The 57,671-nt window shown below is 65.2% G+C and carries 50 protein-coding genes and 3 pseudogenes (2 of these 53 running past the window's edge); 22 read left to right on the top strand and 31 right to left on the bottom strand.

Features of this window, described 5'->3' with window-relative positions; translation table 11 throughout:
- From ACPXYO_RS08725 to ACPXYO_RS08705, 5 genes are all read left to right on the top strand, one after another.
- Window positions 1-1,201, top strand: the 3' portion of a protein-coding gene (locus ACPXYO_RS08725; protein WP_423919088.1) for an amidase. The gene continues 191 nt to the left of window position 1, outside the view; only the last 1,201 of its 1,392 coding nucleotides appear in the window; its start codon lies beyond the left edge, outside the window; it ends in the stop codon at window positions 1,199-1,201.
- 106 nt (window positions 1,202-1,307) lie between these two features.
- Window positions 1,308-1,613 carry a putative quinol monooxygenase gene (locus ACPXYO_RS08720; protein ID WP_423919087.1) on the top strand — a complete coding sequence of 102 codons (306 nt, stop codon included), beginning with the start codon at window positions 1,308-1,310 and terminating at the stop codon, window positions 1,611-1,613.
- An 86-nt stretch (window positions 1,614-1,699) separates the two neighbouring features.
- On the top strand, window positions 1,700-2,212 hold the full coding sequence (locus ACPXYO_RS08715; protein ID WP_423919085.1) for an FxsA family protein: 513 nt from the start codon (window positions 1,700-1,702) through the stop codon (window positions 2,210-2,212).
- A gap of 71 nt (window positions 2,213-2,283) precedes the next feature.
- On the top strand, window positions 2,284-3,129 hold the full coding sequence (locus ACPXYO_RS08710; RefSeq protein WP_423919083.1) for a hypothetical protein: 846 nt from the start codon (window positions 2,284-2,286) through the stop codon (window positions 3,127-3,129).
- A 34-nt stretch (window positions 3,130-3,163) separates the two neighbouring features.
- The gene (locus ACPXYO_RS08705) at window positions 3,164-4,099 is read left to right on the top strand and encodes a DUF1295 domain-containing protein (protein ID WP_423919081.1); all 936 of its coding nucleotides are present in this window, start codon (window positions 3,164-3,166) and stop codon (window positions 4,097-4,099) included.
- A 202-nt stretch (window positions 4,100-4,301) separates the two neighbouring features.
- Here ACPXYO_RS08705 and ACPXYO_RS08700 read toward each other — a convergent pair whose 3' ends face one another.
- Window positions 4,302-4,706 (bottom strand): VOC family protein, encoded by a 405-nt coding sequence (locus ACPXYO_RS08700; protein WP_423919079.1) that lies wholly within the window; start codon window positions 4,704-4,706, stop codon window positions 4,302-4,304.
- Between the two features lie 287 nt (window positions 4,707-4,993).
- Between ACPXYO_RS08700 and ACPXYO_RS08695 the strand changes: the two genes are divergently transcribed.
- The gene (locus tag ACPXYO_RS08695) at window positions 4,994-5,914 is read left to right on the top strand and encodes an alpha/beta fold hydrolase (RefSeq protein ID WP_423919078.1); all 921 of its coding nucleotides are present in this window, start codon (window positions 4,994-4,996) and stop codon (window positions 5,912-5,914) included.
- 41 nt (window positions 5,915-5,955) lie between these two features.
- Window positions 5,956-6,537 carry an NADPH-dependent FMN reductase gene (locus tag ACPXYO_RS08690; RefSeq protein WP_423919076.1) on the top strand — a complete coding sequence of 194 codons (582 nt, stop codon included), beginning with the start codon at window positions 5,956-5,958 and terminating at the stop codon, window positions 6,535-6,537.
- A gap of 122 nt (window positions 6,538-6,659) precedes the next feature.
- Here ACPXYO_RS08690 and ACPXYO_RS08685 read toward each other — a convergent pair whose 3' ends face one another.
- The 3 genes from ACPXYO_RS08685 to ACPXYO_RS08675 form a co-directional block, all read right to left on the bottom strand.
- Window positions 6,660-7,121, bottom strand: coding sequence for an NUDIX hydrolase (locus tag ACPXYO_RS08685; protein WP_423919073.1), 462 nt, complete (start codon window positions 7,119-7,121; stop codon window positions 6,660-6,662).
- Between the two features lie 34 nt (window positions 7,122-7,155).
- Window positions 7,156-7,911 carry a 2-phosphosulfolactate phosphatase gene (locus ACPXYO_RS08680; protein WP_423919071.1) on the bottom strand — a complete coding sequence of 252 codons (756 nt, stop codon included), beginning with the start codon at window positions 7,909-7,911 and terminating at the stop codon, window positions 7,156-7,158.
- Window positions 7,912-8,055: 144 nt separating this feature from the next.
- A complete protein-coding gene (locus tag ACPXYO_RS08675) occupies window positions 8,056-9,288 on the bottom strand; it encodes an HNH endonuclease (RefSeq protein WP_423919068.1) in 1,233 nt (410 codons plus the stop codon).
- Window positions 9,289-9,331: 43 nt separating this feature from the next.
- Between ACPXYO_RS08675 and ACPXYO_RS08670 the strand changes: the two genes are divergently transcribed.
- Both ACPXYO_RS08670 and ACPXYO_RS08665 read left to right on the top strand, forming a co-directional pair.
- Window positions 9,332-9,490, top strand: coding sequence for a hypothetical protein (locus ACPXYO_RS08670; protein WP_423919065.1), 159 nt, complete (start codon window positions 9,332-9,334; stop codon window positions 9,488-9,490).
- A 205-nt stretch (window positions 9,491-9,695) separates the two neighbouring features.
- Window positions 9,696-10,370, top strand: coding sequence for a nucleoside/nucleotide kinase family protein (locus ACPXYO_RS08665; RefSeq protein ID WP_423919062.1), 675 nt, complete (start codon window positions 9,696-9,698; stop codon window positions 10,368-10,370).
- Window positions 10,371-10,431: 61 nt separating this feature from the next.
- Here ACPXYO_RS08665 and ACPXYO_RS08660 read toward each other — a convergent pair whose 3' ends face one another.
- From ACPXYO_RS08660 to ACPXYO_RS08650, 3 genes are all read right to left on the bottom strand, one after another.
- On the bottom strand, window positions 10,432-10,752 hold the full coding sequence (locus tag ACPXYO_RS08660; RefSeq protein ID WP_423919059.1) for a helix-turn-helix domain-containing protein: 321 nt from the start codon (window positions 10,750-10,752) through the stop codon (window positions 10,432-10,434).
- Entirely contained in the window at window positions 10,752-10,874 is a 123-nt protein-coding gene (locus ACPXYO_RS08655) for a benzoate transporter (protein WP_423919056.1), read from the bottom strand. Before ACPXYO_RS08655 ends, ACPXYO_RS08660 begins: the two co-directional genes overlap by 1 nt.
- 144 nt (window positions 10,875-11,018) lie before the next feature.
- Window positions 11,019-12,551, bottom strand: coding sequence for a DUF3179 domain-containing (seleno)protein (locus ACPXYO_RS08650; RefSeq protein ID WP_423919054.1), 1,533 nt, complete (start codon window positions 12,549-12,551; stop codon window positions 11,019-11,021).
- Window positions 12,552-12,653: 102 nt separating this feature from the next.
- Between ACPXYO_RS08650 and ACPXYO_RS08645 the strand changes: the two genes are divergently transcribed.
- A complete protein-coding gene (locus ACPXYO_RS08645; protein WP_423923792.1) occupies window positions 12,654-13,391 on the top strand; it encodes an SDR family oxidoreductase in 738 nt (245 codons plus the stop codon).
- A 308-nt stretch (window positions 13,392-13,699) separates the two neighbouring features.
- Here ACPXYO_RS08645 and ACPXYO_RS08640 read toward each other — a convergent pair whose 3' ends face one another.
- Both ACPXYO_RS08640 and ACPXYO_RS08635 read right to left on the bottom strand, forming a co-directional pair.
- Window positions 13,700-15,298 (bottom strand): HNH endonuclease signature motif containing protein, encoded by a 1,599-nt coding sequence (locus ACPXYO_RS08640; protein ID WP_423919052.1) that lies wholly within the window; start codon window positions 15,296-15,298, stop codon window positions 13,700-13,702.
- Between the two features lie 57 nt (window positions 15,299-15,355).
- A complete protein-coding gene (locus ACPXYO_RS08635; RefSeq protein WP_423919049.1) occupies window positions 15,356-16,435 on the bottom strand; it encodes a dienelactone hydrolase family protein in 1,080 nt (359 codons plus the stop codon).
- 434 nt (window positions 16,436-16,869) lie between these two features.
- Between ACPXYO_RS08635 and ACPXYO_RS08630 the strand changes: the two genes are divergently transcribed.
- Window positions 16,870-17,127 (top strand): ribbon-helix-helix domain-containing protein, encoded by a 258-nt coding sequence (locus ACPXYO_RS08630; RefSeq protein WP_423919046.1) that lies wholly within the window; start codon window positions 16,870-16,872, stop codon window positions 17,125-17,127.
- Complete coding sequence (locus tag ACPXYO_RS08625; protein WP_423919043.1) at window positions 17,124-17,432, top strand: type II toxin-antitoxin system PemK/MazF family toxin; 309 nt, start codon at window positions 17,124-17,126, stop codon at window positions 17,430-17,432. Before ACPXYO_RS08630 ends, ACPXYO_RS08625 begins: the two co-directional genes overlap by 4 nt.
- Before the next feature lie 10 nt (window positions 17,433-17,442).
- On the opposite strand, the gene ACPXYO_RS08620 is transcribed toward ACPXYO_RS08625, so the two are convergent.
- Window positions 17,443-18,828, bottom strand: a complete 1,386-nt coding sequence (locus ACPXYO_RS08620) for a hypothetical protein (protein WP_423919040.1) — start codon at window positions 18,826-18,828, stop codon at window positions 17,443-17,445.
- 337 nt (window positions 18,829-19,165) lie between these two features.
- Here ACPXYO_RS08620 and ACPXYO_RS08615 point away from each other — a divergent pair, with 337 nt between their 5' ends.
- Complete coding sequence (locus ACPXYO_RS08615) at window positions 19,166-20,398, top strand: vWA domain-containing protein (RefSeq protein WP_423919038.1); 1,233 nt, start codon at window positions 19,166-19,168, stop codon at window positions 20,396-20,398.
- Here ACPXYO_RS08615 and ACPXYO_RS08610 read toward each other — a convergent pair.
- Window positions 20,305-20,682: a transposase family protein gene (locus ACPXYO_RS08610; RefSeq protein WP_423919035.1), complete on the bottom strand. Its 378-nt coding sequence runs from the start codon at window positions 20,680-20,682 to the stop codon at window positions 20,305-20,307. The genes ACPXYO_RS08615 and ACPXYO_RS08610 overlap by 94 nt on opposite strands.
- Before the next feature lie 282 nt (window positions 20,683-20,964).
- Here ACPXYO_RS08610 and ACPXYO_RS08605 point away from each other — a divergent pair, with 282 nt between their 5' ends.
- From ACPXYO_RS08605 to ACPXYO_RS08590, 4 genes are all read left to right on the top strand, one after another.
- Window positions 20,965-21,300, top strand: coding sequence for a hypothetical protein (locus ACPXYO_RS08605; protein ID WP_423919033.1), 336 nt, complete (start codon window positions 20,965-20,967; stop codon window positions 21,298-21,300).
- Window positions 21,301-21,529: 229 nt separating this feature from the next.
- Window positions 21,530-21,898 (top strand): hypothetical protein, encoded by a 369-nt coding sequence (locus tag ACPXYO_RS08600; protein ID WP_423919030.1) that lies wholly within the window; start codon window positions 21,530-21,532, stop codon window positions 21,896-21,898.
- Window positions 21,899-21,907: 9 nt separating this feature from the next.
- Window positions 21,908-22,033 carry a hypothetical protein gene (locus ACPXYO_RS08595; protein ID WP_423919027.1) on the top strand — a complete coding sequence of 42 codons (126 nt, stop codon included), beginning with the start codon at window positions 21,908-21,910 and terminating at the stop codon, window positions 22,031-22,033.
- Window positions 22,034-22,038: 5 nt separating this feature from the next.
- On the top strand, window positions 22,039-22,338 hold the full coding sequence (locus ACPXYO_RS08590; protein ID WP_423919024.1) for an ABC transporter permease: 300 nt from the start codon (window positions 22,039-22,041) through the stop codon (window positions 22,336-22,338).
- Window positions 22,339-22,572: 234 nt separating this feature from the next.
- On the opposite strand, the gene ACPXYO_RS08585 is transcribed toward ACPXYO_RS08590, so the two are convergent.
- The 3 genes from ACPXYO_RS08585 to ACPXYO_RS08575 form a co-directional block, all read right to left on the bottom strand.
- The gene (locus ACPXYO_RS08585; protein ID WP_423919021.1) at window positions 22,573-23,055 is read right to left on the bottom strand and encodes a hypothetical protein; all 483 of its coding nucleotides are present in this window, start codon (window positions 23,053-23,055) and stop codon (window positions 22,573-22,575) included.
- A gap of 367 nt (window positions 23,056-23,422) precedes the next feature.
- A complete protein-coding gene (locus tag ACPXYO_RS08580) occupies window positions 23,423-24,013 on the bottom strand; it encodes an ArsR family transcriptional regulator (protein WP_423919019.1) in 591 nt (196 codons plus the stop codon).
- A gap of 134 nt (window positions 24,014-24,147) precedes the next feature.
- Complete coding sequence (locus tag ACPXYO_RS08575) at window positions 24,148-25,533, bottom strand: hypothetical protein (protein WP_423919016.1); 1,386 nt, start codon at window positions 25,531-25,533, stop codon at window positions 24,148-24,150.
- Window positions 25,534-25,784: 251 nt separating this feature from the next.
- Here ACPXYO_RS08575 and ACPXYO_RS08570 point away from each other — a divergent pair, with 251 nt between their 5' ends.
- Window positions 25,785-29,480 carry a DUF2339 domain-containing protein gene (locus ACPXYO_RS08570; RefSeq protein ID WP_423919014.1) on the top strand — a complete coding sequence of 1,232 codons (3,696 nt, stop codon included), beginning with the start codon at window positions 25,785-25,787 and terminating at the stop codon, window positions 29,478-29,480.
- 140 nt (window positions 29,481-29,620) lie between these two features.
- On the opposite strand, the gene ACPXYO_RS08565 is transcribed toward ACPXYO_RS08570, so the two are convergent.
- The 8 genes and pseudogenes from ACPXYO_RS08565 to ACPXYO_RS08530 all read right to left on the bottom strand — a co-directional run bounded on the left by ACPXYO_RS08565 (window position 29,621) and on the right by ACPXYO_RS08530 (window position 41,465).
- The gene (locus tag ACPXYO_RS08565; RefSeq protein WP_423923929.1) at window positions 29,621-30,220 is read right to left on the bottom strand and encodes an HNH endonuclease; all 600 of its coding nucleotides are present in this window, start codon (window positions 30,218-30,220) and stop codon (window positions 29,621-29,623) included.
- A gap of 33 nt (window positions 30,221-30,253) precedes the next feature.
- Window positions 30,254-30,406, bottom strand: a pseudogene (locus ACPXYO_RS08560) (topoisomerase DNA-binding C4 zinc finger domain-containing protein); the annotation flags it as partial.
- A 98-nt stretch (window positions 30,407-30,504) separates the two neighbouring features.
- Window positions 30,505-32,649: a S8 family peptidase gene (locus tag ACPXYO_RS08555; protein ID WP_423919011.1), complete on the bottom strand. Its 2,145-nt coding sequence runs from the start codon at window positions 32,647-32,649 to the stop codon at window positions 30,505-30,507.
- A 189-nt stretch (window positions 32,650-32,838) separates the two neighbouring features.
- A complete protein-coding gene (locus ACPXYO_RS08550; protein ID WP_423919008.1) occupies window positions 32,839-33,813 on the bottom strand; it encodes an AAA family ATPase in 975 nt (324 codons plus the stop codon).
- 153 nt (window positions 33,814-33,966) lie between these two features.
- The gene (locus ACPXYO_RS08545; RefSeq protein ID WP_423919005.1) at window positions 33,967-35,163 is read right to left on the bottom strand and encodes an ISL3 family transposase; all 1,197 of its coding nucleotides are present in this window, start codon (window positions 35,161-35,163) and stop codon (window positions 33,967-33,969) included.
- Between the two features lie 133 nt (window positions 35,164-35,296).
- Window positions 35,297-38,767 (bottom strand): DEAD/DEAH box helicase family protein, encoded by a 3,471-nt coding sequence (locus tag ACPXYO_RS08540; protein WP_423919002.1) that lies wholly within the window; start codon window positions 38,765-38,767, stop codon window positions 35,297-35,299.
- Entirely contained in the window at window positions 38,764-39,909 is a 1,146-nt protein-coding gene (locus tag ACPXYO_RS08535) for a restriction endonuclease subunit S (RefSeq protein WP_423918999.1), read from the bottom strand. The genes ACPXYO_RS08540 and ACPXYO_RS08535 overlap by 4 nt, the downstream gene beginning before the upstream one ends.
- A complete protein-coding gene (locus ACPXYO_RS08530; protein WP_423923790.1) occupies window positions 39,906-41,465 on the bottom strand; it encodes a type I restriction-modification system subunit M in 1,560 nt (519 codons plus the stop codon). Before ACPXYO_RS08530 ends, ACPXYO_RS08535 begins: the two co-directional genes overlap by 4 nt.
- A gap of 684 nt (window positions 41,466-42,149) precedes the next feature.
- Here ACPXYO_RS08530 and ACPXYO_RS08525 point away from each other — a divergent pair.
- A complete protein-coding gene (locus tag ACPXYO_RS08525) occupies window positions 42,150-43,721 on the top strand; it encodes an ATP-grasp domain-containing protein (RefSeq protein ID WP_423918997.1) in 1,572 nt (523 codons plus the stop codon).
- A gap of 134 nt (window positions 43,722-43,855) precedes the next feature.
- On the opposite strand, the gene ACPXYO_RS08520 is transcribed toward ACPXYO_RS08525, so the two are convergent.
- Window positions 43,856-44,455, bottom strand: coding sequence for a transposase (locus tag ACPXYO_RS08520; protein ID WP_423918994.1), 600 nt, complete (start codon window positions 44,453-44,455; stop codon window positions 43,856-43,858).
- Window positions 44,456-44,611: 156 nt separating this feature from the next.
- Here ACPXYO_RS08520 and istA point away from each other — a divergent pair, with 156 nt between their 5' ends.
- Entirely contained in the window at window positions 44,612-46,096 is a 1,485-nt protein-coding gene (gene istA, locus ACPXYO_RS08515) for an IS21 family transposase (RefSeq protein WP_423918612.1), read from the top strand.
- Entirely contained in the window at window positions 46,093-46,857 is a 765-nt protein-coding gene (gene istB / locus ACPXYO_RS08510) for an IS21-like element helper ATPase IstB (protein WP_423916039.1), read from the top strand. The genes istA and istB overlap by 4 nt, the downstream gene beginning before the upstream one ends.
- On the opposite strand, the gene ACPXYO_RS08505 is transcribed toward istB, so the two are convergent.
- From ACPXYO_RS08505 to ACPXYO_RS08475, 7 genes and pseudogenes are all read right to left on the bottom strand, one after another.
- Complete coding sequence (locus ACPXYO_RS08505; protein WP_423918991.1) at window positions 46,811-47,731, bottom strand: transposase; 921 nt, start codon at window positions 47,729-47,731, stop codon at window positions 46,811-46,813. The genes istB and ACPXYO_RS08505 overlap by 47 nt on opposite strands.
- Window positions 47,732-48,099: 368 nt before the next feature.
- A complete protein-coding gene (locus tag ACPXYO_RS08500) occupies window positions 48,100-49,437 on the bottom strand; it encodes a hypothetical protein (protein WP_423918988.1) in 1,338 nt (445 codons plus the stop codon).
- A gap of 125 nt (window positions 49,438-49,562) precedes the next feature.
- Window positions 49,563-50,627: a protein kinase domain-containing protein gene (locus tag ACPXYO_RS08495; RefSeq protein ID WP_423918985.1), complete on the bottom strand. Its 1,065-nt coding sequence runs from the start codon at window positions 50,625-50,627 to the stop codon at window positions 49,563-49,565.
- A 204-nt stretch (window positions 50,628-50,831) separates the two neighbouring features.
- Window positions 50,832-52,368, bottom strand: a pseudogene (locus ACPXYO_RS08490) (transposase).
- Window positions 52,369-52,723: 355 nt separating this feature from the next.
- Window positions 52,724-54,061, bottom strand: a complete 1,338-nt coding sequence (locus ACPXYO_RS08485) for an IS1380 family transposase (RefSeq protein ID WP_423918982.1) — start codon at window positions 54,059-54,061, stop codon at window positions 52,724-52,726.
- Window positions 54,062-54,289: 228 nt separating this feature from the next.
- The gene (locus ACPXYO_RS08480) at window positions 54,290-54,832 is read right to left on the bottom strand and encodes a TIGR02391 family protein (protein WP_423918980.1); all 543 of its coding nucleotides are present in this window, start codon (window positions 54,830-54,832) and stop codon (window positions 54,290-54,292) included.
- A complete protein-coding gene (locus ACPXYO_RS08475) occupies window positions 54,829-55,347 on the bottom strand; it encodes a hypothetical protein (protein WP_423918977.1) in 519 nt (172 codons plus the stop codon). Before ACPXYO_RS08475 ends, ACPXYO_RS08480 begins: the two co-directional genes overlap by 4 nt.
- Before the next feature lie 313 nt (window positions 55,348-55,660).
- On the opposite strand from ACPXYO_RS08475, the pseudogene ACPXYO_RS08470 reads away from it, so the two are divergent.
- A pseudogene (locus ACPXYO_RS08470) lies at window positions 55,661-56,213 on the top strand (peroxidase-related enzyme).
- Between the two features lie 13 nt (window positions 56,214-56,226).
- On the opposite strand, the gene ACPXYO_RS08465 reads toward ACPXYO_RS08470, so the two are convergent.
- Window positions 56,227-57,671, bottom strand: the 3' end of a protein-coding gene (locus ACPXYO_RS08465) for a RecQ family ATP-dependent DNA helicase (protein ID WP_423918975.1). The gene runs 3,427 nt beyond the window's last position; only the last 1,445 of its 4,872 coding nucleotides appear in the window; the start codon falls outside the window, past its right edge — the gene reads right to left on this strand; the stop codon is at window positions 56,227-56,229.

Genomic DNA, 57,671 nt, shown 5'->3' with positions numbered 1-57,671 from the left:
TGAGCCGCTGGGGCCGTTCTGGGGGGTGCCGTTCGCGCTGAAGGACATCGTGGACGTCGAGGGCCGGGTGACGACCGCTGGGTCGGCGGAGTGCATCGACCGGATCTCGTCGACGACGGCGACGATCGCGCAGCGCTTGCTGGATGCCGGTGGGATCCTGCTGGGCAAGACCAAGACCGTCGAGTTTGCAATGGGCGGATGGGGCACCAACCAGCACATGGGCACACCGTGGAATCCGTGGGACCCCGAAGTGGCCCGCACGCCAGGCGGCTCGTCGTCGGGTTCGGGCGCGGCGGTGTCGTCGGGCATGGTGCCGTGCGCGGTGGGCACCGACACCGGCGGCTCGGTGCGATTGCCGGCTGCGATGTGCGGGATCGTCGGGCTCAAGACCACCGAGGGCCTGCTGCCGATCGACGGGATCGTTCCGCTGTCGCACACGCTGGATACGCCCGGGCCGCTGACCCGGTCGGTGCTCGACGCCGCGCTCATGTTCGACGCCATGGCAGGCACCTCCCCTGCCGAAGTCGAGCGCGACTGGCAGGCAGGCACCGGTCGCTACGGGGCACTGCAAGCCGGAATGGCGGGTCGGCGCATCGGCTGCCTGACCGACGCCGAACGCATAGGCGTGGATGCCGCCCAACTCGCCGCCTACGACGCCGCGCTCGAGGTGCTGTCCGGGCTGGGTGACGAAGTGGTGCCCTTCGACCTGCCGACATCGTTCGAGGAGTTGAAGAACACCAGGTTCTTGATCGTGACGGCGGAGTCGTACCACTACTACGGCGCGCTCATGGAGGACCCGAACTCGAAGGTGGATGAGCGGGTGCGAGCGAGAGTCCTGGCGGGGACCAACATCTCGGCCTCCGACTACATCGCGGCGACGCTCCAGCGGCGCATCGACCTTGCCGAATTTGCGGCAGCGTTCGAGGGCTTCGATGCGATGGTGACGCCGACCACGCCGATGCTGCCGCTGCCAGTGGACGAAGCCGACGAGACGAACACCCCGGCGCTGTTCACCCGAGCGGCAAATTTCCTCGCGCTGTGTGGCACGACTGTGCCGACCGGTGTGTCGCCCGGCGGATTGCCGACGTCGATGCAGTTCGTCTGCCGCGGCGGCGACGAGACACTGTCGCTCGCGTTCGCGGCGGCGTACGAGTCGGCGCGGGGCCCGATGCCAACCCCGCCACTGTGGGCCGGCGACTGAGACGCGCTCCTGGCGCTGCCGCTGGGGGACGCGGCTCGCTTCGTGGTAAAGATGCCGGCGCGATCGTGCTCCCGCCGCACGCTCGGCGAGCCAAGGAGGCGCTCTCATGGGTAAGGCAACGGTGATCGGCAGCTTCGAATGCCAGGACGGCAAGGGCGACGAGATGGAGGCCGTGCTGACTTCGATGGTTGAAGCTGCCACCGAAGAGCCCGGCGTGGAGATCTACTCGTACCACCGCGGCGAGGGGAACACCTTCTGGTTCTTCGCCCTGATGACCGATGCCGAGTCGATGCAAGGCCATGGCCAGACCGAAGCCATGCAGCAGGCGATGGCCGCGTTCATGCCGCTCATGGCGTCACCGCCCCAGATGCAGATGACCACGCCGATCGCTGCGGTCGGCCTCGACCTCTGAGCGCGCCGTAGCACCGGCGAGTTCGAGGTAGCGCTGCAGCTCAGCTGGGCCCTGCCGCATCGTCGGGCAGCCGTAGGGTTGGTGACGTGCTGGCGGTGCTGATTCTGTTGCTCATATCGGTTCCGCTGCTGGAGCTGTATGTGATCGTGCAGGTCGCCGGCGGGCTGGGCGCTGGCCAGACGATCGTGTTGTTGCTCGTCGTGTCGGTGGTTGGCGCCTGGATGGTGCGCCGCTCCGGGCTCGGCGTGCTGAACCAGATCCGCACCCGATTGGCCCAGGGCGAGCTTCCCGGCAACGAACTGGTGGACGGGCTGCTGATCTTGCTGGCCGGGGCGTTCATGCTGACGCCCGGCTTCCTGACCGACGGGGTGGGGCTGCTGCTGCTGTTCCCACCCACCCGAATCGCTGTTCGCTCGGTGCTCGTGCGTCGCTACTCCAAGCGCATCTCGGTTGTCGGCTGGTCTGGCGGGCCGAGCGGGCCCGGTGGACCCCGCGGGCCGAACGGACAGGGCGGACAGGGCGGACAAAGCGATGCTGGGCGCTCCGATCCCCCGCTGGACGCTGAGAGTTTCTCCGACGACGACGACCGTCTCGCCTGACTGCTTCGCCCGAGCGCTTCGGGCCGGGGGGTGTCCCGAGCGCGGGGTCGCCCAACGACTAGAACTCGTTCATGGAACCCAAGGACCGGCTCCCGATCGGCGTCTCGCTTCTGGCGCTCGCGGTAGCGATCGCAGCATTGGTAGTCGCCGTCAGCGACTCCGACAGCGACTCCGACAGCGACTCCGACAGCGACGAGTCCGAGACAAGCGTCACAGCGTCTGCGCCAGCGACGACTCAAGCATTCCAGACCACCACCACGGTGCACACCGTTCAGACGCTGGCTCCGGCACCCACGACGGCCGCGACCCAGCTGATCGTGACGGCCACGACGGCTGCCGAGTCGGACGAGATGGCCGACTCCGAGTTCTCGGACAACGTGCTGGCCGTCGTGGGCATCGGCTACGACAGCACGCTGAACGTGCGCGAGACGCCCGGAGGCCAGATCGTCGGCAAGCTCGACTCGGACGCCGTGGGAATAGTTCCCACCGGCACCACTCGAGAGGTGTCCGCGGCGATCTGGTACGAGGTGCACGCAGCTGGAGTCGTCGGCTGGGTCAGCGGCGATTACGTGACACCGCTGGGTGTGACGATCGACGCAACGACGCAGATCGTTGCGCTCCTGGGCGAGACGCCCAGCGCGGACAACATGACGGCGTTGGGTCGGATCGTTGCGGGGGCTGTGACATCGGAGGAGCCCGAGCCGCGTGTGAGGATCTCGGGTGCCCCCACTGTCGGAGATGTCAGCGAGATCACGATGGATGTCGTCGGTCAGCCTGACGATTCGATCCGCGGCTTCCGGCTGCACCTGTTTGCGACACCGAGCGATGGCGGCGGATCGTTCACGCTTCGCAACGTCGAGAGCACCGTGATGTGTTACATCGAGCGGGGCGTCAGCGCAGAGGGTCACTGCCACTAAGGGGGCCAGCTGCTGACGGATGGGGGCGGCGGTGATGCGCGGACGCCATCTGCGCGTGCTCGCCGCAGTCGCCATAGGCGTGGTGTCGTTCGTGTTGGGCGTCACCGTCTATCCCGACATCGACCATCGGTTGGTCGGCACGCCGTACGGGGCTGGGCTGAACGTCTGCCTCGCTCTGGTGGTGCTGTGCTGGATGGCCTCGATCGTGACGCGAGACCATTCCTGGGTCGACCGGCTGTGGTCACTGGTGCCGGCGCTCTACTGCGGGATCGTCGTTGCCGACGTGGGGTTCGGTTCCGCCCGGATCACCGTGATGACCGTGCTGGCGTGCCTGTGGGGGGCTCGGCTGACGTTCAACCTGGCTCGCAGAGGCGGGTACCGCGCGGGCAGTCAGGACTACCGGTGGACCTACATCCAGGATCAGCTCACTGAGCTGCAATTCCAGCTGTTCAACGTGACACTGGTCTCATTCATCCAGATGGCGATCGTGTGGTGGTTCACGTCGCCCATTCACCAGGCCTGGCTGCACGCCGAGGTGCCGTTGGGCTGGCTGGACTATGTCGCGATCGTGGCGTTCTTGACCCTGCTGGTGCTGGAGGGGGTCGCCGATGGGCAGATGTGGCGCTTCCAGCAGAACAAGAAGCAGCTGGTGGCATCGGGAGCTGAGGTGGAGCGGCCCTTCATGACCGAGGGCCTGTTTCGCTACTGCCGTCATCCGAACTGCGCGTGCGAGATGGGGATGTGGGTGGTGTTCAACCTGTTCGCCATCTCGGCTTCCGGCCGGCTGTGGCACTGGACCGGCCTGGGTTGCGTGATCTTGGTGGTGCTGGTTCTGGGCTCGACGCAGCTCACCGAGAAGATCTCCAGCGCGAGATACCCCGGCTACAGCCGCTACCAGGCCGCGGTTCCGATGTTCATTCCGAATCCGCTCAACCCGAGACCGCGGCGGGCGCAGCCTGTGTACCTGTAGCAGGATGCTGAAAAAGTGCCGATACCGCAGACCGGCAGATGCAAAGCCGCTGGTCAGAGAGTTGGTCAAGCAGCTGAAACCGGCTGTCTTAGCAGCCTGCTAGCGGAGGGCTCGCTGGGCCGTCCGGCGGTTCGCTGGTGCTTGGCGCGTTCCCAGCCATGGCTGGGCAGGGCTGGGCCAAGGCTCGGCCGGGGCAGTTTGGCTAGGCGGGGTCGGGCATCTCGGGAGTGCCGTAGCCCTCGTCGACCACTCCTTCGGTGAAGAACGCCTCCCACCACAGGCCGTTGGGGTCGGTGATCCACGACTTGTGCTGGAGCTGGTAGCCGCACACCAGGTCGTCCTGGTCGGCACGGGGCAGGTCGGCCGCGTCGATGTGGGTGCGCATGTCCTCGAGTTCGTCTCGGGATTCGACCTGGATGCCGTAGTGGGCCGAGCCGGGGGGGCCGTCGCCGTGGACGTCGAGCGAGAAGTTGACCCGGGGGTCGTCCAGCATCCACTTGGCGTAGTCGGAGCGCCGCAGGGTGGGCTCGCAGCCGAACAGCCGCTTGTAGAACTCGATCGACTCGTCGAGGTCGTCGACCTGCAACCCGATGTGCATGCGCCGCATAGCCCGCACGTTACGGCACCCAGCGACGCGCGATCTGACCGGTCGCACCAACCAGCTGCACCAACTGCCTACAGCAACTGGTGACGCCGGCCGGCTGATTCGCGGCGTTGCATCGGTCGTCTCCGTGCCGTGACGTGCGGAACAGCACAGCGGTGCCAACGGCTGCGTCAGTGGCACGTTGGCGCTGCCGCGGCAGACTGCTCGCCGTTGGAACCGGCTACCCGAGCTGAGCAGTCGAGTCGGATGCTGAGATTCGCCGTCGCCCCGGCAGCCAGCAGGAGACCACCATGCCCTTTGCGTCCGTCAACCAGTTCGCAGGGACAGATCAGGACGACACCGAGATCAGGCTGTACTACGAGACCCACGGCAACCCAGCCGACCCGGCGCTTCTGCTGGTGAACGGGTACTCGTCGCAGATCATCGCGTGGTTCGAGGGGTTCCGGGAGCAGCTCGCCGAGCGGGGGCGATTCGTCGTGAGCTTCGACAATCGGGACGTCGGCCAGTCGACGCATCTCGACGGGGTCGAAGTGGACCTCGCAGCGGTGGCCACCGCAGCCGCGGCGGGCACAGCAATGCCGCCCATTCCGTACACGCTGTCGACGTTCGGCGACGACGCGGTGGGGCTGCTCGATCACCTGGGAATCCCCGCAGCGCACATTGCCGGTTCGTCAATGGGCGGGATGATCGTCCAGCAGATGGCCATCGATCATCCCGAGCGGGTGCTGACGATGACCTCGATCATGTCGACCACGGGTGAGCCCGGGTACTTCGAGGCGTCGCCGGAGGCTGCCGCAGCGCTCATGGCACCGTGGCCGACTGATCGCGACGAGTTCATCGCCGCCGGCGTCGCCTCGCGCAAGATCAGCGCCAGCCGTCGCTACTTCGACCCGGATCTTGCCGCCAAGTTGCTGGCCGACTCCTACGACCGCATGTTCTATCCCGAGGGCCTCGACCGGCAGATGGCGGCCGTCCGGGGATCGGGGCACCGGGCCGAGGGGCTTCGCAATCTGGCGGTGCCGACGCTGGTGATCCACGGACGTGAGGATCCGTTGATCATGCCCAATGGCGGTGAGCGCACCGCCGAACTTGTGCCGGGCGCCAACCTGCTGCTGGTCGGCGACATGGGCCACGACCTGCCGAAACCGCTGTGGCCGATCATCATCGACGCCATCATCAGCCACACTGCTCACGCCAGCCCACGTCGGTGAGATCGACCTGAACCGGGACATGACGACATGAAGCTCCTGACATGAACCTCCTGGCTTTCGCCGCCTCCAACAGCAGCCAGTCGATCAACCGGCAGCTCGTCGACTACGCCATCCGCTTGCTCACTGATGGGCTGGTCGAGGGCGTCCCGGCCAGCGAGGTGGAGGTCCGCATGATCGACTTGAACGACTTCGAGATACCGATCTACAGCATTGACCGCCAGAACGCTGATGGGATCCCCCAGCCGGCCCACGACTTCTACGACACGATCGGCGCCGCCGACGCGCTGCTGATCTCGTTCGCGGAGCACAACGGCTCCTACACGGTCGCCTACAAGAACATTTTCGACTGGGCGTCACGGATCAACATGCGCGTGTACCACGACAAACCGATCGTGATGCTCTCCACTTCTCCCGGTGGTGGCGGGGGCCGCTTCGTGCTGCGGTCCGCAGCCCACCTCGCCCAGTACTTCGGCAACGAGGTACTGGCCAGCCTGTCGATTCCCAAGTTCGACCAGAACTTCGACACGACGGCGGGGACTCTCACCAACGCCGACCTCGATGCCCAGTTGCAAGACGCCCTCGCCACGCTGTCCAAGGTCGCCGGAGACTCAGCGGCCGCATGACCGCGGCAGCGGCTGTGCGGCTTGAGCCCACGGTGACGAGCCGGGCTGTGCAGGCGGAGTCGGGCGTATCGACGGTGTCGCCATCCTCCGCCGAGAACGCCTCCCGCCGCAGGCTGTCGAGTTCAGTCGCCTAGGGCCCTTTCGAGGGACCTGAGGTAGCCGCTGGGGATGGGGGCGTCGGAGAACTCGGCGGCTGTGAGCAGCCCGACATCGGTGTGCTCGTCGCTGTGGCTCAGCACCTCGGGTTGGGTGGCTTCGCATGCGTAGGTGAGGATCAGGACTCGCTTGCCCTCCACGTCGTAGATCCAAGAATCGACCAGCGAGCCGATCTCGGCATCGACCCCGAGTTCTTCGCCGATCTCGCGTCGAAGCGCATCTTGTGGGCTATCATCGGAGGCCTCGAGGCGACCGCCAGGCAGCTCCCACTCGCCCCGGTCGTTCCTCAGCACGACAGCCCGGCCATTCCAGCTGAGCACGCCCTTGACCGAGACCGGCCAGTGCTCTTCGGTCGGAGTATCAGCTTCCATCGGTTCCACTGCGCTCACGCCGCCGTAGAGCGCGATGGGCTGACCGGTTCTGCGCATCGGGGTGCATCAGACTCCTTCGCGCCCACCGAGTTCATGTCGACCTAGCCGGTACCGCTGCCGACCCAACTGGCGACGCTGAGACGTACTTGCCGTCGACGAGCAGAGGCACAGTCTGGCTGACGTCGACCGCCGCGGCCCAGGTGACGTCAATGTCGTAGCCCCGCTCAGTGAGCTCGCGTCCAGAGACACACTCCGACAGGCGCCGGTCCAGATCATCCGCAGCGTCAGTGAAGGCTGCCGCTGCCGTCTCGGCCTCAGGCGTCCGGCGAGCTCCGGCAATGGAGGCGATGACGGCACCAGCACCGACGAAATCCTCGAACGCTGGCCGCAAGCTGTCATCGTGCGGCCACCGCTCCCCCGCAGCGAGCACACCCACCCGCGATCCGATCCTCGCCACATGAGCGCCGACGGCAGCCGCGTTGCGCAGACATCCCGCCACGACGGTGAGGTCGGTCCAGACGAGTCGAGCGATCAACGCCGCGCCGTTCGGCGATGGCAGCACCACGGTCGAGTTCGCCGGCAGCGAGGCGAGCGATACGGGCGACAGCGAGTACGGCCGGACCGGCGATGTCTTGCGACGGGGCACGGCCACATGGGCCCCGAGCTGCGCACCCAGTCGTTCCGCTTCCGCACGGTCAACTGCGCACGGCACAACCGCCGCATCACGCGACACCGCCACGTCCACCGCTGTGCTGAAGCTCAGCACGTCGACCACGACAACAACGTCGGCCCAGTCTCCGAACACGTCGACCGCACGAGGCCCCCACTCCAGATGGACCTCGACCATGCGCCTCACCATTGCTCAGTCACGCCCGGGCCGCGATGGCTGAGGGGCCGTGAGCAGCCGTGAGCACGATACGACCGCCGATGCGGGACCCGTGTCAGCCTCAAGTGCCTTATGCGGCATTGCGCTCGCCCGGGAGTCGCCGGCTCATGCGGCGTAGCGAGTGGTGTCGTCTCCGCGTGATGGCGGGCGGGTGACGTCGGCTCCGCGTGATGGCGGGCGGGTGACGTCGGCTCCTGGCGGGCCGCGGCGTCTTGTACGGGCAACCGCCGCGGCTCGCAGCTCGTAGTGCCCTGTCGTCCGGTTGCGACGGACGATCCAGCCGTCGTCATGTATGTGGTGGTGACACCGGTGGCAGACCAGCACCAGGTTGTCCAGATTGGTGCGTCCTCCGGCCTTCCACGGGACGATGTGGTGCGCTTCGCAGTAGTCGGGCGACTTGCTGCAGCCCACACAACCCTGGTCTCGATATGCGAGCGCGGCCCGTTGAGCATCGCTTGCAGTGCGTCGCGTCCGGCCCAGGCGCATGTCGCCGGTCGCGGCCCGGAACACTGCGGGCAGGATGTCGGCGTCGCACGCCATCTTGACGAGTTCGTCGATGGGAATGGGGGTTCCGTCGCCAAGGCGGGCACGGGTGAGCTCGCCCTGCACCACGTCGTAGTCGGCAACAATCAGCAGCGCGGTACCCGAAGGCCGCTTGCCGTTTGACTCCAGGATCAGCTTGGCGATGGCGTCGGCGGTGCGCTGCTGCGGGCTGGGCCGCGCCGCGGGGTCCTCGTCCCGCCACAGTTCACGTTCCTTGGCGGAGATCGCTGAGGCGAGCTGCGCACCCGTGATCGGGTCGAACTCGGCGCGCAGCACCAACATGCCATCGTCAGGACTGGTGAACACTCGCCCCGAGCGCCTCTCGCGTTGGTGATCCAGCAGCGACTTGCCGTCATCAGCGCTGAGGTCGGCCTGGTGGCGCCGCACCGTACGTGCGAACCGCTCGTAGCTCTGCCAGCGTGCGGCGTCGGCCAGCACCTGCTCGTCGATCGGCCCCTCGGCGGCGGCACGGGCGATCAGCCGTGCATGCGCCACCGGAATCTCCCCCTCATCCAACGCCCGCTGCACCACCTCCAGGTCGCGCAGCTGCACCCCGAGCTCCACGTCTCGCCTGGCATCTCGCCGTGGCGCACCGAGCAGATCACGGGCGGCCCGCTCGGCGCACCCGGCATCTTCACGGCGAGCAATCTCGCCCAGCACAGCGGCCTTCATGACCGCCAACGCGGACTCCGCCCGACCGATCACTCCCAGACGGGCTCGCAGCCCCTCGTCGGACAACGGGGCCACGTCCGCCGCAGCCACGCACACCCGGTCCGTCCCACTGGTCGTTTCCATGCCCGGGACAGTAAAGGTGGGGTGTTACAAAAACATTTGAAACATGCTGATACATCAAGAAACCGCTACCACCACCGACCCGATGCTGCGGTCGCTGCAACTCGGCGTCGACCTCGAAGACCCAGACGACCGGCTGGCCGACGCCCACGGCATCGTCCGAAGAGGCGCCGTGCTGATCCGACCCGACGGCCACGTCGCCTAGCGAGACCCCCACGCCCCAACCGCCGCCGCCATGGCCGCGCTCCACACGCTGCCCACGCAGTGAGCTAGAAGCAGAACTAAGGGGGCGATGATCAAGAGCTCATCAGGTTGTGTCACGCTCTCGTGGTCGAAAAGAACGATGTCCTCGTTCTCGTTCTTGGAGCCCGCGAAGATGCCGCTGAGCTGCAGCCAGAACGCGGTAGGGAATGATGCGTCGATCCAAGTCCAACGATGACGTCACGGGATGCGACGACCGGCGAGTAACTCCCGCCGAGTTTGCGCAACTCTCTGACAGGCTCCGAGCAACGGGACGAAGGTGTGTCGTCGGGATCACTGGTCCACCTGGTGCGGGAAAGTCGACGCTGGCGACGTATCTCGCACAGTCGATTTCTCCCGCTCCGCCTGTGGTGCCCATGGACGGATTCCATCTCGCCCAAGACATCATCGAACAGAACGGCCTCGTGGGCAGAAAGGGCTCCCCCGAGACGTTCGATGCCTGGGGATTCGTGAAGCTCGTGCAGCGAATCGCTCGGCCAGCGGACGACTCAGTCGTATATGCCCCCCGGTACGACCACAATGTCGGCGAACCCATTGCCGGGGCCATACCGATCTTCCCAACTGATGGCTTGGTCATCGTCGAAGGCAACTACCTCCTGCTCGCAAGCCAGCCGTGGGCACAGTTGAGCGATCTCCTCAAGCTGTGTGGCTACGTGGAGCTCGACGATGCGATCCGGCGGTGGCGCCTCATCGATCGTCATGTGCAATTCGGGAAGGCTCCGCAGGCGGCCAAGTCGTTTGTGCACAGCTCTGACGAGAAGAACGCTGAACTCGTGGAGACGACCAAGCCGAGGGCCAGCTTCGTCGTCCAGATGGACCAATAGGCGGCTCAGCGCAACGAGCTCGGCGGCTGCGCCGGGGTCAACCCGAATGGCCACCTCCGAATCAGGCCTCGATCAGGATGCGACGGTTGTCAATTACGGCCGTGATCTCAACCTCCCCTCCGAGTTGGCCGACGATCGACTTGAGCAGCGCGAGCGACAGGCCGATCTCGCCGTGTTCGATCTGAGAGATCGCTGACTGGGATTTGCCAACCATCTCGGCCAGTTCTGCCTGTGTCACCCCGAGAGCCCGGCGAAGCTCGGCGAGGTGATAGGACGCAATCTCCTCCACGGCGCGCTGCTTGGCCGCATCGATCCGCCGTGACCGTTCGGGATCGCGCCGTGCTTCGTCGCGCAGCTCGCTGAACTTCTTGGTGCCCGGCATCAGATGAGTCCTTCCGCTCGCAGTTCGTCTAGGTGGGTGTCGTAGAGATCGTCAGCGATGGTCGTGTAGTGGTAGTACCAGTCACCGAACTGGTCTGTGAACTCAACTTCCCAAGCCTGCATCAGTCTAGCTAATATCAGTCAGACTGATGCTGTGTGGCGGCAGCGGTCTGCTCAGCGCATACAGCCATGATGTTCGGGTCGGCAGTCGGACCCGGGTCTGACCCAGGGTGTCGCGGGCTGTGGGTTCCGGGTTCGAACCGTGGCCTAGGGCTCCCACAGGAGCGTGTCGGCCATGAATTGGCTCCAGGCGAACCAGAACGACTGGTGACCTTCAATCTCCGCACCGGCAGCATCGACCGCCCGCAGCCCGCCTCCGTCGAGGTGCAGCGTGACACTGCCGAGTTCCACGGTCCCGCCGGCTTCGAGCGCAGCCATCGCTGCGGCGACGGGAAATGCAACGGGAGTGCCGTCGTCGAGGACCACGCCGAAGACCTGGTCGTGGACACTGCGGCGACCGTCGACGTCGCCGACCGGGAAGATGGGCCCGTGGTCGTCGCGGCCGCCCAGCGGGTTGAACGGATACTGGCGGCCGGTCCCCCCGTCTCGGGCCACGATCGTCGTGTCAGGATGGGCGACCTTCCACTTGCCCCAGGTGGTGGTGACGACGGTGGCCTGAGGCAACTCGATGCCCTGCTCACGAAGCGGCCCCGAGACCGCCCGGCCGGTGAACGTGTTGAACACCGACTTGGTGACGAGGTCGTACATGACCTTGTTCGACCGTGACAGCAGCCCCGATGTCCGCAAGACGGGCACTGCTACGCCATCGGGAACCGCATCGGTCAGGTACGCCTGCGCCGAACCGCACAGCGTGCAGTACGGCATGCCGATGCGGCGCCCGCCGAGCGTGTCGTTGACCATCTCGTGGATTTCCATGATGTGGCGGGGGTACGCCCGGGTCTCATCGCCGATGACGACGGCGAACACGATGCCGTCGTCGGGGTACCACGAGCCTGCGGAGGCGTCGGTGACCGCAGGGTCATCGAGGGCCGGGATGCAGCCCCGCGGACACGGGCGGGCGTCGCCGAGTTGACGGTTGTCGATCAGCACCCCGCCCCAGCTCACGATGCGCCAGTCGATGTCGGCGTCGGCATCATCGAAGAACGGCTGCCAGCCCGGCTCGACCAGCGTGAACAGCCGCTCCTTGTATTCGTCGTAGCCGTCGAAGGCGGGGAGATCCCAGGCGAGCAGGTGATCGGTCACGGACTGCCACGGGCTCCGGGCGGCCACGGGGTCGTCGGCCAGCCTCGCTCCCGTCAGCGACTGGAAGGCCGAGACGGCCCCGTCCGCGATGTCGCCACGGGGGAAGAACCTGAGCAGGTCCGAGAGAATCCAGGCCAGTCTCGGATCGCCCGACTGGGCGAGTCTGGCGACGGTGAGGCCGCTGAAATTGACTTCGGTCTGAAAGCCGGACCAGATGAACTCGAGGTCGTCGACTGCGGTCTGTGCGATCGGGCCCGTCGGCACCTCCGGTGGGAGCGGGAACGCGTACCCGAGGTGGTTGCGCAGCGATCCGGTCTCCCGCGGGTCCAACAGCACGGCATCCTGGCTCGATCCAGCCTCCGACGTCGATATGCCAGCCGAAGTGGTGGCCGGGGCCGCTTCCTGGACCGGTTCCTCGGCCGCCCCAGCCACCGACGTCGGCGTCATGGCCGATGTCGGTGTGGTCGTGTCGTTGCCGGCACATGCTGCGGCCAGCAGTGCGGCTCCGACCAGCGGGGCGAAGAAGCGGAACCGCACGCGGCCACCCTATGACGCGGTGAGGCTGTAGATGCCTCGCCCCTGCTCACCACAAACTCCGGCCGTCGAGGCGGATCCCCGCAGGCTCGTAGCGTGCCGCTCATGTTGGAAGGCAAGCGAATCGTTGTGACCGGGGCCGGCGCAGGCATCGGCGCAGCCATTGCGGCCACGGCCCGCCGATATGGCGCCGTGGTGTTCGGCGCCGACATCGATCCCGATACTGCCGTCGACGGGCACTACGACGTCGCCGACGAGGCCGACGTGGCCCGGCTGTTCGAAGCCGCCGTCGCCAAGATGGGCGGCATCGACGGGCTGGTCAACAACGTCGGCATCGCAGGCCCGACGGGCCAGGTGGAAGATCTCGACCCGGCGGAGTTCGATCACTGCGTGCGTGTCAACGTCGGCAGCACCTTCCGGTGCACCGCCGCGGCGGTGTCGCTGTTGGGCGACGGGGGCTCGATCGTCAACATCGTCTCCACGGCGGGGATCTTCGGATACCCGCTGCGCAGCCCCTATGCCGCCTCGAAGTGGGCGGTGGTCGGCCTGACCAAGACCTGGGCGATGGAGCTCGGCGGGCGTCACATCCGAGTCAACGCTGTCTGCCCCGGCACCGTCGACGGCCCGCGCATGGATGGCGTCATCGAGCGGGAAGCAGCGGCCACCGGCGCCACCGCCGAAGCGATCAGAGCTGGCTACACCGCCCAGGTGTCGATGCGCACGCTCGTCACCGACACAGACATTGGCGAAGCCTGCGCATGGCTGCTCTCGGACGCAGCCCTCTACGTCTCAGGTCAAGTCCTCAGCGTGGACGGCAACACCGAAACGCTCCGCACCGTCTGACCGGGAGTTGCCGCAGCGTCCTTGTCGCGCAACGCGGGTCGTGTGTCCTTACGCCTCGACAAGATCGTCGGCACAGACACGGTTTTGCACCGGGTCGGGCGGTGCGTGTCTCGCTTCTCGTGTCGGTCGGCCCCGGTTCAGCAAACCCCGGTTCAGCAGATCTGACGCGTGCTGAGGCGGGCGGTGCGCCGGGCCGGGGAGGTGCACCGGGTCGGGCGCGTCTGCGGAGCCAAGGGGGCGTGCCGGGCCGGGGAGGTGCACCGGGTCAGGCGGTGTGCATCTCGCGACTCGCGGTGATCCACTTCGGTTCAGCAGATCTGCTTGGTGCTGGGCCGGGCGGGTGTGCGGGGTGGCGCTGGTGTGACGGTCCATCCAGTGCCGGGTGGGGCTGGTCCCGGTGGGGGGTGCAGCATCAGGTTGTGCTCGTGGAGTCGGTGGTGGTGGCTGTGGCAGAGCAGCGCAAGGTTGGCCAGGCTGGTGGGCCCGTCGTCGATCCAGTGCTGGATGTGGTGGCCGTCGCATCCGATGGGGGCTCGCTCGCAGCCCGGCCACACGCAACCTTGATCGCGTGCGATCAGCGCCCGCCGGATCGCCGGTGGGATGATGCGCGTGGCCCGTCCGACGTCAAGCACTTCGCTGGCGCCACCCATAACGACGGGCACGACGCTGGTATCGCATGCCAAGGTGCGCAACTCGGCGGCGCTCAGCTCGGTACCGGTCTCGGTGACCCCACTGACACCTGGTGCCCGCAGCAATGGCGGTACGGGAGTGCACGCCGTAGCCCAGGCGTCGGATTCGGGGGGCAGGACGAGTCCGGCGGATTCGGATGTCTCAATCGCGCCTGGCGTATCGCGCACCGCCTGCTGGCCGGTGCGGTGCACGGGTGCTGCGCCAGACGTGCCATTGCGGAGGTTGTCGAGGGTGGTGAGCACGATCATCTGCGTCGAGCTGGGCACAACCCAGTGCTCGCTGCCGGCGTTCGTGTTCGTCTTCGGATCGCCGGCTGTGCCTGTGCTGGCAGTCGCGCCGTCGGTCGCCGATCCGTCCATCGAGCCGTCGCTGGAGACGGCGTCGCCGGCGCTGCCGGTCGCCGATCCGTCGCTGGAGACGGCGTCGCCGGCGCTGCCGGTCGCGGATCCGTCTGTCGAGCCTTCGCCTGGGGCGGCTGCGCCTATTGGATCTGCGTCTCTTGAGTCACCGCCGATCAGGGTGCTTGCACCTTGTGGGCTGTCAGCGGTGAGCAGGTGGGCGAGCGCATCGGCAGCTCGATGGGCGACACTGCGTCGCTGAGACTTGGGCAGGTCTTTGTCACTGCGCCAGTTCCGCTGGATCATCCGTACCCAGCGACGATTGATCCGATCCCCGGTGAGCGGGTCGAACTTGGCGCCGGCGCACAGCTCGCCGCGCACTTCTTCGGGTACCTCCGCCCTGGCGACCACGGCGGCCTGATCAGCGTTGATCTCCCCGCACGCCAATGCATCAGCCACCTGCGGGCGGTCCTGCAGCGACACTGCGTCGCGTTCGACACGGCGCGCCGCTGCGCCGCTCAACGCCGTCGCGCTGGCCAGCGTCTCGGCCACTGATGCTTCCCCTCGGCGCACATGCAGCCGGCGCCGCGCTGCCTCGGCCGCGAGCGCGCTGCGGGCGCCTTCGAGCGCATTGAGCGCACGCTGGACCTGCTGCGCGGACCACACCAGATCCCCGTCATCGGTAGCGCGCACCGCCTCGGTGCCGACCAGCGGACCCTGCAGCAGCGGCCCCACCACCGCATCCACCGAGTCACGCACCTCGCCGGTCTCGCAGCGCTGCGCCAATCCTGCACGCAGCTCCGACAGGCACACACTCACGACCGGCCGGCGCGACGACCGCTGGCTGCCAACCGGGAGCTCTCGGGTGCTCGAGGACATAGCAAGCACCGTAGAAGGGGGGTGTGACAAGCGTTCGTCCCCAGCCCTGCGCCAGCCTCAAACTCCCATCACTCGGGTCCAGAACGTCATCATGTCCTCGACGAACAACGGCGCGAGCTCGGGGCTCCCGCCGATATGGGCGCCCCGCACGGCGTACCCCGCATTGAAGGCGTAGAGGAAGCCGTCGAGATCGACCAGTTCGGGATCTGGCTCGTCGGACGTCGGGAGGATGAAGGCGCCGTCATCATTGATGTAGAGCGTGGGCGCTGCAGGTGCCACGGCGGCGTCGGGCATGTGCTCGAGCGGAGTTGTGCGGTCGAAGCTGTGGCGGGCGTCCGCCACGATCCGCACGGTCGCATCGCCACCGGCCACCCGCATGGCCTGGATATGGGCCTGTACCTGGGTCGGAGAGCACCAGTCATCGAGATCCCCGATGATCGCCCGGACCCGAGTGGCGCCGACGGCGGGATCAACAAACTGGTGTCCCGACCAGGGATAGGCGGCGTACACCCCGACGAGCTTCGGCGCACCCGAAGGCGCCGCAAGGTGCACCGAAGCGGCGTTCAGCACCGCCGAGCCGCCCCGGCTATGGCCTTGCGCACCCACCCGCGCCGCGTCGATTTCGGGCCGGGCCGCAAGCAGCTCAGCCGTCGCGAGCACATCCCAGGCGCTGGCCGCGAACGAATACTGGGCTTGATTCTCGACGGTGCTGACGACGCCACGGTTGCCGAAGGGGTCGATGGCGCATGCTGCGATTGCGGTGTCGGTGAGCTCGGCTGCGTATGCCAGGTGGTGCTCTTGGAGCCCGAGGCTGCCCGGGGCAATGATCACGACCGGGTATGGACCGGGCTCGTCGACTTGATCGGACCGCCCGGGCTGACCGGGCTGACCGGACCGACCGGATTTACCAGACCGACCGGACCGACCCCGCTGACCGGGCCCGTCGGGCAGAAAGAGCTTCGCCCACAGGTTCTGGCGGGGCATTGCGTCGGTGTCGGATATCGCCTGAAAGAAGTTCTTGGGATTCGCCGACGGAATCGCCAGCGCCTCGCCGGCCAGACCGTTGGGCAGGCAGTAATCGTCGTCATAGAAGTCGTCGTAGACGGCGTCGTCACCGGCAGCGTCATCATCGGTCACAGCGTCCCCTCCTCCTGTGCCTGAGGCACCTCGAAGTCGCATCTAGCTCCGGGCGAAGCTCAGCAAATCAGCGACATCGCCGCCGTCAGCGGTTCGCAGGGCTGCAAGGTACTTGTCTCTCAGCTCGTCAGTGTCGAGGGGCGAGCGCACAGTCCAGTGCATCGGCAGCTCGCATCAGCGTGTCCGAGACAGAGCGGAACTCCAGGGCGAGCGACATCGAGAGTCGTCGCGCCCATGAGGAATTTCAAGAGCGCCTTGTGGCCTCAATGGAACGCCACCGCCGGATTCTGGAGCGACTCGCCGGCTAAGTGTGTGTTGCGAAGTCGTTGACGCGGCTGGCGGGTGCACCGCCGATCAGGAGCACGTCGACGTCCCGAGGCGCTCGCGCATGATGGGCCCCAATCGGGCGCAATGCATGAACGTATACTTTTTGCATGACACAACTGGTGACGCGGATCGACGACAGTTTGCTCGCACAAGTCGACGAGATCGTCAGCAGCGGCGAAGCAGCCTCGCGTTCGGATGCGGTGAGACGTGCATTGGAGGCGATGATCGACGAACGACGCCGTCGTCGTGAAGGCGAGGCCATAGCGGAGGCCTACCGGCGCGTCCCCGAGACGCCCGAAGAGTTGCGCTGGGCCGAACACAGCACGCGTTCGATGATCTCCGAGGAACCTTGGGAGACGTGGTGACGCCATCCCAATGCGACGTCTGGTGGGCCGAGAGCGAACAAGAACGCCGTCCTGTGCTCGTGGTCACTCGCAACGAAGCGATCCCCGTGCTCAACAAGGTCGTGGTCGCTCCGATCACGCGCACCGTCCGTGGCATCCCGACCGAGATGCCGCTCGACACCGACGACGGTCTCCCCTTTGCGTGCGCAGCCTCGTTCGACAACCTCCGAGTCGTGCTCAAGTCGCACCTGGCGGAGCGAGTCTGCGCCCTGGTCCATCGACGATCTGAGATGTGCGCAGCCCTGACCGCCATGGCCGACTGCTGAGCGGCTCCGCCTACCACGGCGAGTCGCGAGGACCCGCCCCGACGTGCCGCAGGTAGGTCAGCGCCGCCGCGACGCCGACCTCGGTCAGCGCGAGGCGCCGGTCCCGCCAGTCACCGCTCTCGACGACCAAGTCACACGCCGTCCACGCGCTGAGCGACTCGCTCAACACCCACGACACCTCCATCGCCGACGGCATCTCTCGCACCCCGCCGACAGTGGATGCCCAACTCATGTCCACCGCCACCGCGGCCACCGAGGTGGTCAGCTCATCGTGAGACAGCCCGCTGCCGCGGTCGATCAAATGGAGTACCGCCGTCTCGGCGACGAAGCCTTCCCAGCCCGGCGGCACGAGATGCCGGGTGAGCCGGTCCCACGCCCGTCGCCAGTCCGCGGTCATCTGTGTTCCTGCAGCGGTCCTGCGCAGCGACGTCTTGCGCTTCTGCAATGCACCGGCGCGCTGCAGCCACCGTCGAAGGCGAAACAGCACCGCATCGTCGGTCTCTGTGCGCGGCGGTCGATCCAGCTCGTAGCGGTACGTCCAAGGCCGGTCGCGCTGCACGGACTGCACAAACGCCGGCTTGAGATAGCCAGCCTGGGTCAGTGTCTGTTCGTCACCGAGCCGTTCGAGCAGCCACAGCACCGGGCCAAGCGATTCCTGTGCATCGACCGGCGGGTCGACCCGATGCAGCAGACGATTCGCCACCCTCGCTCGCATCGCGGCCAACTGCTCGCTGCGCCCCGACACGGCGGCGATCCACCTCTCAAGCCGCTCGGTGATCACAGCGGTTCGCCACGACTGGCCCGGCAGGTCCGGATGGTCGCCGTCCAAGGCTGCCGTAGCGACGGTGGCTTGGGCTGCCCGCCAGCCGCGGCCGCCCACGGCGAGTTCCCCGGCCGCAATCGCCCGTTCGAGCGCATCCTGCACCGCCGAGCGTGCCGTGGCCTCCTCGGGCCCCATCACCGGGCTCCACCCGAAATCGGCCAGGTCGGGCGGATCGATCCCCGAGCGCTGCATCGCCTTACGCAACGCCGAAATTCCCTCGCTGTCGCTGCGGTCGTAGGCGGCATGGACGGCTGCTGTCTCGGGCGACCGGCAGATCGCCGCATATGCGTGCAGCCCCAACTCGTCGAACAACGCCGCTGCCGCCGCCGCCAGCCGGCCCATGTAGCCGATCTCGTCGGTGATGTACTTCGTCGGCACGACATACCACAGCCAATGCTGCAACCCGGCCTGACTTAACACGCCGGGCCCCTCGCCCCAGGTCAACGACTCGTACACATCGCCGGCAGAGCGGGCCAGGTCGGGGTCACGTGCCGCGATGCGGGAGACCGCGTCAACGACGTCCTGCTCAGAAAGCTCCGTCGGAGCGATGCGGTTGCGGGCCGAATCTGTCACCTGTCCATCCTGCCAACTCCGCGCATCCCCAGCGCGAACGCTGCCGCTGCCACGACCGCACGGGAAGTCAACGTCGGCCCACGACTGCCCGGACCCTCAGCGAACGATGTGCGTCACCCAAAACGACTGAACCCCGGAAGCCGCTCACAGAGCGACCCCTCGGGGTTGTCGAGGACACCTTATCCCCACTATCGGTTGACAGGAATGAGCTATCAAACCTCGGACGTTCCTGACCTGCGGGTCCCCGCTGTGACGGCGAAGTTGCGGTCGGGTTGCGAATTTCCCACGATGCTGAGCCGGCAGGAACCGGCCAAGGTTGCATGAGGTCTGTGCTCACATGAACATCCCGCCGATCAAGATCTTGGCCGTACTCTCCGTGGTCGCCCTGCTGGCTCTGGGGTGCAGCACCTCCGACGCCGACACTGCCTGGCTCGATGGGGAACCTGACTGGGCCAGCGCCAGCGTGGACGAACGCGCTGCGATGGCTGTGGCCGAGACCGCAGCAGACGATGCATACGACTCTGGTGATGGGCAGTCGCAGCTCACCGGCGGCTCAGTCGACGACAACGAGCACTTCGGCGACTATCTCGACTACCGCGAGCAGTTGCTGCAGTGGGGGATTCAGGTCCGGGACGTCGATCCGAGTGGACGTGTCGTCATCACCGTGTCGGGAGGGCTCGGTCTGCCTGTTGCGGGCACCGAGGTGCACGTCGGCTGGCAAGGCGGAGCGGCCACTCTGCTCACCACGGCAGACGGCTCAGTGAGATTTCACGCGGAGGCGTATGGCGCGGGCGACGGCCCGTTCACCGTTGCAGCAGGCAATGTGAGCGCCGAAGCCGAGCGAGACAGCGAACTGTTGCTGGACACCGACTTGGCGACCGTGGGCGCAGAGGACGCAGTCGCCCTCGATGTGCTGTTCCTGCTCGACGCGACCGGCTCCATGAGCGATGAAATCGACCAGCTCAAGGCGACGATCCAAGAAGTGGCTCAACGGATTGCTGGATTGCCCGGCGATGTCCACACCCGCATGGGCATGACCCTGTACCGCGATCTCGAGGATTCGTTCGTCACGGCCACGTTCGACTTCACGGACTATGTCGATGACTTCGCGGACGCGCTCGGCGAAGTCGTCGCCGATGGTGGCGGCGACTACCCCGAAGCGCTCGATGAGGCGCTCGAGGAAGCATTGGCGCTCCCGTCGTGGCGCCCTGCTTCGGGCACGGTGCAGTTGGTGTTCCTTGTGGCAGACGCCCCGCCGCAGATCGGCCGTCAAGTTCGTGTGCCGTACAACGAATCGATGATCGACGCTGCCGGTCGCGGCATCAAGATCTTCCCGGTGTCGTCATCGGGCACTGACGACCAAGCAGAGTTCGTGTTCCGTCAGCTCGCACAGTTCACCGGCGGGCGCTATGTGTTCCTCACCTACGGGGCGGCCGGCCGCGCAACAGGCGCATCAAGTGACATCACCGAAGAGGACTACGAGAACCTGTCGCTGTCGCTCGACGACCTGATCGTGCGCACGATTGCCGAAGAAATCGCAGACCTGACAACCGTCGTCGGCAACGGCTGAGTCGCAACGGCGAAGACGGCCACTGCGGGCATCAGCGGTGATGCGCCTGGACTGGAGCCCGGCGCCTCAGCACCGCCAGCCTCCACCAGCAGCACCCGACACCTTTGCCGGCGCCGGCGGTCGCCGACCAGACCTGCATAGGCGACCACCAGCGCGTTGACCAGCTTCCAGCCCACTCCATGACGGCGGGCCGCCGAGCTGACCGTCATCGCACGGGCGTCTTTGACCAGCCGGCGCGCCAGACGCGCCGTGACACGGCCCTCGAACGCCGGGTGGTCCTCCATGAACCGCCGGCCGCCGCAGACCTCGCAGACCGAAATCAGGGCAACACGGGCGGCGCACCGTCGAGCGCACCCGCACCACCAGCCGCTCAGGCGCGTCGACCACCACCCCCAGCACCTCGACACGCGGCAGCCACAACCGCTGACATAACATCACGCTTCATCGAGGCCCTCCAGGGTTCGGCGACATTCCCAGCAGGGCCTCGCCGACAAGCGGACCCTCAACCCACCCTCATCCCAACAAAAGACGAAGGGCCCGAAAGTACGAAGGGGCGACATCAACCAATGACTGCAATCGCGGAACTCGTCGAGCGCCTGTGCGACGGCGCTGTCGTGGACACTGCCGACCTTGCTCGGGTGAGTGGGACCAACCCTCGCAGCGTCGCTCGCTGGCGAACGCAGGAGACGACTCCCCGCCGTGAGGCCGAGGAGCGGTTGCTCGAGCTGCGCGCTGTGGTTGATCTCGCTCGCAGGGTGATGCGTGACGACGCCGTGCGGCTCTGGCTGCGGTCGCCCTCCGTAGATCTCGACTATCGAAAACCGCTGGACGTCATTGCCGCCGGCGACTACCAACGCGCGATCGATCTGCTCCTTGCGCTCGCAGAGGGCGTCACGTCCTGACAGGACGGGCAAGCTATGGAGATGACTGGCTACACGGTGACTTACCGACGCGATCCCGGCGCCGAGGCGTAGTGGCATCGGTGAGCGCAACTTCGGATGTGGCCGTACTTCCCCCGCAACGGCAACGCCAGCGATCCGTGCCCAAACGCTCAACAGCCCCGGCAGAAGCCGGGGCCGTTGGACCGGGGTTACGCGCCCCGGTGGGGTGCGCTCATCGTAACGGTCTCGGGTGACGGCGGGCGGGTCGCCATCGACGGGCTGGCTCCGAAGGCTCGCAGCCCAAGGCACCGCTGTCATCTTCAGCACCCATTACCTCGAGGAAGCATCCGAAGCGTGCGACACGCTCGTGATCCTCGACCACGGCCACCGTGTCGCGGCCGGCCCGCTGGGGGACTTGCTCGCGGCCAACGGCGACACGGCAACGGTCATCCATCTCAGCAACGGCGGGCCGGCTCATACGGTCCCCTCTCTCGGTTCGCTGTTCGCGCTCATGGGGACCGCGTCGACGGGGTTCTGGTTCTTCCGAGAGCACGGCTGGGGCACCTGGGACCGGCTGCGCATCGCCCCGATCCGGCCCTTCGAGATCGTGGCCGGCTAGGCCATCCCGATGCTCGCCGTGAACGTGTGCCAGCAGCTCATCCTGGTGGCTCTCGGCATTGCCATCTTTGGCGTCGACGTGCCAGGCGGCGCGGCCCGGCTCCTCGCGGCGGCAGCGGCCAGTTCGCTGATGTAGGTGCCTTGGCGATCGCGCTGGCGTCGCTGTGCCGCACCGTGTCGCAGCTCAACGCCGCCTCGATGATCGGCACCATGGCCGTGGCGGGCGCCGGCGGAACCATCGCACAGCTGACGGCCCTGCCGGGCTGGGTGCAGGCCATCGCACCAGGCAGCCCCGTGTACTGGGCAATCGACGCCTACCGCAGCGTGCTCACCGGCGAGCAGGGGTTCGGCCGAGTCGTGGGGATGCTGCTCGGGTTCGCGATCCTGTTCACCGCCGTGACCCTGAGGACGTTCCGAGCCGAACAGCCCAAAGAGAGCTAGCCCGCCGAGTGAGGCGAGAGTGCCTTCGGCGACTTGTCGATGTGGCAGACCCCGTCACACCCTGACCTTGTGGCCTTCGCCCATCAACGGGAATATCCCGATGTCGTGGATCCGTTGACCCGAGGGCTGCACGCACCGGGACGACGCCTGATTGTTCAAGCCGAGATCATGCCCTACTGCCGCGTTCCCTCTGGGACGTCGTACAAGGCTTGCGACGGTCGCCGGCCGAGTTTGTCACTGACCACTAGCCCGCCGATGGTCTCGTCCATCGCATATGACGAGGCCACTGGTGTTCTGGTGTCCGAGGTAGTGGTCAAAATGCCGGGCAATGTCCTGAACGGCATACGTATAGGTGGAGTCAGGCTCAAGTGCCTTCGCAGGCTCCTTTACCCATACGCGCCCGACGATCCGGATGTCGTGATGTTCGATCAGCCGCATAGCGCCGTCGAGAACACCGAACGCGTGCCGCCGCTCCCGGTGGCTCCCGCTACGAACAGCCCTCCGCAATTCCGATCCTTTGACCTCCGCAAGCACGTAGTCGAGATGCTGCAACACCTCGCCTGGGTAGAACGTTCGCTTGAGAGCAAGGAATTCCGCCGTGAGAGGCCTGATCGCTGAGGCCGCAACAATCAGCCCGGCGAAAATCATGAGCGGCGTTCGGGGACCGGAGTTCGGAGCTTCGAACCCGCCGGACTCGTCGACATAACAGACGCACATGGCTCAGAACGCAACTACGGCCGCCCGAAGGCGACCGTAGGACGTGGCGTTCGGCCTAAGACCTATGCGCCGATGTAAAAGTACACGACCATTGTAGGACACAACCTCACCACCGACCAACTGAAACCGGAATGTCTCGCCACTACTAGGCGTCGGTGCCAGCCAGCAAAGGACTCGACGACGCCTCGAAGTGGGCAGTGGCGGCGAGGGTACCTACCCACGTTCTGAGAGCAGTCATCGCGGCCTACGCCCTTAGCTGGACTTGAGGCGGCGCTGAAGGGGGAGGACACCCAGTGGGCGATCGAGAAGGCCAAAGCTGCAGTGGATGGCGCTCAACGGATCAGCGAACAGAATGACCTGAGGCCATTCACCTCTGAGTGATGTCGATTCGGACCAAGGGCCGGCCGGTAACGGTTGCGTGGAAACTGCCAGTGCCGTTGGTGATCCACTCGGCTGGGCGCACGGTGACCTGCACCGGCCGTCCCAGTTGCTCCTCGGCGCCGGAGAGTGCCGCATTGAGCGAGTCACGATCCGGCGCGCCGAGAACCAGGGTGTCGATGTCGCCGACAGGGCGGTCGCCCTGGGCGCCAGACCAGCGAGCTGCCCACGACCCGTAGATGTACGCGGCCTCGATTCCGTCGATGCCGTCGAGCGCTTCTGCGAGTACCTGCGGGGGGCCGAATGCCTTCACCAGCACATCGGCAAGACCTCGGTAGTAAGGGCTGTCGGTGTTGGCTCGCACGAGTCGGACGTTGCCGATCTTGCGGCTCGTGACGATGCCGGCGGATTGTGCCCGTTCGATCTCGCGGTGCGCCGAGCTGATCGGAACGCCCACCATCGCAGCAATGTCCGTGACGCTGGCCTCAAGTTCAGGATCGCCGAGCAGCCGAGCCAGAATCTCGCCCTGCTGGCGCGACCGCAGCAGCGGGAGCAACTTCGGCGTAGGTGTTCTTTCCATATATAGGGAAATATATCCCGAATTATGGAATCAACGGATTTCCGGCAGTCGGCCGTGACACCGGCCAGCGTCGGCACACGTGGACAGCCTCCTGGCAGCCTCCAGCGTTCCGGGGCCACCGCCCGCTGGTCCGCTCACCACAGCGAGTCGCGTGGACCCGCCCCGACATGGCGCAAATACGTGAGCGCCGCTGTGACACCTGTCGGGGTCAGCACGAGACGCCGGTTGGGCCACTGATCGCGTTCGGTCACCAGGCCGCACACTCGCCACACGCTGAACATGCCCCCAAGCGCCCACGACACATCGTGGATCGACGGCGCATGGGGTTCTCCGCCGCTCGTCGCTGACCAGCCCATGTCCGCGGCCGCCGATTCCACACGGGCGCACAGCGCGTCGTGCAGCATCTCATCTGCGCTGTCGACCAGGTGCAGAAGCGCCGTCTCGCACACGAAGCCGTCCCAGCCTGACGGCACGAGATGCCGCGTGAGCCTGCCCCACGCCTTCGAGTGATCCACCGCCATGTCCGCTCCGGCGGCGGTGCGGTGCAGCGTGCCCTTGCGCTTGCGCAGCGCGCCTGCTTGTTGAAGCCATTCCCGGAGCTCGAGCAGCACCACGTCGTCGGTCTCGCTCCGCGGCGGCCGGTCCGGCTCGATGGAGTAGCTCCAGGGCCGCTCGTGCTGTACCGCCCGAACGAACGACTGCGTGAGGTAGCCGGCTGCGGTCAAGGCTTGCTCTTCGCCGAATTGCGCGAGCAGCCACATTGCCGGGCGCAGCGCATCTGCGGCGCCGCTCGGCGGCTCGACGGAGTGCAGCAGCCGGTTCGCCACCGCTGCCCGGGCCGTTCCCAACTGCTCGCTCCGCCGCTGTGCAGCAGCGACCCACTGTTCGAGCCGTTCGGTGATGACCGCTGTCCGCCACGACTGGCCCGGTAGCACCGGATGGTCGGCGTCCAGGCCGGCAGCCACGACCTGCGCTTGGCTGGCCCGCCAACCGCGGCCCCCCACGACGAACTCCCCGGCCGATATCGCACGCTCAAGGGTGTCTTCGACCGCCGAGCGAGCTGCTGCCTCCTGTGCCCCCATCACGTCGCTCCACGCGAAGTCGGCCACATCAGGCGGGACGATTCCTGATCGTTGCATCGCCTGGCGCAACGCGGTGATCCCTTCGCTGTCGCTGCGATCGAACGCAGCATGCACCCTCGCCGTCTCCGACGATTGGCAGATCGCCCCATATCCGTACAGCCCTATCTCGTCGAACAGCGCTGCCGCGGCGCGCGCCAGCTGGCCCATGTAGCCGATCTCGTCGGTGATGTACTTCGTCGGCACGATGTACCAGAGCCATTCCTGCACGGCAGCCTGGCGCAGCACGCCGGGTCCTTCGCCCCAGGTCATCGACTCATAGGCGTCAGCTGCGCCACGAGCCAGCTCGGGGTCACGAGCCGCGATGCGAGCGATCGCGTCGCTGACATCGGGCTCGGAGAGTTCCGATGGGGCGAAGCGATTGGTGGCAGCGTCGGTCATCGGATCATCCTGCCCCGTACGCCGCGCCGCAGCCACGCATGCGAGCCGTCTTGGTGACGGCGACGGGTGACTCGCACCGACATGAGGGCAATTACACACGGCGTCTAGGCTCGATCTGCGATGGCTATCCGTCGGGTTGTTGTCAACAACGCCTTCGACTCCCGCAGCGGCATTGACACCAAGGCTGGGAATGGTCTTTCCAGCCCCGCTACTGGGACCCTCAATCTCTCGAATCCGCGAAGGCTCACCCAATGCTTCCTGCTGTACTTGCACTCGCCGGCGCGCTGATCGGCCTTGCCGCTGGTCCAGCAGGCATCCCGATAGGAGCCGCCATCGGCTACCTCATCGGACGAGACGTTCAGGCTCGTGAGATGCGCTCTCGCGTGGACGCGCTCGAGCGGACTGTCGATGTCTTGCGTCGCTCTCCTGCTCCTCCAAAGACCACGGATGAGCCAGAAACGGCTCGTGGGGCTGCGGAACCGCCGCCCGAGTTGTCCGAGCCCGAACCAGAACCGCCGAAGCCAGGACCTGCTCCACGCGCTGCACCGCGCCCCGCTCCACGCCCTGCACCGCGCCCTGCACCGCGCCCCGCTCCAATGCCCGCCACCGTGCCCCGGCCGGCGGTGCCCGCAGCAAGGCCACCGCAAGCGCCTCGTCGGCCCGCGAGACCGTCAGAGCCCAGCTGGGTCACCGTTGCTGTTGCCCGTGCACGCACTTGGCTGCTGACCGGCAACTCCCCCGTGAAGATCGGGATCATTCTCTCGCTGATCGGGCTGGGATTCCTGCTGCGGGAAGCAGCAGTCCGCGGCTGGGTGGACCTCACCATCGAGATGCGCCTCGCAGCGGCAGCCGTGTTCGGGTTCGCCTTGCTGGCGTTCGGCTGGCATCAACGAACGAAACGTCCCATCTACGGCCTCAGCCTGCAGGGCGGCGGGATCGCTGTCCTGTACTTGGTGACGCTCGCCTCGTACGCCTTGTACGACCTGCTGGGCGCGCCGGTGGCTCTCGCTGCTGTCGTCCTGATCACCGTTGCTGCCGGCGCGCTCGCCATGGTCCAGAACTCACTGACACTGGCGATGCTGGGACTCGTCGGCGGCTTCTCCGCTCCTCTGCTGGCCTTTGCGTGGCCCCAAGACCACTTCGAGGTGTTCGGCTTCTACGCGGTTCTCGGCGTGGCCGTGGTCGCCGTGAGCAGGCTGAAGGCGTGGCCGACACTGGTGCTGTCGGGTTACGCCTTCACGTTCGTCGTGGCCGGGCTGTGGCTGCTTGCGAGACAGGACGACAGCGACTGGGTGCAACTGCAGCCATTCGTCGCGTTCTTCGTGCTGTTGTACGCACTCGTCCCGTTGGTCTGGCCGCCGGTTGCGTCCTCACGCCCCGAACCCATCGGCTTCAAAGACGCATGGAACGCGCCGCTGGTGTTCTGCACGCCGTTCGCAGGGCTGGCAATGCAAGCGCTGCTGGTCGGCCATATGCGCTACGGCGTGGCAATCAGCAGCGCCGTGCTCGCCGTGGCGCACGTTGCATTCCGCGAACTCGCCCGCTCTCTGAGACCCGCAGACAAGCAGATCGTGGTCGCCTATACGGCACTCGCCGTGGCGTTCAGCGCTACCGCTGTTCCGCTGTTCTTGGGCGCGTCCGCCACGTCAGCCATCTGGGCTGTGCAAGGTGCGGTGCTCGTGTGGGCCAGCGCACGATGGGGCTCACGGCTGGCGCTGGTGGGCGGCGCTGTCCTGCAGGCGGCCGCTGCTGTCGCGTATGTGCTGCGGATTGCGGCCGCTTCGACCGACTGGGACTCTCCCGCGGTCTTCGGGTTCTGGGCCGAGGCCACGCCTGTCCTCAACCCGTACTCGCTCGGTGCGGTCATGCTCGTTGCCTCCGGGCTCGCCAGCGCGGAGTTTCTGCGCCGCTCGTCGCATCTCGAAGATTGGCACCCATGGCCGCAGAACGTGGCGTTGGTGTGGGGCGGGGGCTGGTTCCTGTTCGCCGAGACTGCCGTTGTCTGGCTGCGACTTGGGCTGATGCCCGCTGTCGGGTTGTGGGCAGTACAGGGTGCTGCGCTGTTGTGGGTGGCGTCGAAGCGCCGTTCGATGCCGGTTGCTGTTGTCGGCATCGCCATGCAGGTCATAGCTTCCATCGCGGCAGCACTCAAGATGGCCGACGATGCGGACAACCTGTCGCCTGGCTCGTTCGAGTTCTGGGCGGACTCGCTGCCTGTCGTCAATCAATACTTCGCCGTGACCGTCTTGCTGGCAATCTGCGCATTCGCAAGCGCCACGGCTGTCTTCCGGTTCGTCAGCCCGCGTGACGATGCTTGGCGTTGGGTCATGTACGTGGCGTTGGCTCTCGGCGGGGGCTGGTTCTTGTTCGCCGAGTCAACGGAGATGTGGCTGCGGGCGGGGCCGTTCGCTGTGTCGGCCCTGTGGGCAGTCGAAGGCGCAATGCTGGTGTGGTTCGCCACTCGGCGCCGATTGGTGTCCGGCGCGATTTTCGGCACGCTGCTGCAATTTGCTGCTGCTGGGGTCTATGCCGTTCAATTGGTCGAGGCGCGCTTGGCCGAGGCCAGTGCGAATCGCTCATCTGCTTTGAGCTTCTGGGCAGATTCGACCCCGTTTGCGAACCAGTACTTCGGAGTTGCTGTTCTGCTGGCCGCCTGCGGCATCGCGAGTGCCGTGATCATCTACAGGTCAGCGTCTGCGCTCGAAGATGCCCGAGTCCCGATGATGTGGCTGTCGTTACTCTGGGGCGTCGGCTGGTGGCTGTTCGCCGCTGCGGCGCAGCTGTGGGTGTTGACCGACGACTACCGGCTGTGGGCGCTGTCGCTGCTGGTGATCGGCACCATCTCAGCGGTGGTGGTCGCTGGTCGGGCGCTGAAGTGGGATGAGCTCGAGTGGGCCGGTGTGCTGATGCTGCCGTCGCTCGTCGTGGCCTTGGCGATCGCTGTGATCAGCAAGGGCTATCCGTCTGCTGATTGGGGCTGGACAGCATGGCCGTTCATGATCTTGGCGTACGCAGTGTTCCTGCGCACCGGTGGGGACAGACTCAAGGCCGCCGGTCTCTACGGCGGCTTGTACTGCGTCGTGAGCGTGTTCTTGACCGCTGAGGTCTACGGCCAATTGGCACAGGTCGCCGATGGGGAATGGCCGCAGTACGGGGCGGCGGCGGCGGTCCTGCTGTGGCTGGGGGCCTCCTTGCTTGCTCGCCCGCACGCGTCATGGTTCGTGGGCGACGGCTGGCGTAGCTGTCTGCTGTATGGCATCACGCCGGTTGCGTGGACTGCTGCGGCGGGCGCTGGCATTGCTGTGCTGCGGCACCACGGAAACGTCGACCCGCTGCCGTTCGTGCCAATTCTGAATCCGATCGACATCTTTGCGACGGCAGCGGTTCTCGCAATGCTGCGGTGGAAAAGAGAGATGGTCGCGGAGCTGTCCGCCGATTCGGACGGCCTGACGCCGGCAGTGGAGAGTTTGCTGCGCGTGGCTGCGGCACCGTGGCTCCCGGCGCTGAGCGCAGCGGGCGTGGCAGCTCTCACGATGACCGCCGCTCGGTCTGTCCACCATTGGACGGGCGTGCCGTTCGAGCTGATATCACTCGTGTACTCCACTGAGTTGCAGGTTGCGGTGTCGATCCTTTGGGCTGCGACCGCGTTGGCTGCGATGGTCGTCGGTGTGAGAGCCGCCGACCGGCGCGTCTGGATCGTCGGCGCGTCGTGGATGGGCGTCGTGGTGGTCAAGTTGTTCTTGATCGATCTGGCGAACCTGGCAACGCTGCCGAAAGCCGCCTCGTTCATCGGCGTCGGATTCCTTCTGTTGATCGTCGGCTATCTGGCTCCGGTGCCGCCATCGCAGGGGAAGGACGAGGAGCCGGTTGACGAACCCGACGACGAGCCACGAACACCGGGCAGTTCGCTGACGGGCGGTGCTGACAGGGGTCAAGAAGCCCGGTGACCCGGTGGTTCTCCTGGGGCATGTGCGCTGGCCCCCGGCTCGCCGCAGTGGGTGTCGTAGGTGACATCCATATTGGTTCCGCTGATATCGACGAGCGAATATCGGCAGCAGGCGTCGCAATCCGCTCGGAGCGCCGCCCGCTAGCGGCTCTTGACAGGCTCCTGCGGTACCCGGAACTCGGCACCGTCATCGGCGAGCGCTACTGCGAGCGGGGGCATGGTCGGATGCCGCCAGCGGGTCACATCCGCCGTGTTGCCCTTGTTCTTGTTGCAGTAGGTGTGGGACGCCTGGAGGTTGTCGAGCTTGTGCAGCAGGCTCTTGTACCGAGTGCCCTGCACCGCCTTGGCGGGCTTGCTGATGTCGAAGAAGGCGAAGATCTTCGGGACGATGTGCTCGACATGGGCGGCTTCGATGCGTGTCTCGGCGCCGCACACGCCGCAGCGACGACCGTCTCGCTCGTAGACGTAACGAAGCACCTTGCGGCGATGCGCCGGACTCCAGCGGCCCGATGCGTCCGGTTCCTCGGACTCCAGCATGGATCGCCGGATCTTGTCGACCGTCTTGACCGTGCCGATGGCGGCCGTGGCGAGCTTGTCGCGCAAACGGCGTCGTTCGTTGCCGCTGCCGCTGCCGTTCGCATCCGGTGCCTCCGGTTCAGCGTCAGCATCCGTTTCGGCAGCTTCCGACAGGTCATCAGGACTCTCAGCAGTGGGGCCCGACCGACCGTCGGCACCGCTCACGACCGCTTCCGGACCTGCAACTGGGACGACACCGCGGCACTTCGGGAAAGTCGGACATCCCCAGAACTGGTTCCCCTGATTCGCCCCCCGTCGAGCGGTGCGCAGGACCATTCCCGAACCGCAACGCGGACAGTCAGGCGGATTCTCAGCAGGACGTGGCGACGGTTCGTTCGACGTGTGCTCCACGAACAGCGGATCATAGCGACGCCGGGCGCTTCACCTCATGACTCGTGAAGTCTCGAGCTTCGCTTCACGCGGAAGCGGCCGACGACCAACATCGAGGCTCAGACAATGGCGCGTAGGCGTGCCCGAACTCGTTCGAGAATGTTGATCTGTTGCCGTTCACGGTCCTCCAATTCCACAGCGAGGCCGTAACGCTGCCGGTTGTATCCCGGCTCCGCTAGCTCAGACCAAGGTTCGCTGACGTGAGTCACAACGAGGTAGTAGGTCTCCCCATCGTTCGGGTCGAGGGACGTGGCAGCTGACGCATGCCACCGTCGCACTTGAAGTGTCGAGAAGCGGACCGCGTTCGTGGATGGCTTCAAGTGCTGCACCCGTCGCCGATCACTCGGCAGGTTCAACTTGTCGGCATTCGTCGGCTGCCTCGCCATGATTGCTCGCAGCTCGTCCAAGTCGAATGCCCGGTACAGATCGATTCGCATACGACCTGCCAGATACTCGCGGCGAAAGCGACGCGTCGGCGGATCGTAGGCGAGGGCAATCGCGATGGTCCGATCTGACTTGCCCGCGGCGAATTCCTCGGGCACGGGAATCGGATGTATGACGCTCGTGTCCGTCTCAATGTCTCCATCGAACGTCATCACCACCCTGTGCTGAAGCGATTCGACCGCGCGTCGCTCATCTGGAAGTCCGTAACCGACAAGACCTAGATGTTTCGCGACCTCTGCGGCCTTGGCAGTGCTCGTCGTCTTGTGTGGAGTCGGTACTCGTGCCGAGAGCCCGACAAGTGCTCTGGTCAGATTTGCCGAGGCCTCCGGATACTCGTCACGAACGACGGCGGCGATTCTGGCGACGCGCGGTGCCGCAAGCGACGTACCGCTCGACGCATGGAACAGGTCGGGAAACCCGAGTGAGATCGCAGCAACTCCAACATTCGTGTTGGACAGCGTTCGCTGCGACAGCCTGGCCTGGCTTACGAGATTGCCGCCGTAGTGCACGAGGTCCGGTTTCACGGAGCCCTTAGGGCGGAAGCCCGGCCCAGAACGTGAGAACGGTGACACCTGGTCGACTTCGGCAACGGCTCGAAGCTGCGGCGGCGTATCACCGTCGGGATGCGCACCTTGACTGGATCGTGCGACGCTCCCGACAGTGAGGCAGTTGGCGGCGATCGCGGGCTCGGCCACCCGGCATTCGTCGGACATCAGGTGATCCGGATGGCCGGAATGCAAGTGTTCGACATCAGGAAGGAGTGCTTCCCCTACGTTCCCTGACGCCGTGATAATGACGGCGTCCAGTTCCCGCGCAAGCTGGTCCAGCATCTCGGTGCGGTGATCCACATGGGGTCCTGCGTACCGCGACCGGTCTGCGAGTGAAATGTTGATCACCCGTGCACCGCGCCGAACAATTTCGCGAATCGCCGCCTCAAGGATCCGATGCTCCGGTGTCGCTGTGGGAAACGTCGCCGCGCCATATCCCGTCGAATCCTCGACAACTCGGGCCGCAATTACCCGAATGGGCGAAGGCAGCGGGGCTCCATCCCCCAAAGCACTCTCAAAGTCCCCGTAAGCCGCGAGGCCAGCGACCATGGTCCCGTGCTGTGTGGGAGGTTGCCAAGCGCGTTCAGCCGGAACCTCGAAGCCATCTACAAGTCCTTGGAGGAGCGGGTGCCCGGTCAACACACCATCGTCGATCACGCCAACAACGCCGGAACGCGAGGGCGGCTGTTCGACGGCGTCCAGAGCTGATGGGCCTATCCAGTCGCTGGGAGACAAGTAGGGGCTCGGCGGCACGCGGACACGTTCGACTGCAGAAACCAAGAGCAGTTCATCCAGCGTCGCTTCATCTACCGACGCACGCACCAGCAGGAAAGCGGGCTGCTCGTCTGCCGCGAGTTCTTGTTCACGCAGCAAGGTCCGGACAGCCGCGAGGCGCTCCCTCGCCTCCATGCCCGTCGAAGCTGGCCAGAGATGAACATCGACCAGCAGCGGGAACGTGAGCGCCTGATCTGACTCGATGCCTGGACCTCGTCGATCCTCGGGGCCGTACGGCTCGATGTCGTCGATCAGCTCGAAGACCGACTTGCCCTGAGCACTGCGCCGGTACGTCTCAAGTGCCTCCCGGAAGGTGGTCGCATTCTCGTCGTGTGGCAAGACGAAGTAGTCCCAGCCCGAAGATTCACCGAGGTGCTGGAGCCCTTTGTTCCGGAGGTCGCTATCAGTGAGTCGTGAAGTCGCGCGAATCTTGAACACCAGCCTCGGGTCGATTCCTCCTACACGCGCTGGTACTTGTGGAGGGGCGAGCGCTAGCTCGAGACTCGCTTGGAGTCTCTTGCCATGGGAGCGGTGCTCGGGCCGCGGCGCGTCGCCGGCTCCCGCCAGCTGTGCACGGCGTGATCCGACATCGTGCGGCCGCGGCAACGGAAGATGTCTCGGCACGAATTACCAGCGGCGCCGTTTCGTCGCTGCGACCGCCTCCGTGAGATCGTCGACCGACACGGCCGTCCGGTTGTTTCTCACTGCGATCCGTATCGCCGTCCACGCAGTTGCCTCGGCGGCTGCGTGGGGCAGACCGCGCAGCTCGGTTCCCATCTCGTCGATGGGCAGCGGCTCCGCCTTGACGTGCTTGAGGCCTCGCCGAAGGAGCGATCGGATCTCCCTGACCGTGGGCAGCGGAAACTCGACCACCTCGTCGAAGCGCCGCCATAGTCCTCGGTCCAGAGTCTCTTCGTGGTTTGTCGCAGCAATCAGCATGCCGGGACCCTCGTACGAGTCGAGCAGCTGGAGGAACGAATTCACGACTCGCTTGATCTCGCCATGCTCGCTGGGATCGCTCCGTTCACGACCGAGCGCATCGAACTCGTCGAACAGCACGACCCACTGTGCGGAGCTTGCGTACTCGAAGATCCGCCTGAGATTGCCCGCCGTCTGTCCGAGGTACGACGACACGATCGCATCGAGCCGAACCACGACGAGCGGCACGCCAAGCTCGGCCGCAAGCGCCTCGGCTGCAGAAGTCTTTCCGCAACCAGGCGGGCCGTAGAAGATGACCCGGTTGCGACGAGGCACACCGAGCCCCTCAAGCCGACTCCATTCAGGGACTTCCTTGGCAAGGTCGGTCAGCACTTTCCGTACCGCGGGGCGGAGGACAAGGTTGCCGAGGTAGCGCTCCGGGTGCTGGAGGGTCGCAAGATCCCAACCTTGATCGGGGTCGGTCGGGGGAGGCACCAGCCGAACATCGCCCTGGCCGATGTCGATGGACTCACCGCTGGCAAGGATCTTGCGCAAATCGCGAGCGAGCGCAACGTGATGGCGCGCCTCTTCCTCTTCGATGATCGTGTTCGCCGCCCGACGAAACGCCAACTCGTCAGCGTTGCGGAACGCGCGGAACAGCTCCTTGAGATCACGGCCAGCCATGCACCCCTCCGGGTCCGCGTCGCAGCTTCGAGCCTAGAGCCGAGGCAGACGGCGGTCATTGACGGTCTAGCTCAGGCGGCGCGCGGTTCCAAGCGAGAAACAAGGCCCTGCGCGGTTTTGTGGGATTGGGACTGCCGGGATCGGTGGGGGTCATTATGTCGTGAGGATGCCGCGGGCGGCGAAGTTGGCGGGGTTGGTGAAGCCGTGGGCGGTTCTTCGCAGCACTTGGAGGAGGTTGTTGGCACCTTCGATTCGGCCGTTCGAAGGTCGGCCGGTGTGGTGCCAGGCGAGGATCTCGGTGGACCAGGCGATGACGGTGTCCACGACGGAGCTGAACTCGGGCAGCTCGCCGGTGGCGTAGAGATCGGCGAACCGGTCCAGGGCGGCCAGGGCGCCTTGTTCGTCGTCGGCGAGGTAGAGGCCGTGCAGTTCCTGGAGGGCTTCCCAGGCTGCTCGCAGGCGGGGATGGTCGTCGAAGAGCTTCTCGAGGCGTGCACGGTCGGCTGGGTTGAGCTGGTCGCCGCGGCGCAGCAGCAAGAACCGTGACCGGAACACCTCGCGGTCGAACGCGGGCTTGACGCCGGGCGGCTGTCGGCGCTGGACGTCGCGGCGCACAGCTGTCAGCCCGGCGCTGAACCAGCGGATCACATGGAACCGGTCCAGCACGTGACGGGCGTGGCCGAGGCGGTCCTCGATGGCGGCCTTGTACGCCTTGGAGCCGTCTGAGACCACGACCTTGACGCCTTTGCACCAGCGAGGCCCCTGAGCTGCCAGGAACCCCGAAAGCGCCGCTGCGCTGCGGTGGGGGACCATGGCCAGGATCTCGCCGGTGTCGCCGTTTTGGATCACCGTCACATAGCGGTGCCGTTTGCGCATCGAGGTCTCATCGACCAGCAGCACCCGGCAGCGGCGACCGCGGCGATGGCACGCGACCAGCGCCGACCAGCTCGCCACCAGTGTCATCACCGCGTGCCAGCCCACCTTGTGACGGCGAGCCACCGCTCGGATCGGCATCACCTTGGCGTCGGTGACCAGCCTGCGCGCCAGACGCCGCGTCAAGCGGCCCTCGAACTCGGGGTGGTCCTCCACCCAGCGCCTGTCGCAGTCACCGCAAACGAACCGGCGCCTAAGCCACACCAGCGTCACCAGCCGACCCGACACCTCCAGATCGCGAATCTCGCGGCGACGCGTGTCATGCACCCCCGCGCCGCCCAGCCCGCACCCCGGGCACCGAGCCCGCCGGACCGTGGACGCGACCTCCACACACAGCTCGTCGACCTCGTCGACCAGCACACTCAGCACGCGTATCTGACGCAGGTGCAACCGCACCCGCATAACATCGGCAGCCATCGAGGCCCTCCTGGATCGTGATCTTGCAATCACCGATCCCAGCAGGGCCTCGACCCCTGCTCAGGGACCCTCAACCACCCCAATCCCCACGTTTCCGCGCAGGCTCAGAAACAAGAACCACGACGTCAGCAGGTCACACGGTGGCGGTGTCGCGGAAGTGCTTGACGATCTCGAAGAACTCGTCCACGTCGTCGGACACGAAGATGGTCTCGGGGCCCTCGGGGGCGACATCGGTGAACGGCGAGCCAAAGACGCGACCGGGGTCGATGGCGCCGTGCTCAGTGAGGAAGTTGATGACCATCTCGACGAAGCGGATCTGGTTGGCGCTGTAACGCTTGTCGTCGAGGAACTTGGCGAAGGCCCGCTTGGCGGCGGCCCGGTCCAAGCCGACCAGCGATCGGATGAACAGCCCGAAGCTACCCGCACGCTGGGAGGCCTCGGCGAATGTGTCGGTGTCACCGATGCCCGCGGCCACGAGCACTCGCTGGAGGTCGTCCATGTCGGCCGGGGTCAGCGGCTCGCCGCTGCGGACCTTGGCCACCACGCCCTCGGCCAGATGCTCCGTGAGAAAGTGCTGCGCCTTCTTGCGGAATTGGGCGAACTCGTCGCTGCCCGCACGGCCGGTCCCGTCGCCAGCATCGCCGCCCTCCGTGCCGCCACCGCCACCGCCGCCACCGGTGCCGGGAAGCTCCACCTCGGTGGCTTGGCCGAGCTCGTCGGTGAAGTCGCTGTAGAGCACGTTCTTGGCGGTGTGCTGGATCAGGTGAACGAGGTCACGCAGCCGCTTGCGGGCATCCTCCAGCATCGGATAGGTGACATCGGCCCACCATTCGTCGGTCTGGATGTCCAAGATCAGCTCCAGCCGCGCAGCCACCGCTGGGATGGCGGTGCCGAGGTCCTCCAGCGCAGACGCGATGCTGAGGATGCGGGTGTGCTGCCGTTCGAATGGCACATGGGTGAGCAAGCCCAACTGGGCGTTCAGCATCACCATGTCGAAGCGCTTGGCTTCCTCGCTGTCGGCGTCGAGCTGGTCGGGCAGCTTGGCTACCCGATCAGCCAGCGCGGCAAGGTCCCCAAGCGAGACCGTCTCCCACGCATCGAGGCGCCTGAACCGCTCCACCAGCTCCAAGTGGGGGCGCACCAAGAAGTTGTCGGGGTTCATCGACGCCACGGTCCGGTGCAGCGTGGCTGCGATCTCAGCTCGCTCGTCGCCGAGCGCCGCTATGCCGTCGAGCGCCTGCAACAGCTCCAGCCGAGCGCAGAACAGAATCTCGCTCAGCGACTTCCCGCTCGAAGCCTCCGCATTCTCCAGCGGGTGGCTGAAGTACTCGAGGTTCCCGCAGAAGTCGTACACCTTGAAGTGCGTCTTGTGCCTGCCGGGGCCGAACAGGTTCGGGCACAGCCGAGTGCCGCGGCCGAGCATCTGCCAGAACTTGGTCTTCGAGCGCACCGGCTTGAAGTACACGAGGTTGGCCACCTCCGGCACGTCGATGCCGGTGTCCAGCATGTCCACGCTGATCGCGATGTGCGGCGCCTTGGACCGGTTGGAGAAGTCGTCGATGAGGCTCTGGCTGTACTTGGTCTGGTGGGTGATGACCCGAGCGAAGTTCCCAGCGTCCAGCGCCGGGTAGTTGGCATCGAAGCGTTCCTTGATGAACTTGGCATGGCGCTGGTTCTTGGCGAAGATGATCGTCTTGCCCAACCGGTCGCCGCCGGCCACCTTGATGCCATCGGTCATCAGATATTCGAGCACCCGGTCGACGGTGTCCTTGTTGAACAGCCACTTGTTGAGTTCCGCTGCATCCACCTCGGTGGGCGGTGCCAGCGGGCTGCCGTCGTCGTCCTCACCCCAGTCGAGCTCGTCCCAGTCGTCCTTCTCGTCCTCGCTGAGCTCGTCGTAGTGGATGCCCTCGCGCACGAACTTGAGAGGCACCGCCACCCCTCGGGGCGGCACCAGGTAGCCGTCGTCGATGGCTTCGTCCAGCGAATAGGCGTCGGTCGGCACCCCGGTCTCGAGGTCGAACAGGTCGTAGGTGTTCTTGTCGACCTCGTCTTTGGGGGTGGCGGTCAGGCCCACCAGCAGCGAGTCGAAGTATTCGAAGATGCCCCGGTACTTGCGGTACACCGACCGGTGCGCCTCGTCGATCACCACCAGGTCGAAGTGCCCCACCCCGAACCGGCGAGTCCCGTCGGCCCGGTACTCGTCGATCTTGCCGACCATCGTCTGATAAGTGGACACGTATACCCGGCCGTCCACGTTGCCCTCGGTCACCAGGTTCACGGGCGCCGCATCGGGCAGGTGCGCCTTGAACGCGTTCACCGTCTGGTTCACCAGCGCCGTGCGGTCGGCCAGGAACAGCACCCGCTTCACCCATCCGGCGCGCATCAACAAATCCGTCAACGCGATCAGCGTTCGGGTCTTGCCTGCGCCGGTGGCCATCACCAGCAGCGACTTGCGTTGATTGTCACGCTCGAAGTGCTCTGCGATGGCGCGGATGGCCCGCTGCTGGTAGGGGCGGTCCACGATCAGCTCGCTGATGGCCAGCGACGCCGGCGAGGTGCGGGCGGTGCGCCGCCCGATGAGCAACGCCAGTTCGTCGCGGGTGCTGAACCCTTGCACTCGCCGGGCCGGGTACTGGGTGTCGTCCCACAGCCAGTGCTCGTAACCGTTGCTGCAATAGATGACCGGCCGCTGCCCGGTCTGGTTCTCCAAGCAGTCGGCGTACAGCTTCGCCTGCTGCTGGCCCACCTGAGGATCGACTAGCGCCCGTTTGGCCTCCACCACCGCCAACGGCAGCCCATCGGCACCCCACAGCACATAGTCGACGTAGCCCACGCCCGAGTCCGTCGGCATGCCGTGGACCTCGTACTCGATGTCGTGGCCCTTGGTGAAACCGGTCCAGCCCGCCTCAGCCAGCAAGGCGTCGATCTTGAACTTGCGTGTCTCAGCCTCGGACCAGTCGAACGCCTCGTGCGGAACCGTTTCGGCAGCCTTCTTCTTCGCCGCGGCGACCTCCGCCCGCAGCTTCGCCAGTTCGGCGTTCAGTTCCTCGGCGGTTTGGGTCGATTCGGCCAACCGCATCTGTGCAGCGGCGAGCTCCGCTGACTCATGCGCAAGCCGCTCCTCAAGCTGCTGGCGTTCACGCAGCGACGCCTGCCCGGTCGTGCCGGCTTCGAGCAGCCGATGTGGATTGAAGCGCAGCGACGATTCCGGCTTCGAGGTACGGCCGTAGGTGAACGCCAGCCAGAAGCAGAATCGAAACAGCGCCGAGACGATCTCGACCGTCTCCAACTTCGAAGGCGCCTTCGACTCATGCACCGCACGATTCCCGGCTCGCTGAATCTTGCGCGCCACGTCGAAGACCCGGCCACCCTCCAACGCTTTGAACGCCGGCTCATTCAGCAGCGCGTTGAGCGAGTCGTCATACGGCTGAGGCAGCGACCGGTCATGCTGGTACGCCCACTTGACAGCGGATTCCAAGCACTTCCTCGCATAGATGACGGCAGCACCCGGGTCCGAAAGCGAGTAACCCTCGGCCTGCGACGCCGACTCGAATTCAGGCTTGAACTCAGCTGCGAGGAACGAGAACTGCGACTCGCTCACAGGTGCCCCCGAAACGCCCGCTGCTGCAGTGAAGCGAACAGCGTGTCGATCTCGGCAGCAGACCTCATCAGCACCAGACGGTGCTGATCGATGCGCTTCGCGGCCCCAACGAATCGTTGCTGATCTGCAAGCGCTGGAACGGGCACTTCGACACTTCGAACGTCGCTTGTCGAGATCGTGTTCAACCCGGAGGTGGTGTTCGCCGCTCGCAGCAGCGCTCGCCTGCCAACCCAGCTGTTCATGAAGGCCTCGGCGAAGCGCGGCAGCAGTCGACTGCGGTCACATCGAACGCGGATGAGATGGTTCTGGTGCACGCAAGGATCGATCGACGCGTCCCACATCCCGACACGTCCGATCTCATCCTTGTTTCCGTGCCCCTCAACGACGAGGAGATCGCCCTCCTCGAGGCGCGTACGTGCGAGCTCACGCGCCGAGACCCGGAGCGTCTTCACCACCGAAAGCTCCAAACCGCCTCTGTAGACGTTCGCGACTCGCAAGTACGGCACTTGAATGGGGCGCCCCTTGCGTCTTGCCGATACTTGGAGCCCTCCCTGCACTTCGCCGAGGTCCCCAAGCGATCTCACCTCGCCGTCACCCGAGCCAAACATGTCGACGAAGATGGCCTGCGTCAGGATGTCGAGCTTGGCGAGCGCCTGACGCCGCTTCGCCCAAAGCGCCTCAGCTGCATCGAGCACCGCCGCAATTCGCCGCTGCTCCTCAATCGGGGGCAATGGAATCTTCCAGCCGGCGAGGTCAGACCTATTGACTTGCTTGAAGGTTGCGCCTCTTCCCTTTTGCGCTAGCTCATGTGAGCCAAAGCTGATCCAGTGCCATAGGTAACGCGTGTCCAGCGGCTCTTTGGGCCTAAGCCCGGCAACACCTCGGCCGAGGCAGTACACCGAATCGGCAAGAACCTTCTCGCCAATCGATGCGCGAATGCCCAGAACGAGATCGCCAGGCTCACATAGGCGTGCCTTGGCGGCAGTGGTGAACTTTTGTATGGCCGGATGCAACTCACCAAAATCGCCGGCTCCGGCGATGAGAGGCCAGCCAAGCTCATCAGTGTTGTAGGTGTCGCCCTTGGGAGCTTGACCCATGGTGATGTCGCAGACCTCCCCGAGCGCAACAAGTTCGGGACTCACGAAATCATCACCTTGAGTTCCTTGAGTCCCGTTCGAATCTCCATCTCAAGCTGCTCGATCTCTTCAATCAGCACCGCCGGTGGCGGTGTCTCAATCTGGTTGTAGACGACCTCCTTGTAGCGATTGATACTGAGGTCGTAGTCGGTAGCCGCGATGTCGGCCTTCGACACACAGAACGATTGCTCCGTCGGCGCCCGTTCCAACTCTGTGCCATTTCTCTCCAGCCAACGGGCGAACGCATCCGGGAGGTTGTTCTTCTCGTGCTCGTCCACTGTCAGCACTTCTTCGACGAGCACGCCGAGCTTCGCTTCGTCGAGCAGCCGGTCACGTTTGTCGTCGAGGCTGTAGCCGTCGGCATGGAGGTCGTAGAACCAGACGAGGTCGGTACCGCCTGAGTCAGTCTTGGTGAACAGGAGGATCGCAGTCGAGACCCCTGAGTACGGCTTGAACACGCCAGCGGGCAGCGACACGATCCCATCTAGCTTCTGATCCTCGACCAAGATTCGCCGGAGCTCCTTGTGCGCCTTGGTCGAACCGAACAGCACGCCGTCGGGAACGATGACCGCTGTACGACCGCCTGGCCTGAGCAGCCGCAGGAACAGCGCCACAAACAGCAGCTCGGTCTTCTTGGTCCTGACAACCTGCAGGAGGCCCTTGGCCGTGCCCTCGTAGTCGAGCGATCCTGCGAACGGCGGGTTGGCGAGGATCAGGCTGTAGGCCTCGGCGTCGTCGGCGTGGTCCTCGGCAAGCGAGTCCCGGTAGCTGATGTTCGGGTTCTGCACTCCGTGGAGTTGCATGTTCATCGACCCAATGCGCAGCATCGTGTTGTCGAAGTCATAGCCGGAGAACATCCCGTCGTGGAAGTGCTTCGCTGGGCCGGGGCTCGTGAGAGCGCTGGGATGCTCGCGACGGACGTACCCCCCGGCGCCCACCAGGAATCCGCAAGTACCACTGGCTGGGTCACAGATCACGTCGTCGGGCTGGGGCGCCATCATCTCGACCATCAACTGGATGATGTGCCGCGGCGTGCGGAACTGGCCGTTCTGGCCGGCCGTGGCGATCTTCGAGAGCATGTACTCGTAGACATCGCCCTTGGTGTCGCGGTCCTTCATCTCGACTGCGTCGAGCCCGTCCACCGCCTTCTGCAACAGCCCAGGTGTTGGGATCGTGAGCTTGGCACCGGTCATGTGCTTGGCATGGGTGCTCTCGCCGGCCCGCTTCGACAGGAACGGGAACACGTAGTTCTCCACGATGTCGAACATCTCGGCTGCAGGGCGATTCTTGAACCTCGACCAGCGAAGGTCGCCGTACGGCCGACCTTCAGTGCGCCCCTCAGGCCGGAACTCCCGCCCCTCGGGGAAGATGTCGTCCTCGGCCGGGATCGGCTCGCCCGTGCGGTTCGCCTTGTTCTCCGCCAGGGTCTGCTGCTCGTCGAGCGCCTTGATGAACAGCAGGTAGGTGAGCTGCGCCATCACCTCCAGCGGGTTCGAGATGCCCCCCGACCAGAAGTCGTTCCACACCGCATCGATCTGCCGCTTCAGCTCACCCGTCACTATGACCGTCCATTTCAGCCGATCCACCAACGGTGTCGCAGCATTACGAATCACACGCTGCCAGCGCCGCACGCTACTCCGGCGTACGACTCGTCCCAGATTGCGTACCAGGAACCAGCAAAGCCAAAGTTGATGGCGACCCATCAACCGCGACGACATCGAGCAGGTCGCCCTGGAGCGGTCCAACGCCTCGTGCTAGCTGTGGCCTCAAGGCAAGCTGTATGCAAACCACATGGCGGTAGTCTTCGGACATGACACGTAGAACGGTGCTGGGCAGACTCTGGGACGGTCAAGAGAATCCCGGAGGCAACGGAGACGACACCTTCGTGCGTGGAGAAACTCCCGAGCCACCACCAGAGCCACCGGCTGACCTCGCTTTGCATGGCGGTACCCGGACGACAAGCCCAGAGCTACTTGACCACAGCGTCATTGCCGTGCGGGGAGTGACCGACGCGCGCGGCGAGACAGCCACAATCACCGATGCAAATCGGCCGAATCCGAATCCGTCCCGACCACCTGCACGACCTGCACCAAAGAGGCCCGAACCGTCACGGCCATCACCTCGACGACCCGATCCGCCAAAGCGCGACGTAACCAGGGTCCGCGGAGAGGCGGCCGCCAACGGTGAGGACGACACGCGTACTCGAGGTGAGAGCGCCGACTAGATACCAGGTGCCCCCACGTACGATGGCCAAACTCGATGTCCTGATACTGGACAACCCCGGTGGCCGACATGCGGACTTAGTCGAGCATGCCGTGACTACACGTGGGGCAACCTGTCTGCGTCTCGATGCATCAGGTCTCCTTGGCTCGACCGTGAACATTCGACCCGGTGAGTTTCGAATCCGTCGTGACGCCGCGGAGTGGCAGGTGTCAACCTCGACCTCTGTGTGGTATCACCGACTCGGGTCTCCCAACGTCGATGGATTCGACACCGATGAGGCACAACTGGTACGTGACGAAACACGCCATATCTTGATCGGCGGATTGGTCGGTTGCGGAGTCAGATGGGTGGACGAGCCGCACAGGGTCGCCCGCGCTGAACGCAAGCTGTATCAACTTGGCACGGCATCCAGGCTTCAAATTAGGATTCCCCGATCGCTCGTGACCAATGACCTCACGGAGGCGACGCGTCTTTGTAACGACTTGCGCCTTATAGCTAAGCCTCTCTCTCCAGGCGCAGGAATCGTCCCGCACGTCAGTGAAGTTGCACACGATGACCTCAGCAACGTCAGTGCTTTACCCGTGCTACTTCAAGAATTGGTCGTTTCCGCTTTGGCCGACCTCAGGGTTGTTATTATCGGCAATCAAACTTGGACATGGCGGCGAATTCGCGAGGCTGACACAATCGACTGGCGTGCTGTCGACCCAAGTGGTCTCGACTTCGAGCACGTAGCGTATCCATCGATCAAGCAAGACGCGGTGGATTTATGTCTTGCACTTGGTCTTACGACGTGCGTACAAGACTGGCTCGATACACCCGAAGGCCCGGTTTTCTTGGAAGCAAATCCAGCAGGAGCATGGGCATTTCTCCGCGATTCGCAAGACGTCATTCCCCCGGCACTCGCTGACCACCTCTGTGAGAGGCCCCGAACCGAACTCACTGCTGGGCACTGGGCTAGGCCCCACAAGCGCATCTTGTGGGATCTAGGCCGCGCCGGCAAGGCACCAAGCAATGATGGTACACGCGCACCTGTATATGCGGAACCGCCGTGGGCGTCCTTGGCGGCAAGATCTCCTGAGGCCCTCTCCGTCGTACGCCGCGCAAACGATGAATCAATAGCAGCTGCCCGCACGGCGGAGGACAAAGCGGCACGCCTGCTCCGCACAACTCTCGCGACTGTCGCTGTGTCGGCAGCGCTCACGGGCTATCAACTGCAGTTCGCGCTTGAACACAGCCTCTGGCTTCTTACACTCGTGGCACCTGTGGCTGGAGCATTCGCATCTCTTGCAATAGCGGCATTCGAGGCCACTCAGATTGACCGCGTTGGATTCTATAGGCACGCTAAGGGGCAGGATCTTGCCCAGCCTGGACCGCGAGAATCCGTCGTCACTGTGGTCGAGGAAGAAGAGGCCGGCCGAAGACTCGCTCTGTGGACTTCAAAGAAGAAACACACCGACCTGATGCAAGCACGTGCATGGTTCTCACGCGGACTATCCCTGTTGCTCCTCGCCGCATTAGCCCTGATTATTCACGAGAATGCCTGTTCAGGGTTTATGGGTTGTGTTTTGGTGTGTCGGGCGGGTTTGTCGGCTTGACGGGACCCGGTGGGTGTTGTTTGGTGCCGCTGGGGTGGTCGCAGGGCCGGTGTTGGACCCTGACATGGGTGTGTGGGCGCGACGGGTCGGCCGCCGCGTGAGCGGCGCTGTTGGCGGCTGGGGGTGCGGGGTGCTCAGTTGGGGTGCTGGGCGGCGAGCAGGCTTCGGGTGCCGGGGTGTGCGGTGGGGAGCCGCAGCCAGGTGCGTCGGCCGGTTTCGCATACGAGCGCGGGCAGGTGCCACAGCTGCCAGCGGAGCCGTTTGGGTGCCGCGCGTTTGAGCGGTCCGGCAAGGCGCTGTGTCTGGAACCAGTGCACGAGCGCGGCGCTGATCATGCACAGCGCTGCCCATGCACAGTTGGCGTCCCAGGCTGTGAAGGGCATGCGGGCCAGTCCGCTGTCTTTGAGGCGGGCTATGGCGTCCTCGACGTCGGCGTGCTTGCGCATGAGACGGTCGAGCCGGGCGGGGCTGCCCGCAGCGTCGGTGAGGAATCCCCAGTAGCGGAAGTTCTCGGACGCGAACAGGCTGCGCTGCGCGCCCGGATGCAAGGGCTCGCGTCGGATGATCAGCCGTGTCCGCGCTGGCCAGCCCGACAGGTCCACCAGGTCGGTGAGCTCGGCGACGTGCGCTTTGGGATGCCGCTGTTTGGGGTTCGGCACCCCCGGCGTCCACCGCCCTGGGTCGCAGCGGGCCGCAGTGTCGGCGGCCATGAGATCCTGCCCAGTGGCGGCCATGTAGCTGCCCGCTGGCGGCCGACGGTTCTGCCCAGCGGCGGCCAACAGAACTGCCCGCGTTGAAGTCCATTTCCCGTCGGGGTGCACCGCGGCGGGGTGCTCCTCCTACTCGAATAGCCGGTCACCACAACCGTGACCATCGAGCAGGAGGAGCAAGTGAAGTCTCGCGAGGAAATCATGAACATGTTGGAAGCGTTCGACCTGACTGGGTCGTTCCGGGATGCCGGCGAGCTGGCCGGTTGTTCGCATCACACCGTCGCCGCGTATGTGGCTGAGCGCGACGAGGGTCGGCTGGGGGGTGTGGGCCCGGTGCGGCGGAAACGGATCATCGATCCGTGGCTGCCGAAGATCGAGGAGTGGGTGGAGCGCTCCTGTGGCAAGATCCGCGCCGATCGTTGCCACGCCAAGCTGAAAGCGTTGGGGTTCGAGGGTTCGGATCGCACGGTGCGCCGAGCAGTGGCGGAGGCCAAGAAGAGCTTCCGGGCGGGTCGGCGGCGGGTGTATCGGCCGTGGATCCCCGAGCCGGGCATGTGGGCGCAGTGGGACTGGGGCGCGGGCCCGGTCATCGCCGGGCGGCGGACGAATCTGTTTTGCGCGTGGCTGGCGTGGTCGAGGTTCCGGGTGGTGATCGCGACCTGGGACCGCACCCTGCCCACGGTGATCGCCTGTGTGGATCGGGCGATGCGAGCCTTTGGCGGCGCTGCGACGTATTGGCTCACCGACAACGAGCGCACGGTCACGATCGACCACGTCGCCGGGATCGCCGTGCGCCATCCGGAGATCGTTGCGGTCGGCGGCCACTACGGCGTGACGGTCGCGACGTGTGTGCCGGCGGACCCTGAATCCAAAGGCGGCAGCGAGGCGACGGTGCGGGTCGCCAAGGCCGACTTGGTGCCAACCGACGCGAACCTGCGCGGCGACTACGCCAGTTGGGCCGAGCTGGTCGAGGCCTGCGAGGCGTTCACCGCTGAGGTGAACGAGCGGGTCCATCGGGTGACCCGGCGGGCGCCGGTGGAGATGCTCACCGAGGAACGGCACCGGCTGCACGCGCTGCCCGAACGCCCATACACGGCAGCGCTCGGGGAGACCCGGAAAGTCTCTTGGAGCTCCACGGTCAGCTTCGGCGGCGTGACCTACTCGGTCCCGCACACCCTCGCCGATGAGACGGTGTGGGTGCGCGTCGACGGTGACCAGGTCGTCGTCACCCACTGCGCACCGTCAGGCCCAATCGAGGTCGCCCGCCACCAGAGTTCGACACCCGGGCATCCGATGATCGACGACGCCCACTACCCGCCACGCCCGGCTGGGCCACTGGCGCGGCGTCCGAAGCCGACGAGCGCGGCCGAGACCGAGTTCCTCGCCATCGGAGACGGCGCCCGCACCTGGCTCGTTGAAGCAGCCGCCGCGGGCACGACCCGCATGAAGGTCAAGATGGCCCAAGCCGTCACCCTTGCCCGCCTCCACGGCCAGGTCCGCGTTGATTGGGCGCTCGGCCACTCCGCGATGTTCGGCCGCTTCGCAGACGGCGACCTGGCCTCGATCCTGGCTGCTGACCCGCCCGGACAACCCCGGCGCGCCGATGACGCGCACTCGCTGCAGCCCGGCACCGCCGCTTGGGGTCGCCTCGGAGGCGACCGATGAACCCAGCGCCGATCGACGAGGTCGTCGACTTGCTCCGCGCCCTGCGCCTACCCCACATGCGCGCCGCAGCACCGGACCTGTTGGCCACCGCCAAGGCACAACGCTGGGAACCGGCCGAAGCAATGAGGGCACTGCTGGCCGAGGAGCTCGCCGGCCGCCAAGCATCCTCAATCCGGGCCCGGCGCAAAGCGGCCGGGTTCCCCACCGGCAAGACCTTCGACATCTGGGACGGAACCGTCAGCTCGATCCCGGCGCCGACCCAGCGGGCGCTACGCACCCTGGAGTGGATCCACCGCCACGAGAACCTCGTCGTGTGCGGACCATCAGGCACAGGCAAGACGCACTTCCTTGAAGCGCTCGGCCAGGCCGCCGTCGATGCCGGCCACAAGGTGTCCTGGTTCAGTCTCGAGCACCTCGGCGCGCTCGTGCGCCGCCACAGCGCCGACGACACCGCCGCCAAGGCCATCCGGCGGATCATGCGCTCCGACGTCATCGTGATCGACGACATCGGCCTGCTCCCAGTCACCACCGAGACCGCCGAGGCGCTCTACCGGGTCGTCGACGCCGCTTACGAGAAACGCTCCATCGCCCTGTCGAGCAACCTTCACCCCGCCGGGTTCGACGAACTCATGCCCAAGACCATCGCCAACGCCACCGTCGACCGGCTGCTCCACCACGCCCACGTCGTCATGACCGCCGGCGACAGCATCCGCCTCACCCAAGCCACCGCCGGCAAGGGGGTGACGCCACTGACCAACTGACCCACGGGCAGAACACCTGGCCACCACCGGGCAGTTCTGTTGGCCACCAACGGGCAGTCCTGCTGTCCGCCACTGGGCAGATCCCACTGGCCCTTGACACCGCAGCGATCGCGGCGTCGATGCCTGCTGTGGCCCGGGCGGACATGAAAAACGTCACGTTGCGGTCCCTGCACGCCGCGGCGATACGCGCCGAACAGCCTCCTGAGTCCAAGCGCAGCACCATCTCGCGTCCTGCGAGCGCCAGATCGTCGCCTGCCCGATGGCCTGCCGCGTCAGCGTCGGGCAGCACCGATATCGCAGCGTCGAGCACCTCGACGTGATCGGCGATGCTGTTCGCGGCCGCGTTGCCCGGGCGCAGCTTCGCCCACAACGGCTCCCCGTCCGCGGTCGAGCAGATCATCGGGTGGAACCCGTACCCGCCCTTGAAATGCGGCGCCGCACCCGCCTTGTTGGGCGAGTGGACCTCCACCAGCGTCGAGTCGATGTCGACCACCAACGGACCCGAACCGCGGCGCTGGGACCACACTCGCTCACGCGCCTCGGCCGCGGCTGCCCACAGCCCGCCCAGCGCCGAGGCGTCGATGCCCCGCAGCGCCCGATACAGCGTCGAGTCCGACCCCACCGCCCCGAACAGCTCCCGCTGAGACCGCAGATGCTCGATATCTGTGCACGCCTCACCGCCGCCGGCGAGCACCAACAGCAAATGCGTCCAAAGCCGGCCCCGGTCATGGACCGGGGCGCGCTCGCCGCGGCGCGGCACCGCCGCCGACAGCGCCTCGGTCAGCCCGACCCGGTCCGCGAAACCGCCCAAAGCGAACAGCCCCGCACCCCACACCACCCGATCCCCGCCGCCTGCCAGACGCGCGTTTGTCACACTGCTAAGTTTCACCTCGGAGATGCCCCCCTGAACTGCCGACCGCGTGCCTCGACAACACGCATCGTCGCAGATCAGAGGGGCTTTTCCGCGGACTCACACACCCAAGCCCACCAGACTCATGAAAAATCAGGGTTAGTTGCTGCCACGTCATGGGGCATCAATGCCGCTGAATCGAGACCCGACGAAGCGGCATCACATAGGCAGATGTCCCAGACTACTGATACATCCCAAGCGAGCGTTCCTTCACGCTGATCTACGGCTCGCCGTAGGAACCCAAGGTGATCGATCAATTGGGGGCGACCACGTCATCCCACGCTCAAAGACGAAGAGCCGCGTTAGTTGTGTTAGGCAGACCGGCTAGCCTCTTATCGCTTGATGAGATTCGTACTCCGTTGGTAAACATGTAACGAGAGTTTGTCTCGACTGTCGATCAGTTTGTCTGCTCGTTCCAACATCTTCTTCGCGGCGCTTTGGTCGTCAGTCTCTCTTGCATGCAAACTGAGCGCTAAAGCCTCTGTCCGATGTTTCTTCAATTGTTGGGCTATTAGCGCTGCCTGATCATACATGCGGCGTCCTTGCTCGGGGTCCCCAGTTCGGTATGCGTGCAGACCCATTGTTGCTGTGACAACAGCTTGGAACTCTGGCGGCATGTTCTTGCTCTTGCCGGCTGTCAGAATCAGTCGGTGTGCTTCGTCTAGGTCTTGTCCACTTTCGATCAGTGAATATGCCATGTTGTTCATTAGTGACGCGTCATTGGGGTGGATTCTTCTCCCCTTCACAGCAAAATCTAGAGACGACGCCCAGTCCTCAGAGCCAAGTGCAGCGATGGAGCTTCCATAATTGGCTGCTGTTCTAGAGAATGGCTGGTCCTTTTGCCATCGTCTAGCATGCCGCACAGCATCTTCGAAGTTTCCCATTCTTTCTGAATGCAATGCTGCTGCTTCAGCAGATTCCGATATATCCTGCTTATGCTTTACAAGTGTGTCTATTAGCCACTGGGCGTGGTCCCGTTGTGCGATGGTGACTGCTTGTGCGATTGAGTTGTCCGTTGGTTGACGAAGGGAGATTTGGAGCAGATTGCGTGCACGCGACGATTTTCCTGATGGGTCTTCCAGCGTGGCAAGTTCCGATGCCAATTCAGACACTGAACCCCAATGCCATTGACCTGCGCGGAGCCGTTCTCGGCTTTTCCGTCTCAGTTTCGATTTCCTCTCAGCCACTTCGGAGACCGAGATTTCAGCAGACAAGAGCCAAGGATCGAATGTTTCTGATGCTGCTGGCGTCAGTACATGGAGTGCACGGTCCGGTTCTCGAATGCTGACGTAGAAATTGGCTTGAGATCGCAGCACGTGCCGATCATAAGGAGCGAGAGCTACCGCGGCTCGAAGGCTCTTGCCTGCCGCCTCGACATGACCATGGCTGTACTGGATGCGAGCAAGTTCTACCCATGCTAATACGAACCGTGGATTGCTTCTTAGCAATGATCGAATAGATCCGGGTTGGTCATTGACCAAGATGTCGTAAGGCCGATGGTCTTTGGTAAGCGCCTGACCCAGTGTTCTGAACGTTCCGCCTGCATTCAACAACAGTTCTTGTGTCGCGATAGCTCGCTCGGGTTTCCCGGCAATAAGCGCAGACGCGGCAAAGTCAGTTGCATAGGTTAGGGAACCAATGGCGAGCCAGTCGTACTCAAGCTCGTCCAAGCCTTGCTCAAGGTCACGACGGTCACTGGCTCTCTCGTAAACTAGTTCCCCATGCGTAATGCTATCTCGGAATGGACGCCATCTAGGGACAAGATGACGATTCTCTGCGAGTTGTATCGCGGCCATCAAACTGCCGCAATACTCGCATCAGACTTGAGGCGATCAAATACAGAAACGTAGTGTTCTACTTCGACACACATTCGTGTTTCGTTGGGACGTCGAAGAATTCCACGCCGCCTAATGTCTGGTTGCGCCAATTGGGTGAAGATACTAACTGTTTTATCTACAAGCGTACACAGCAACACAGATTCAAGATTCAGTTGTGCGCGCACAAAACCAACTTCAAGCATTGGAAGGACATCAAAATATGACCCGCCAAAATGCGTGGGTTGATGATTCTCGGCCATATGACTGTAAATCGTTGCGTTAAGACTCATCCCCGTAAGGAGATAGAGCATCAGATTTCCAAGTTGATAGAGATCGGCTGCGCGACGCCGGAAAGCCTCATCGGGATGAGTATATGTGTACAGTTGCTCAGGTGGTGCGTAGACTCGATCTCCCGGAATTACTAGATCATCATTCGGAGACACCGAACTAGGGCAATGGGCACGACCTAGATCGGCAATTTTTCGACGCGTCCCGAAATCCAAGATATTTGAAGGCTTGAGGTCCTGATGTGTAATGTTCTCACCGTGGAGCTGTCGTAATCCATTGGCCACGTTATGAAGAGTCTCAAATACCCACACCAAATCTCTGTTAGTCATTTGGTCCATGACGTTTCGAACATCAGAGCGGGCGATCTCAAGGATGAGATAGTCAACATGTCCCAACTCACCCGAATCTGGCACTGTGCACTGTCCTGATGTGATTCCGCGGACGACATGACGCATCCGTCGCTCAGCACACAGAGCGATGAGATCACGTTCATGGGTATAGGCCATTGTCAAGTCTCGTAGCGCATCTGCTCTGTCGGAACTGGACAATGCCGAGGAATAATCGAGTGCTTTGAGGAATCCCTTTTGCCCGTAGTTGCTGCCAGATTGGTCATTGTTGGACGCACGGTATGTTGCTGAGAATTCTCCACCTGTAGCGCTTGCAGGCTGTTGGATAAGCTCGTCCACGTGCCAGCCGCCTGCAAGGTCGAAACCTTCCAAGCGATATGCAGGAGGGAGCGCATCTGCATCGCTCACCTGATTTCCTTTCGGTGGTTGGTACGACTGTCGGGTACTCAGTCGCCCGCCAGTTCTGGCAGCACCCCGGAGCGTAGCTAGGAGACTGCTGAGCAAGTCGCTTGGTGTGGCGGCGATTGGGTGTTGTGGGGGCTGTGGCGGTGGGGCGGGTGGCGGCCGGGGCTGGTTGTGGGCTGCGGGGACGGCTGGGTTTGTGGGGCTGGGTCAGGTGATGGCCCAGGTGGTGCCGTTGTGGTGGAGTCCGAGGCTGGTGAGGCGTTGGAGGTTGACTGCCGCGACGCGCAGGCGCAGCCAGTGTCGGTTCTTTGTGACGCCCAGGCAGGGGCATCTTCGTCCTCGGCGGACGGTCCATGCGATGCTGCGCTCGGCCATGGGCCGATGCGTGCGGTAGTCGTGCTGGGACTGCTCGGTGCGGGCCTGGGCGCGTGCCGCGGCGAGGAGGCCGTGGTGGGGGTGGATCTTGATGGTGCGCCCGGCCTTGGCGGTGGTGCAGCGCGCCCGCTGAGGGCATCCGCGGCAGTGGCGGCCGAAGCGGGCGTTGCCGCGGGGGGTGATGGCCACGGTGATGTCTTGGGGGCACGTCACGGTGCCGGAGAACTCGCCGCCGGCGGGGTCGCAGCTGTAGTCGATGTCGAAGTCGTCGATGCTGTGTCCGTCTTGGACTGCTGTGCCCAGCGGCGGGGGCTTGATCACCGCTTCCGTCCCGGCTTGGGCGATGCCGGCGCGCAGCGCCCCGGTGCCATAAGCGCTGTCCGCGAGCACCACAGTGCCGGCGGGCTCGGCGTCGAGCAGCCCCATCGCCGTATCGGCGTCGCCGGCGTCGCCTGCGGACGGGTCGGCGGCGGTGATCAGCCCGCTGCCGGGCTCGGCTGCGATGTGCGCCTTGTAGCCGTCGCGGCAGCTGTGAGAGGTCTTGTGGGTGTGACGCGACTGGGGATCGACGACCGAGATCACCCGGTTCTTGGCGGTGCGCCGGGCGATCCGCCACCGGCCGCCCCCCGGCGGGCTCCACGTCCTGGCCCGCGACCAGCCCCAGCAATCCCGCCGCGTCCGCCTGAGCCGCGCCGAGCTCGAGCCCCTCGGCTGCGCCGAGCAGCTCCAACGCGTCATCGACCAGCTCGCTCACCAGCCGCTCGGCGTCCGCGGGATCCGCCCAGTCCACCACCGGCCCCGCCGGGTCGAGATTGCGTTCGCGCACCCACACATCAGCCAGCCCGGGCACCAGCCTGCGGACCCGCCGGATCTGGTTCACCAGCATCGTCACGGTGTCCTGGCGGGCCACCGCGTCGTCGAGCACCGCGGAGTCCAGCACCCGCCGAGCGCTGCCCGCCACCGCGCCCGTGAGGCCGATCAGCTCCCGCACCGCGTCGAACACCCGATCCGGACGGCCGCTCGCGCGCAGCTTGTCGCGCCACAGCGTCAGCACCGTGGGATGGAACCCCTCATCAGTCAAAGCGAGGCCTGCAGCGGCCTTCCACGCCACATCGGTCCCCAGCCGAGCGCACGCCTCACGATCCGACAGGCCCTCCAGCGCCTGGAGCACCATCACCACCGCGACCACCTCGCCGGGCACCGACCGACGGCCCCGACCGCTCGCGAACAGATCCTCGAACAACGAGCCCGCGAACAGCCGGCTGCGATGCTCAGCCAACAGCGCATGCACCGAACCCGACGCCACCAGATGCCCGCACACCGCCGCCGCGTCCAACAACACCCGACCCTGATCCGCTGTCCCCTGCACCCCCCAAGTGTCCCGCGCGCCCACACCCCGCACCCGGAAATCACACCGAACAAATCAGCAGACTCCTAGATCGCGGGACGCGGTGGGTGATATTGCAAAGCACTGCGCCCGGGCTCTACCAACGAAGCCGGGGCGCAGATTTCACAGTCTTAGCTCCGATTATTCATGAGTATGCTCGGGCATTCATTTTGGGGTGTTGAGTCGCCGGTTGCGGCTTGTTTTTGGGTTGCCGGTTGGGTGTGTGTGGGTCGCCGGTGCTGGTTCGGCGCCGGACGGCTGCGCGAGGCGGCCGTCGGGGCGTGCGTGGGCGTGGAGGGGCCGCGGCCGGTGTGCTGGGGCGGCGTTGGCGGGGGTGTCAGTTGAGGGCGTGGGCCAGGAGAAGCATCGGGGTGGCGGGGTGGCGGTCGGGAAGGCGCGCGATGGTGTTTCGGGAGGTCCGCACGATTCGAGCGGGTGTGTGCCAGAGCTGCCAGCGGAGCCGTTTGGGTGCTGCTTTGGCGAGCGGCCCGGTGAGGCGCAGTGTCCGGGACCAGTGCACGAGAGCGACGCCGGTGGCGCACAGCGCTGTCGAGGCGGCGTTGGCGTCCCAGCCGCGGAACGGCATCCGGTTGAGCCCGGAGTCCTTGCAGCGAGCGACGGCGTCCTCCACTCGGGCGTGGTCGCGCATGACGGCGTCAAGGCGCACGGGGCTGCCTTGTGCGTCGGTGAGGAACCCCCAGTAGCGAAAGTGCGCCGAGTCGAACAGGGAGCGCTGCGCGCCGGGGTGCAGCGGCTCGCGTCGCACGATCAGGCGTGTTCCGTCGGGCCAGCTCGACAGGTCGGCCTCGTCGGTGAGCTCGGCGATCTGCGCTCGGGCTTTGCGCGCCTTGGGGTTCGGGGCAGCGCGTTTCCAGCGGCCGGGATCGACGCGCGTCGTCGCGATCGCAGCGCTGATCTGCTCATTCTTGCGTGCTGCGACGAAGAACTCGATGTTGCGGTCCCTGCACGCGTCGGCGATATGGGTCGAGCATCCCGCGGAGTCGGTCCCCAGCCGCATCGGCTGCGCCGCAGCTTCGGCGCCGTCGCCGGGGCGGTGGCCCGCGGCGAAACGCTCGGGAAGCCCGGCGATGGCTGCGTCGAGCACCTCGACGTGATCCGCGATGCGGTTCGCGGCTGCGTTGCCGGGGCGCAGCTTGGCCCACAGCGGCTCCCCGTCGTCGGTCGAGCACACCATGGGGTGGAACCCGCAGCCGCCCTTGATATGGGGCGCGGCGCCGTGTTTGTTCTCCGAGTGGATCTCCACCAGCGCGGAATCGATGTCGAGCACCAACGCCACAGCCGGGTCAACCACGCGCCCCGACCATGCCCGGGCGCGCACGTCCGCGGCCGCTTCCCAGATGCGGTCGAGCTGTGCGGAGTCGATGCCGGTCATCGTGCGGTACGCGGTCGAGTCCGACGCGACCGGCCCGAACAGGCCCGGCTCAGCACGCAAATGCTCGATGTCGCTGCACGCCTCCCCGCCGCCCGCGAGCACCAAAGCGAGATGCGTCAACACCGTTCCCCGGTCATGAACCGGCGCACGCTCGCCGCGGTGCCCGACCGCTGCCGACAGCGCCGCGCCCAACCCCAGCGAGTCCGCGAAACCCCCCAGAACGAACAGCCCCGCACCCGACGCGATCCGCCCCCCGCCGCTGTCCAACCCCACATTTGCCACACCGCCAGCGTCCACCTCGGAAGTGCCCTTCTCTTTTGCACCGATCGTGCCCTAACAGCACACATCGTCGCAGGTCAGAAGGGCTTTTCCGCGGACGCGCACACCCCCAACCGCGAACCCCACGAAAAATCAGGGTTAGCTACCCGAAGCCGACCTCGGCAGGGCGCGGAGACGGTCCATGGCGATCGAACGAGGGCGTTTGCATGCCGACGCAGTAACACCGAGTCCCTACTGGGCGCGCCGCTTGCGTGTCCGAGTAGCCGCCTTCGTCGTGGCAATAAGGTCGTTCAGGACCTCAAGCATCATCAAAGCCCGGGCAGGCGAATCATCGATGAGCGCATGTGCTCTCGGATTCCTCCAAGCGGCGACGACGCCTTGGCAGAGGAACATGTGGCCGCGCTGCTCGCTCTCATCGCTCTTGGATCGCCCTCGATTGATGCGCAAGAGAGGATCGTTGGGCGAGAACGCAGTTGTCACGAGCGGGTCACCGTCCTCAGTTCTCCCGGTCCGAGATCGGATGCACTCGCAAAGTGCCTTTACCCCGGACTCGACCGCATCTGAGTAGTGCTTTGTCACGAATCGTGACCGAGTCGCCGAGCACAGGTCAGGATCAAGTACGCGACGGTCAAATTCGGAATCAAGATCGAACCTGGAACCAACGTCGGTTGCAACGGGCGAGTCATCAGCCGCTGCAGGCCGCCGAAAGTCCGATAGTTCGCCGACAAGCCGCTGCGCGAGCGATGCCGGTCCCGACCATCGGTTGTCGGTCACTTCGCGTACAAGTGCCTCGCCATGCTCGAGAAGATCTGATCGATCTTTTCCGGCGTCGCATCGGCCGGAATGTGGATCTGGATATCGAGGTGGACTGTGGGCCCACCGTTGGATTTTTCTGGCGGCGTCGGCGGTTCGCTTCCCGGGAGCTCTTGAGAGGCTGGAGTTTCCTCCGACTTCGGTGATACTGCGGCGGCCTTCTTCGCTGCTGGCGCATTCTTGGCCGCCCTGCCTGAGTCGATGACAATCAGCTCGGGGATCTGCTTGCTCGCGATCATGACGAACGTCGCCGACATCTGGCGTGCGCTCGACTCGCCGAAGCCCTTGTGATCAAACCAGGTTCTGACTCCTGCGACATCTGGGCTGCCGTCGGCATCGATCATGGCCCCGAGCGCGTTCGGATACACCTCATCCAGAATCTCTTGGCAGGCGTCTCCGTACGAGGTGTCAACGCGCCACTTGTTCCCCCGTTCGGTCAGCACACCGTCCTCGTCGATGAGTCCAAGTCGTCGCATCGGACTGACTGTGTTCCTTAGGGCGCTCTCAGGACTCGACATGCCCATCAGCGCCCCAACCACCTCGGGGGTGAACTTCGTTGAGGGCGCGGTCGCAGCTTTGGCTCGCAAAGTAGTCCATGCCTTTAGCGGTACCTTGGGGTATGGATTGGCTGCCATCGTCGCCTTTCATGAATGGAATTACATCAATGAGACTAGGCTGGCCATGCTATAGATGGTCACGAGCGATTGTGCAATCACAGAACCCCGGGCGATCGAAGTGGCTCGCGGCGGGCTGTTCGCTGGCTCCACCACTCGTGTGAAACGCTGCACCATGGCACGTATCAGGGTCATTCCCGACGACTCCTGGGACGGCCCGCTCGACGAGCTTCATCCCCGGGTCGTGGATCGCACCTACGGCCGGGTCGACAACATCCTCGCCGTGCACTCGCTGAACCCCCGTTCTATGGCGGCACATCAAGGCCTTTACGAATCGGCCATGGCCGGCACCGCGCCACTGCGCAAGGTCGAACGCGAGCTCATCGCCCTGGTCGTGAGCCTCACCAACGACTGCCACTACTGAATCGTCCACCACCGGCGCGGTCTGCGCCGACTCATCAACAACGACGAACTGGTCGCAGCCGATCGAGCACGACTGGACCACCGCCCCGCTGTCCCCCAAGCGCACCGCCATGCTCCGATTCGCCGTCAAGCTCACCGCCACCCCAGCCGCGACCATGAACGACGCCGATGTCGACGCGCTGCGAGAAGCCGGCTTCTCGGACCGGGACATCCTCGACATCGTCGAGGTGGTCGGCTACTACGCGTATGCCAACCGCATCGCCGACGGGCTCGGCCTCCAAACCGAAGACTGGATCCCCGACTGACCCGCAGCCGAGGTCAACCACCCGGCTCGAAGACAAGATCTGGAATCACAACCTCCCACTGGTCGCACTTCAGCTCGCTTGTGTACTGCGGGTCAGACTGGTTCTTGCCCCAGGTCGCAATGGCTGAAACGCTGGCTTCAACGAAGCGCATGCCGTTCGGAACCTCGAAACCGCCGGCCAGCACGCCGACGACTAACCCGCGGCGGTCGAGGATCTCCCATCGGTCATTGCGACGACGCATTTGCAGGGGATCTCCCGGTGACAGCGCCGCGATGCTGCGATGTATGCGGTCACCGTCTGGCTTGCGACCGGGGAAGCTGAGATACACATCTCGGAGGGTGAGGCTGCGGTAACTGCGACCCAGCTCCGCCGTTGGCGGCGGCAGTCTGACGGGACGGCGCCACAGCACCGAATCGCTGCCTTGGAGCGGCCCACCGAACGGATGGGCACTGCCCAAGCGCGACAGGGTCAGCGTCTGCTTGGCCCGGGTCATCGCCACGTAATACAGGCGGCGAGGTGCGTCGGCGTCCTCGTCGCGGCCGCGCCTGTCCCAGCCTCCATCGAGCACCGCCACGTGGTCGAACTCAAGGCCCTTGGCCCGATGCGCCGTCAACAGCAGCAATCCGCGCTGGCGCCGTCGAGTGTCGCGGCACCACTCCGCCAGCCATTCAATGACCGAGACCGCCGGCATCTCGGCGCCGCCTGTCTCGATGTCATATTCCTCGATGGCTTGGGACAGAAGTTCTGTCCACGGCCCCGACGGTTGGCGGTCCAGCCACGCCCTGAGATCACCGTTTCGAACCAGCGCTGTGCCGTGTTGTTGGATGTCGTGTCTGAGCGCCTGGGTCTCGCGCAAGTGCCACAGGCTCATCTCGTTCTCATTCGCGAGCTGCACCGGGGTGTTGTCCCGTATGCAGATGCTGCGAACCGGTTCGAGCTGGCTCCATTCGCGTGCAATCACCGCGCAGCGCGACCAGTCCCAGTCACGCGCAAGGCCGCACAGCCGGTCCAGCTCGGCCATCACCGCTTGCGCTTGGGAGATCCAACTGTTCCCCGATGGCAGAACCTGCACCCTGCCCGCGGCAACCTGATCCAGCTCACTCCAAGGTCCTCCAGCCGGGTCGCGTCGGCGCGCTCTGTCGCTGCTGATCGTGTGCTTGGCCTTCATGCGTGAGGTCGCCGGGGCAATGACCGCATTGGCGGCGTCGATGATGTGACCGCTGGAGCGGTAGTTATCGATCAAGTACTCGGTCTTGGCGTCGTAGTCCTGCTCGAAGCGTCGGATGAACTCCGGCGATGTCCCGTTGAACGAGTAGATGTTCTGGTCGTCGTCGCCCACAGCGAACAGGGTCAGCCGGGCGTCGGCATCAGATGCGGTTCGGCCCGCGAGCGCTGAGATCAGCCGGTACTCATCGTCGCCGATGTCTTGGTACTCGTCGACGAGTATCCACCGGAAAC

Origin of the sequence: Candidatus Poriferisodalis sp., from assembly GCF_965237655.1 — a bacterium.
Classification (GTDB): Bacteria; Actinomycetota; Acidimicrobiia; order Acidimicrobiales; family Poriferisodalaceae; genus Poriferisodalis.
This window is presented reverse-complemented; position numbering and strand designations above follow the sequence as displayed.

Excerpts from the sequence above, each read along its gene's own strand:
- ACPXYO_RS08595 (WP_423919027.1), top strand. The coding sequence starts at position 21,908 with ATGCTCGCCGTGAACGTGTGCCAGCAGCTCATCCTGGTGGCTCTCGGC.
- ACPXYO_RS08645 (WP_423923792.1), top strand. The coding sequence starts at position 12,654 with ATGTTGGAAGGCAAGCGAATCGTTGTGACCGGGGCCGGCGCAGGCATC.
- ACPXYO_RS08710 (WP_423919083.1), top strand. The coding sequence starts at position 2,284 with ATGGAACCCAAGGACCGGCTCCCGATCGGCGTCTCGCTTCTGGCGCTC.
- ACPXYO_RS08655 (WP_423919056.1), bottom strand. The coding sequence starts at position 10,874 with ATGCAGGCTTGGGAAGTTGAGTTCACAGACCAGTTCGGTGACTGGTAC.
- ACPXYO_RS08525 (WP_423918997.1), top strand. The coding sequence starts at position 42,150 with ATGGCCAAACTCGATGTCCTGATACTGGACAACCCCGGTGGCCGACAT.
- ACPXYO_RS08605 (WP_423919033.1), top strand. The coding sequence starts at position 20,965 with ATGACTGCAATCGCGGAACTCGTCGAGCGCCTGTGCGACGGCGCTGTC.
- ACPXYO_RS08690 (WP_423919076.1), top strand. The coding sequence starts at position 5,956 with ATGAACCTCCTGGCTTTCGCCGCCTCCAACAGCAGCCAGTCGATCAAC.
- ACPXYO_RS08520 (WP_423918994.1), bottom strand. The coding sequence starts at position 44,455 with ATGGCCGCCACTGGGCAGGATCTCATGGCCGCCGACACTGCGGCCCGC.
- ACPXYO_RS08680 (WP_423919071.1), bottom strand. The coding sequence starts at position 7,911 with ATGGTCGAGGTCCATCTGGAGTGGGGGCCTCGTGCGGTCGACGTGTTC.
- ACPXYO_RS08695 (WP_423919078.1), top strand. The coding sequence starts at position 4,994 with ATGCCCTTTGCGTCCGTCAACCAGTTCGCAGGGACAGATCAGGACGAC.
- ACPXYO_RS08580 (WP_423919019.1), bottom strand. The coding sequence starts at position 24,013 with ATGGAAAGAACACCTACGCCGAAGTTGCTCCCGCTGCTGCGGTCGCGC.
- ACPXYO_RS08610 (WP_423919035.1), bottom strand. The coding sequence starts at position 20,682 with ATGGAGGACCACCCGGCGTTCGAGGGCCGTGTCACGGCGCGTCTGGCG.
- ACPXYO_RS08675 (WP_423919068.1), bottom strand. The coding sequence starts at position 9,288 with ATGGAAACGACCAGTGGGACGGACCGGGTGTGCGTGGCTGCGGCGGAC.
- ACPXYO_RS08660 (WP_423919059.1), bottom strand. The coding sequence starts at position 10,752 with ATGCCGGGCACCAAGAAGTTCAGCGAGCTGCGCGACGAAGCACGGCGC.
- ACPXYO_RS08640 (WP_423919052.1), bottom strand. The coding sequence starts at position 15,298 with ATGTCCTCGAGCACCCGAGAGCTCCCGGTTGGCAGCCAGCGGTCGTCG.
- ACPXYO_RS08670 (WP_423919065.1), top strand. The coding sequence starts at position 9,332 with ATGCTGATACATCAAGAAACCGCTACCACCACCGACCCGATGCTGCGG.
- ACPXYO_RS08570 (WP_423919014.1), top strand. The coding sequence starts at position 25,785 with ATGCTTCCTGCTGTACTTGCACTCGCCGGCGCGCTGATCGGCCTTGCC.
- ACPXYO_RS08700 (WP_423919079.1), bottom strand. The coding sequence starts at position 4,706 with ATGCGGCGCATGCACATCGGGTTGCAGGTCGACGACCTCGACGAGTCG.
- ACPXYO_RS08475 (WP_423918977.1), bottom strand. The coding sequence starts at position 55,347 with ATGCGACGACTTGGACTCATCGACGAGGACGGTGTGCTGACCGAACGG.
- ACPXYO_RS08665 (WP_423919062.1), top strand. The coding sequence starts at position 9,696 with ATGATGCGTCGATCCAAGTCCAACGATGACGTCACGGGATGCGACGAC.
- ACPXYO_RS08550 (WP_423919008.1), bottom strand. The coding sequence starts at position 33,813 with ATGGCTGGCCGTGATCTCAAGGAGCTGTTCCGCGCGTTCCGCAACGCT.
- ACPXYO_RS08720 (WP_423919087.1), top strand. The coding sequence starts at position 1,308 with ATGGGTAAGGCAACGGTGATCGGCAGCTTCGAATGCCAGGACGGCAAG.
- ACPXYO_RS08705 (WP_423919081.1), top strand. The coding sequence starts at position 3,164 with ATGCGCGGACGCCATCTGCGCGTGCTCGCCGCAGTCGCCATAGGCGTG.
- ACPXYO_RS08630 (WP_423919046.1), top strand. The coding sequence starts at position 16,870 with ATGACACAACTGGTGACGCGGATCGACGACAGTTTGCTCGCACAAGTC.
- ACPXYO_RS08585 (WP_423919021.1), bottom strand. The coding sequence starts at position 23,055 with ATGTGCGTCTGTTATGTCGACGAGTCCGGCGGGTTCGAAGCTCCGAAC.
- ACPXYO_RS08575 (WP_423919016.1), bottom strand. The coding sequence starts at position 25,533 with ATGACCGACGCTGCCACCAATCGCTTCGCCCCATCGGAACTCTCCGAG.
- istB (WP_423916039.1), top strand. The coding sequence starts at position 46,093 with ATGAACCCAGCGCCGATCGACGAGGTCGTCGACTTGCTCCGCGCCCTG.
- ACPXYO_RS08545 (WP_423919005.1), bottom strand. The coding sequence starts at position 35,163 with ATGGCTGCCGATGTTATGCGGGTGCGGTTGCACCTGCGTCAGATACGC.
- ACPXYO_RS08685 (WP_423919073.1), bottom strand. The coding sequence starts at position 7,121 with ATGCGCAGAACCGGTCAGCCCATCGCGCTCTACGGCGGCGTGAGCGCA.
- ACPXYO_RS08615 (WP_423919038.1), top strand. The coding sequence starts at position 19,166 with ATGAACATCCCGCCGATCAAGATCTTGGCCGTACTCTCCGTGGTCGCC.